General features: G+C 31.7%; 55 protein-coding genes (2 of these 55 cut by a window edge). 21 read left to right on the top strand and 34 right to left on the bottom strand.

The genetic code is table 11. The annotated features are described in order from the left end of the window. From rpmB to RT99_RS13130, 8 genes are all read right to left on the bottom strand, one after another. A protein-coding gene (gene rpmB / locus RT99_RS13165) for a 50S ribosomal protein L28 (protein ID WP_008468080.1) crosses the window boundary here: on the bottom strand, positions 1–93 show its start. It extends 144 nt beyond the left edge of the window; 93 of the gene's 237 nt are visible here — the first part of the coding sequence; it begins with the start codon at positions 91–93; its stop codon lies beyond the left edge, outside the window. Positions 94–164: 71 nt separating this feature from the next. Then, the gene (locus RT99_RS13160) at positions 165–1,418 is read right to left on the bottom strand and encodes a CinA family nicotinamide mononucleotide deamidase-related protein (RefSeq protein ID WP_042565216.1); all 1,254 of its coding nucleotides are present in this window, start codon (positions 1,416–1,418) and stop codon (positions 165–167) included. A 216-nt stretch (positions 1,419–1,634) separates the two neighbouring features. Next, positions 1,635–1,979 carry an Hpt domain-containing protein gene (locus tag RT99_RS13155; protein WP_042565215.1) on the bottom strand — a complete coding sequence of 115 codons (345 nt, stop codon included), beginning with the start codon at positions 1,977–1,979 and terminating at the stop codon, positions 1,635–1,637. Beyond that, on the bottom strand, positions 1,979–2,590 hold the full coding sequence (locus RT99_RS13150; RefSeq protein WP_042565214.1) for a fumarylacetoacetate hydrolase family protein: 612 nt from the start codon (positions 2,588–2,590) through the stop codon (positions 1,979–1,981). Before RT99_RS13150 ends, RT99_RS13155 begins: the two co-directional genes overlap by 1 nt. A 92-nt stretch (positions 2,591–2,682) precedes the next feature. Next, positions 2,683–3,453, bottom strand: a complete 771-nt coding sequence (locus RT99_RS13145; protein WP_042565213.1) for a 3'-5' exonuclease — start codon at positions 3,451–3,453, stop codon at positions 2,683–2,685. Between the two features lie 165 nt (positions 3,454–3,618). Next, the gene (locus RT99_RS13140; RefSeq protein ID WP_042565212.1) at positions 3,619–4,998 is read right to left on the bottom strand and encodes a dihydrolipoamide acetyltransferase family protein; all 1,380 of its coding nucleotides are present in this window, start codon (positions 4,996–4,998) and stop codon (positions 3,619–3,621) included. A gap of 84 nt (positions 4,999–5,082) precedes the next feature. Further along, complete coding sequence (locus tag RT99_RS13135) at positions 5,083–6,246, bottom strand: glycosyltransferase family 2 protein (protein ID WP_042565211.1); 1,164 nt, start codon at positions 6,244–6,246, stop codon at positions 5,083–5,085. A gap of 30 nt (positions 6,247–6,276) precedes the next feature. Beyond that, positions 6,277–7,458, bottom strand: a complete 1,182-nt coding sequence (locus tag RT99_RS13130) for a hypothetical protein (protein ID WP_242607203.1) — start codon at positions 7,456–7,458, stop codon at positions 6,277–6,279. Positions 7,459–7,599: 141 nt separating this feature from the next. Here RT99_RS13130 and RT99_RS13125 point away from each other — a divergent pair, with 141 nt between their 5' ends. Then, positions 7,600–8,178, top strand: coding sequence for a hypothetical protein (locus RT99_RS13125; RefSeq protein ID WP_042565210.1), 579 nt, complete (start codon positions 7,600–7,602; stop codon positions 8,176–8,178). 7 nt (positions 8,179–8,185) lie between these two features. Here the strand turns inward: RT99_RS13125 and RT99_RS13120 are convergent, their stop codons facing one another. After that, entirely contained in the window at positions 8,186–9,376 is a 1,191-nt protein-coding gene (locus tag RT99_RS13120; protein WP_042565209.1) for a DUF5009 domain-containing protein, read from the bottom strand. A gap of 147 nt (positions 9,377–9,523) precedes the next feature. Between RT99_RS13120 and RT99_RS13115 the strand changes: the two genes are divergently transcribed. Continuing rightward, the gene (locus RT99_RS13115) at positions 9,524–10,261 is read left to right on the top strand and encodes a tyrosine-protein phosphatase (RefSeq protein WP_042565208.1); all 738 of its coding nucleotides are present in this window, start codon (positions 9,524–9,526) and stop codon (positions 10,259–10,261) included. Between the two features lie 91 nt (positions 10,262–10,352). Here the strand turns inward: RT99_RS13115 and RT99_RS13110 are convergent, their stop codons facing one another. The 17 genes from RT99_RS13110 to RT99_RS13030 form a co-directional block, all read right to left on the bottom strand. Then, positions 10,353–12,734: a polysaccharide biosynthesis tyrosine autokinase gene (locus tag RT99_RS13110; RefSeq protein WP_042565207.1), complete on the bottom strand. Its 2,382-nt coding sequence runs from the start codon at positions 12,732–12,734 to the stop codon at positions 10,353–10,355. Positions 12,735–12,748: 14 nt separating this feature from the next. Then, positions 12,749–13,540 (bottom strand): polysaccharide biosynthesis/export family protein, encoded by a 792-nt coding sequence (locus RT99_RS13105; protein WP_042565206.1) that lies wholly within the window; start codon positions 13,538–13,540, stop codon positions 12,749–12,751. Positions 13,541–13,619: 79 nt separating this feature from the next. Beyond that, positions 13,620–15,038, bottom strand: coding sequence for an undecaprenyl-phosphate glucose phosphotransferase (locus RT99_RS13100; RefSeq protein ID WP_042565205.1), 1,419 nt, complete (start codon positions 15,036–15,038; stop codon positions 13,620–13,622). A gap of 23 nt (positions 15,039–15,061) precedes the next feature. Beyond that, positions 15,062–15,805 carry a glycosyltransferase family 2 protein gene (locus RT99_RS13095; protein WP_042565204.1) on the bottom strand — a complete coding sequence of 248 codons (744 nt, stop codon included), beginning with the start codon at positions 15,803–15,805 and terminating at the stop codon, positions 15,062–15,064. 28 nt (positions 15,806–15,833) lie between these two features. After that, a complete protein-coding gene (locus RT99_RS13090; RefSeq protein ID WP_042565203.1) occupies positions 15,834–16,658 on the bottom strand; it encodes a glycosyltransferase family 2 protein in 825 nt (274 codons plus the stop codon). A gap of 3 nt (positions 16,659–16,661) precedes the next feature. After that, the gene (locus RT99_RS13085; RefSeq protein ID WP_042565202.1) at positions 16,662–17,216 is read right to left on the bottom strand and encodes a hypothetical protein; all 555 of its coding nucleotides are present in this window, start codon (positions 17,214–17,216) and stop codon (positions 16,662–16,664) included. Beyond that, complete coding sequence (locus RT99_RS13080) at positions 17,203–17,754, bottom strand: transferase (RefSeq protein WP_042565201.1); 552 nt, start codon at positions 17,752–17,754, stop codon at positions 17,203–17,205. The genes RT99_RS13085 and RT99_RS13080 overlap by 14 nt, the downstream gene beginning before the upstream one ends. A gap of 24 nt (positions 17,755–17,778) precedes the next feature. Continuing rightward, a complete protein-coding gene (locus RT99_RS25855) occupies positions 17,779–18,351 on the bottom strand; it encodes a CatB-related O-acetyltransferase (protein ID WP_042565200.1) in 573 nt (190 codons plus the stop codon). Next, the gene (locus RT99_RS13070) at positions 18,352–19,458 is read right to left on the bottom strand and encodes a glycosyltransferase family 4 protein (protein ID WP_165587201.1); all 1,107 of its coding nucleotides are present in this window, start codon (positions 19,456–19,458) and stop codon (positions 18,352–18,354) included. 89 nt (positions 19,459–19,547) lie between these two features. After that, on the bottom strand, positions 19,548–20,777 hold the full coding sequence (locus tag RT99_RS13065) for a hypothetical protein (protein WP_042565199.1): 1,230 nt from the start codon (positions 20,775–20,777) through the stop codon (positions 19,548–19,550). Between the two features lie 88 nt (positions 20,778–20,865). Continuing rightward, complete coding sequence (locus RT99_RS13060; protein WP_042565254.1) at positions 20,866–21,888, bottom strand: glycosyltransferase family 4 protein; 1,023 nt, start codon at positions 21,886–21,888, stop codon at positions 20,866–20,868. Between the two features lies 1 nt (position 21,889). Beyond that, on the bottom strand, positions 21,890–23,749 hold the full coding sequence (locus tag RT99_RS13055; RefSeq protein WP_042565198.1) for an acyltransferase family protein: 1,860 nt from the start codon (positions 23,747–23,749) through the stop codon (positions 21,890–21,892). Between the two features lie 52 nt (positions 23,750–23,801). Next, the gene (locus RT99_RS13050; protein ID WP_052483665.1) at positions 23,802–24,710 is read right to left on the bottom strand and encodes a polysaccharide pyruvyl transferase family protein; all 909 of its coding nucleotides are present in this window, start codon (positions 24,708–24,710) and stop codon (positions 23,802–23,804) included. A gap of 69 nt (positions 24,711–24,779) precedes the next feature. Further along, the gene (locus RT99_RS13045) at positions 24,780–26,297 is read right to left on the bottom strand and encodes an oligosaccharide flippase family protein (RefSeq protein ID WP_042565197.1); all 1,518 of its coding nucleotides are present in this window, start codon (positions 26,295–26,297) and stop codon (positions 24,780–24,782) included. A 56-nt stretch (positions 26,298–26,353) separates the two neighbouring features. Beyond that, entirely contained in the window at positions 26,354–27,466 is a 1,113-nt protein-coding gene (gmd, locus tag RT99_RS13040) for a GDP-mannose 4,6-dehydratase (protein ID WP_042565196.1), read from the bottom strand. A gap of 39 nt (positions 27,467–27,505) precedes the next feature. Beyond that, on the bottom strand, positions 27,506–28,456 hold the full coding sequence (locus tag RT99_RS13035) for a GDP-L-fucose synthase (RefSeq protein WP_042565195.1): 951 nt from the start codon (positions 28,454–28,456) through the stop codon (positions 27,506–27,508). 16 nt (positions 28,457–28,472) lie between these two features. Further along, positions 28,473–28,898 (bottom strand): adenylyltransferase/cytidyltransferase family protein, encoded by a 426-nt coding sequence (locus tag RT99_RS13030; RefSeq protein ID WP_042565194.1) that lies wholly within the window; start codon positions 28,896–28,898, stop codon positions 28,473–28,475. Between the two features lie 420 nt (positions 28,899–29,318). Here RT99_RS13030 and RT99_RS13025 point away from each other — a divergent pair, with 420 nt between their 5' ends. The 4 genes from RT99_RS13025 to RT99_RS24705 all read left to right on the top strand — a co-directional run bounded on the left by RT99_RS13025 (position 29,319) and on the right by RT99_RS24705 (position 34,235). Beyond that, positions 29,319–30,284 carry a hypothetical protein gene (locus RT99_RS13025; protein ID WP_042565193.1) on the top strand — a complete coding sequence of 322 codons (966 nt, stop codon included), beginning with the start codon at positions 29,319–29,321 and terminating at the stop codon, positions 30,282–30,284. Between the two features lie 93 nt (positions 30,285–30,377). Continuing rightward, complete coding sequence (locus RT99_RS13020) at positions 30,378–32,240, top strand: ABC-F family ATP-binding cassette domain-containing protein (RefSeq protein ID WP_042565192.1); 1,863 nt, start codon at positions 30,378–30,380, stop codon at positions 32,238–32,240. A gap of 103 nt (positions 32,241–32,343) precedes the next feature. Next, complete coding sequence (locus RT99_RS13015; protein WP_042565191.1) at positions 32,344–33,135, top strand: O-methyltransferase; 792 nt, start codon at positions 32,344–32,346, stop codon at positions 33,133–33,135. A 92-nt stretch (positions 33,136–33,227) separates the two neighbouring features. Next, a complete protein-coding gene (locus tag RT99_RS24705; RefSeq protein WP_052483664.1) occupies positions 33,228–34,235 on the top strand; it encodes a pyocin knob domain-containing protein in 1,008 nt (335 codons plus the stop codon). Between the two features lie 73 nt (positions 34,236–34,308). Here the strand turns inward: RT99_RS24705 and RT99_RS13005 are convergent, their stop codons facing one another. Then, the gene (locus tag RT99_RS13005; RefSeq protein WP_042565190.1) at positions 34,309–34,965 is read right to left on the bottom strand and encodes a DUF6565 domain-containing protein; all 657 of its coding nucleotides are present in this window, start codon (positions 34,963–34,965) and stop codon (positions 34,309–34,311) included. 312 nt (positions 34,966–35,277) lie between these two features. Here RT99_RS13005 and RT99_RS13000 point away from each other — a divergent pair, with 312 nt between their 5' ends. From RT99_RS13000 to RT99_RS12970, 7 genes are all read left to right on the top strand, one after another. Then, a complete protein-coding gene (locus tag RT99_RS13000) occupies positions 35,278–35,964 on the top strand; it encodes an ABC transporter ATP-binding protein (RefSeq protein WP_042565189.1) in 687 nt (228 codons plus the stop codon). A 99-nt stretch (positions 35,965–36,063) separates the two neighbouring features. Then, positions 36,064–36,633, top strand: coding sequence for a cob(I)yrinic acid a,c-diamide adenosyltransferase (locus tag RT99_RS12995; RefSeq protein ID WP_042565188.1), 570 nt, complete (start codon positions 36,064–36,066; stop codon positions 36,631–36,633). Positions 36,634–36,896: 263 nt separating this feature from the next. Beyond that, a complete protein-coding gene (locus RT99_RS12990; protein ID WP_007138072.1) occupies positions 36,897–37,118 on the top strand; it encodes a DUF2795 domain-containing protein in 222 nt (73 codons plus the stop codon). 89 nt (positions 37,119–37,207) lie between these two features. After that, on the top strand, positions 37,208–40,552 hold the full coding sequence (gene secA, locus RT99_RS12985) for a preprotein translocase subunit SecA (RefSeq protein ID WP_042565187.1): 3,345 nt from the start codon (positions 37,208–37,210) through the stop codon (positions 40,550–40,552). Positions 40,553–40,795: 243 nt separating this feature from the next. Continuing rightward, positions 40,796–41,173: a hypothetical protein gene (locus RT99_RS12980; RefSeq protein WP_242607202.1), complete on the top strand. Its 378-nt coding sequence runs from the start codon at positions 40,796–40,798 to the stop codon at positions 41,171–41,173. A gap of 97 nt (positions 41,174–41,270) precedes the next feature. Beyond that, positions 41,271–43,430 (top strand): TonB-dependent receptor, encoded by a 2,160-nt coding sequence (locus RT99_RS12975; protein ID WP_042565185.1) that lies wholly within the window; start codon positions 41,271–41,273, stop codon positions 43,428–43,430. A 102-nt stretch (positions 43,431–43,532) separates the two neighbouring features. Continuing rightward, positions 43,533–45,140 (top strand): PepSY-associated TM helix domain-containing protein, encoded by a 1,608-nt coding sequence (locus RT99_RS12970; protein ID WP_042565184.1) that lies wholly within the window; start codon positions 43,533–43,535, stop codon positions 45,138–45,140. Between the two features lie 99 nt (positions 45,141–45,239). Here RT99_RS12970 and RT99_RS12965 read toward each other — a convergent pair whose 3' ends face one another. The 5 genes from RT99_RS12965 to cysC all read right to left on the bottom strand — a co-directional run bounded on the left by RT99_RS12965 (position 45,240) and on the right by cysC (position 48,581). Beyond that, the gene (locus RT99_RS12965; protein WP_042565183.1) at positions 45,240–45,902 is read right to left on the bottom strand and encodes an RNA methyltransferase; all 663 of its coding nucleotides are present in this window, start codon (positions 45,900–45,902) and stop codon (positions 45,240–45,242) included. Positions 45,903–45,961: 59 nt separating this feature from the next. After that, entirely contained in the window at positions 45,962–46,243 is a 282-nt protein-coding gene (locus RT99_RS12960) for a hypothetical protein (protein WP_131494915.1), read from the bottom strand. A gap of 136 nt (positions 46,244–46,379) precedes the next feature. After that, entirely contained in the window at positions 46,380–47,339 is a 960-nt protein-coding gene (locus RT99_RS12955; protein WP_042565181.1) for a sulfotransferase family protein, read from the bottom strand. 8 nt (positions 47,340–47,347) lie between these two features. Continuing rightward, entirely contained in the window at positions 47,348–48,031 is a 684-nt protein-coding gene (locus RT99_RS12950) for an aspartyl/asparaginyl beta-hydroxylase domain-containing protein (RefSeq protein ID WP_042565180.1), read from the bottom strand. A gap of 16 nt (positions 48,032–48,047) precedes the next feature. Continuing rightward, positions 48,048–48,581, bottom strand: coding sequence for an adenylyl-sulfate kinase (gene cysC, locus RT99_RS12945; RefSeq protein ID WP_042565179.1), 534 nt, complete (start codon positions 48,579–48,581; stop codon positions 48,048–48,050). 121 nt (positions 48,582–48,702) lie between these two features. On the opposite strand from cysC, the gene RT99_RS12940 reads away from it, so the two are divergent. From RT99_RS12940 to RT99_RS12925, 4 genes are all read left to right on the top strand, one after another. Continuing rightward, positions 48,703–49,404: an NAD-dependent deacylase gene (locus RT99_RS12940; protein WP_042565178.1), complete on the top strand. Its 702-nt coding sequence runs from the start codon at positions 48,703–48,705 to the stop codon at positions 49,402–49,404. A 101-nt stretch (positions 49,405–49,505) separates the two neighbouring features. Then, the gene (locus RT99_RS12935) at positions 49,506–50,093 is read left to right on the top strand and encodes a sterol desaturase family protein (RefSeq protein WP_242607201.1); all 588 of its coding nucleotides are present in this window, start codon (positions 49,506–49,508) and stop codon (positions 50,091–50,093) included. A 90-nt stretch (positions 50,094–50,183) separates the two neighbouring features. Next, positions 50,184–51,530, top strand: coding sequence for an adenylosuccinate lyase (purB, locus tag RT99_RS12930; RefSeq protein ID WP_042565176.1), 1,347 nt, complete (start codon positions 50,184–50,186; stop codon positions 51,528–51,530). A gap of 152 nt (positions 51,531–51,682) precedes the next feature. Then, positions 51,683–53,920: a cation:proton antiporter gene (locus tag RT99_RS12925; protein ID WP_042565175.1), complete on the top strand. Its 2,238-nt coding sequence runs from the start codon at positions 51,683–51,685 to the stop codon at positions 53,918–53,920. 85 nt (positions 53,921–54,005) lie between these two features. Here the strand turns inward: RT99_RS12925 and RT99_RS12920 are convergent, their stop codons facing one another. Beyond that, positions 54,006–54,644, bottom strand: coding sequence for a peroxiredoxin (locus tag RT99_RS12920; protein WP_042565174.1), 639 nt, complete (start codon positions 54,642–54,644; stop codon positions 54,006–54,008). 111 nt (positions 54,645–54,755) lie between these two features. Further along, positions 54,756–55,667 carry an AEC family transporter gene (locus tag RT99_RS12915; RefSeq protein WP_042565173.1) on the bottom strand — a complete coding sequence of 304 codons (912 nt, stop codon included), beginning with the start codon at positions 55,665–55,667 and terminating at the stop codon, positions 54,756–54,758. Between the two features lie 105 nt (positions 55,668–55,772). On the opposite strand from RT99_RS12915, the gene RT99_RS12910 reads away from it, so the two are divergent. The 4 genes from RT99_RS12910 to RT99_RS12895 form a co-directional block, all read left to right on the top strand. Further along, complete coding sequence (locus RT99_RS12910) at positions 55,773–56,339, top strand: Crp/Fnr family transcriptional regulator (RefSeq protein ID WP_042565172.1); 567 nt, start codon at positions 55,773–55,775, stop codon at positions 56,337–56,339. 53 nt (positions 56,340–56,392) lie between these two features. Next, positions 56,393–56,857 carry a membrane protein gene (locus tag RT99_RS12905; RefSeq protein ID WP_042565171.1) on the top strand — a complete coding sequence of 155 codons (465 nt, stop codon included), beginning with the start codon at positions 56,393–56,395 and terminating at the stop codon, positions 56,855–56,857. A gap of 142 nt (positions 56,858–56,999) precedes the next feature. Continuing rightward, positions 57,000–57,407 carry an Rrf2 family transcriptional regulator gene (locus RT99_RS12900; protein ID WP_042565170.1) on the top strand — a complete coding sequence of 136 codons (408 nt, stop codon included), beginning with the start codon at positions 57,000–57,002 and terminating at the stop codon, positions 57,405–57,407. Between the two features lie 55 nt (positions 57,408–57,462). Next, positions 57,463–57,671 carry the 5' portion of an NAD(P)-dependent oxidoreductase gene (locus RT99_RS12895; protein WP_042565251.1) on the top strand. Its footprint extends 433 nt past the window's final position, so the window shows 209 of its 642 coding nt (coding positions 1–209); its start codon is at positions 57,463–57,465; its stop codon lies off the right edge, out of view.

Below are 57,671 nucleotides of genomic sequence, written 5' to 3'. Positions count from 1 at the left end.
TACAGAAAATTTTCTCTTAGTTTTGTTCATAGCGTGAGAAACGTTATTTCCTACCATCGCTCTTTTACCTGTAAGGTCACAAACTCTTGACATTATACTTATCTTTTATCGTTATTCAAAATCAGGGTGCAAAGAAAAGAAAAATAAACCATTGTAGCAAAAATTTATTGCACATTTTTTAAAATTTCTTTCTGTAATATTTCTAAACTCTTAATCGAAGCTCTATCTATCACTTTTTCACGTGGTTGGCCAAAATTAAATTCTTCAACAATTATATCATCGGGGGTAGCTAAAGCGATAAAAACAGTTCCAATTTCAGCATCTGCATCACCTTTTGTCGGTCCGGCGTTCCCGGTTGTTGCAATTGCATAGTCTGTTTTAAGCATCTGTTTCACATTCAAAGCCATAGCCGATGCCACTTGTGCACTTACTACCGAAAATTCGTCTACTAAATCTTGCGAGATACCGAGAACATTAACCTTTGCCTCTGTCGCATATGAAACAACACTGCCTTTAAAATATTTTGAAGCTCCGGGAACTCCCGATAAAATCGAAGCAATTTTCCCTCCAGTAAAACTTTCAGCCGTTGAAATTGTTTTCTTTTGCCTCGTTAAAATCTTCCCAACCACAGATTCTATGGTTTCATTTTCTTCGTAACCTACTATAATATCGTGAATTATCGCATCTAAAGATTTTACATTAGATTCGATAGCTTCTTCTAATTCTTCTTTATTAGTTCCTCTTGCCGTTAATCGTAAACGCACTCTGCCCGGATTTGGCAAATAGGCTAATTTGATAAAATCAGGCAAATTATTTTCCCAATTCTCAATACGTTCTGCAACTAAACTTTCACCCTGACCATACGTTAAAATGGTTTTATGTATGATATAAGGTCGTTTGTATTCGCGAACAATTTTTGGAATTATTTCTTCTTCAACTAAATATTTCATTTCATACGGAACTCCCGGAAGCGAAATAAAGACTGTATCTTCTTTTTTCATCCACATTCCCGGTGCCGTACCCACTTTGTTATGCAAAACAGTACATTTTGAAGGAACCAGAGCCTGATCTTTATTTAATTGGGAAATTGGTCGTTTATAAAACCCTTCGATTAATTCTGTTACGTGAGCCAAAACTTCTGGGTTTACAACTAATTCATCATCAAAATATTCGCAGAATGTTTTTTTGGTAACATCATCTTTTGTTGGTCCTAATCCGCCTGTAACAATAACAACATCGACTTTGTTTTGAAGTTGTGCGAAAGTATCTAAAATATGTTTTTTATCATCGCTTATCGAAATCATTTCTCTGGTTTCGACTCCAATTCGATCAAGAGATTTTGCAATAAAACCAGAATTTGTATCCACAATCTGACCTATTAAGATTTCATCTCCAATTGTTATAATAGTTGCTTTCATACGAATAGAATATTTTACTTACTTCAAAAGTAAGTCATTTATTAAGAAGTAGGTCTTGTCGAAACGATGTGCGTGAGGATAGAAACGCATCCTTTTGTAATAAAAAGAAATGACACTTTAAACGAAAATTTTCCGGAACAAAAGATATATAGTGTACCAAAGTTTGGGACGCCCCTATTTTTGACCTAAATTAAAAGACAAAATAGGAGCACCTAATTAAACATCAAAGTCTTTTTTGATTTCTTTGATAGCTTCTTTTACTTGTATTTTTATACTTTTAAAAGTTTCAACAATTTCTTTTTTCTTGCCTTCAGCTTTTGTCCAGGCTTCAACCTGAAGAATTTCTTCAAAAGCAACATTTAAACCCAACAAATCTAATGTTGGTTTAATCTTATGCGCATAAGCATAGGCATATTTATGATCCTTCTTTTTAATTCCTTCTTTGATTTGTTTTAGATCTTCAGGAACTTCGGTAACAAATAATTTAAGAATTTCGTTTACAAATTCGGGATCATTATCTGAAAGCGCATACACTTTCGAAAGGTTATATTTTAAAGCCATTATTTTACTTGTATTCTAAATAATTTTTTATCTTCTAAAAAGCCTTCTAAAACATCGTTTGGTTTAACTGCCGCAACACCTTCCGGTGTTCCTGTAAAAATGATATCACCTATTTTTAATGTAAAGAATTGCGATATATACGAAATAAGCTCATCAATTTTCCAAAGCATATGACTTGTATTGCCTTTTTGAACTGTTTTTGCATTATTCGTCAGCTCAAAACTAAGATTTTCCATCGAAATAAAATCAGTTTTAGGTAAAAAATCCCCAATAACTGCAGAACCATCAAAGGCTTTTGCTTTTTCCCAAGGTAATCCTTTTTCTTTTAACTTAGCTTGTAAATCTCTGGCAGTAAAATCAATACCTACACTAATTTCATCATAATATTTGTGTGCAAACTTAGGCTCAATATATTTTCCTACTTTGTTAATTTTTACAATTATCTCAATTTCGTGATGAATTTCTTCAGAAAATTCAGGAATTACGAAAGGATGCTGCTTTAACAAAACTGCTGAATCAGGCTTCATAAAGATCACTGGTTCTGCCGGTCTTTCGTTTTTTAATTCCGCTATATGATTGGCATAATTTCTACCGATACAGATTATTTTCATTTCTTTATAAGTTACTAAGGCTCTAAGTTGCTAAGATTCTAAGAAAATATGCAAAAAAACTCAGCATCTTAGAACCTTAGCAACTTAGAATCTTACTTCGTATTTAATCTTCTTAATTTAATTGCTGTCAGAACTTTTTTGGTATATAATGGAAAATCAGCATTTTGAATCCAGCTGAAATAACCTGGTTCTGTTTCTAAAACCTTATCTACTTTTGCTCCTTTGTGTTTTCCAAAGGTGAAAATTTCTTCTCCATCCTGATCAAAAGCAATCATTCCTGCAAAATCGGCAATTTTTTTACGAGTTGTAAATTCAGACAATGCTTTCATATCGTTTTCCAATTCAGGATAGCGATCTAATTGTGCTTTTAAAATTTCATAGGTTGCCATTGTATCCGCTTCTGCTGAATGCGCATTTTCAAGACTTTTTCCACAATAAAACTTCAAGGCCGCACTTAAGGTACGCTCTTCCATTTTATGAAAAATAGTTTGTACATCCACCGAAACTTTGTTTTTCATATCAAAATCAACTCCCGCACGAAGTAATTCTTCAGCCAATAACGGAATATCAAAACGATCTGAGTTAAACCCTCCCAAATCACTATCTTTTATCATATTATGAACCTGTGGAGCTAATTCGGCAAAAGTAGGCTCATTCGCTATTTTTTCATCAGTAATACCGTGGACAGCTGTAGTTTGCGGCGGAATTGGAATGGTTGGATTCACTAACCATGTTTTACTTTCCTTGTTTCCGTTAGGAAAAACTTTAAATATTGAAATTTCTACTATTCGATCTTTCCCAATGTCAATACCTGTAGTTTCGAGGTCAAAAAAGCAAATTGGTTTGTTGAGTTTAAGTTCCATATTTAAATTTTATAAGTTTACAAATATAAATTTTAAAGACGAATTTTCCTTGTCTTTTTCATAAAGTTAAGCATTCTTCCTGTGGATTAAGGAAATAATAATAAAAGAAAACCCTTTCAACATTAAAAATGTTAAAAGGGTTAATTATTTATAAAATTATGATTTTTAAAAGTCTCTGTCTACATCAAAAGCTTCTAAATATTCAGCAACACGTTTTACAAAACTACCTCCTAAGGCACCATCTACAACTCTATGATCGTAAGAATGCGATAAGAACATTTTTTGGCGAATTCCAATAAAATCACCTTCAGGCGTTTCTATAACAGCTGGCACTTTACGAATTGCGCCCAAAGCTAAAATCCCTACTTGCGGCTGATTGATAATTGGCGTACCAAAAACACTACCAAAAGTCCCCACGTTTGTAACGGTATAAGTTCCGCCTTGCGTATCGTCTGGTTTTAGTTTTCCTGCTTTTGCACGGTTCCCTAAATCGTTAACCGCTTTTGCCATTCCAACAAGATTCAACTGATCGGCATTTTTAATAACCGGCACAATTAAATTTCCGTTTGGCAAAGCTGCAGCCATTCCTAAATTTATATTTTTCTTTTTGATAATATAATCACCATTAACAGAAATATTCATTCCCGGAAAATCTTTTAGCGCTTTTGCAACGGCTTCCATCATAATTGGCGTAAAAGTTAGCTTCTCGCCTTCTCTCTTTTCAAAAGCAGTTTTAACTTTATCTCTCCATTTTACAATGTTGGTAACATCAACTTCAATAAACGATTGTACGTGTGCAGAAGTTTGTACCGATGCTATCATATAACCTGAAATCAGTTTACGCATTCTGTCCATTTCGATGATTTCATCACCTCCGTTTACAGAAACCGGAACTGCATGCTGGCTTTTTTGAATTGCTGTTTCAGTAACTTTTGGCGCAACCGGAGTTGTAGTCTCAGTCACAGTATCAGTTTGAGCTTGAGTAGCAGTCTCCGTTTTTTCAACTGCAATTGGCTCAGCTTTTGGAGTTATAACGCCAGCTTTACGATCTTCTACATATTTTAAAATATCTTCTTTGGTAACTCTGCCATCTTTTCCTGAACCATTAATACCGTCTAATTCTGCAGTAGAAATACCTTCTTCTTTTGCAATATTTTTAACTAATGGAGAAAAGAATTTATCTGATCCCGAAAAATCCTGAGGGGCAGCAACAGTCTCCTGAGCTGTTTCAATTGTTTTTTCGATTTCAGTTACTTCTGCCGGAACCGCAACATGTTCTTCAACTTTTGCTTGCGGAGCATCTTCTTCGGTTTCAATAATTGCAATGGTTTGACCAACCTGAACTAAATCATCTTTGCCAAATAATTGTTCAACTAAAATTCCCGAAACCTCGCTTGGTACTTCGCTATCTACTTTATCAGTCGCGATTTCAAGTACTGCTTCATCAGTTTCAATTTTGTCTCCAACTTCTTTCAACCAGTTTGTAATAGTTGCTTCAGCTACACTTTCTCCCATTTTGGGAAGTTTTAATTCAAATCTTGCCATATTGTTAACCTCAAGGGTGATTTTGATTTTCAGATTGCGAAATTACTGAATATTTTAAATATAAATTATATTTAATATAATTTTTTACTCAATTTTTATAATTTGACCTCTATCATTTCTTGAATTACTTCCAATAACAAAATTTGCTCTTTTGGGCAAAATCTTAAAAGTAATACTCTTATCTTTAAGAGTTTCTATGATTTTGATACATTTTTTGAACGAAACATAGTGATTATCCAAAATAACCTCAACTCTTTTACCTCTCGAAATCTGCGACGAATTTACCATTTTTTCTTTTTTGAAATCGAAAATAGCAACTTTATTTTTCAGAATAAAAGTCAACTTTTCAGACAATTCTGTATTTAAAGAATATAAAAAATAGATATCTGGCAATGGTTTTACTTTCGGTTTTCCACGAAACATTTTAATGAAAGAAAAAAACACGATTCCAACTTTAATGAAAATAGAAAAAAATAAGGACTTTTTAAAATGTTTCTGATAAAAAAAAGTCATTGCTTCCTGAAAACGCTTCATATATTTTTCATCTTTCACAGTACTCTCTCCTTTATAATGTAAAACTGCAGTGTCATGAAAATAGAAATTTGTTTTTTTCATTTTCAAAGCACGATAGGACAAATCAATGTCATCGGCATACATAAAACAATCCTCGTCAAAACCTTTTAAATTACGATATAAATCTCTTTCCATCAACATAAAGGCACCAACTAAAATCTCAACTTCCCCGGTTTCATTCTCATCCAAATGCTGAGCATAGTATTGATTGAAAAGTTTTGATTTTGGAAAAATTTTATAGAGTCCAAAAAACTTGGTAAAAGCTACCCAGGGTGTTGGAATCCCGCGTTTACTTTCCGGCAGAAAATTTCCTGTTCCATCAATTAATTTACAGCCAATGATTCCGAGATTAGTTTGCCTTTCGGCGAAAGCCAAAATCTTTGTAAAAGTATCTTCTGCAACAACCGTATCAGGATTTAAAATGCATACATATTTTCCTTTTGCCTCGTCAACCGCAATATTATTTCCTTTGGGAAAACCAAAATTTTCTTTGTTCTCAATCAGTTTTACGTCAGGAAATCTCTCTTGCATCATCAAACAACTATCGTCATCAGAATTATTATCTATTACAATAATTTCTGCATTAAGATTAGAAATCGCTTCCTGAACGCTTAAAACGCATTGTTCCAGAAAGTAACGCACATTATAATTAAGTATAATAACAGATAATTGCATGAATTTTTGATCAGTTGATTTTTTGGAAAGTTAGAAATTTTCGGCTAAACCCAATCGCAAAGACCAATCGTTTTTACTAACTCCAAAATCCAGAACCAAATTACTGTTGTTTTGCTTGTTCCATTTAATACGAATTCCGGTTCCAACAGCGGGATTCCATTTGCTAAACTTATAGGTATCTAATTTTGAAACAGAGGAAATATTGGTAAAAAATACTGCTCCAAAAAAGCCGTTTTTAGTGATGTCTGTTCTATATTCTGTTTCGAAATAAATAAGTGCATTACTTCGAAATCTGTTTCTGGTAAAACCTCTTCCGGTTTTCCCGTCACGATCCCAGCCAATACTTGGTAAATCGAGATAATGTGGTTTCCCGCCAAAAGTCGACCAATAAAAAACTCTGGAAGCTAAAACTCTGTGTTTGGTTTTATGGAATGAATAATATTTTCGGGCATCAAAATAAATAGATTTCCATTTTTCATCATTTACTCCGCTTGTATTTATTCTGTAATCTGCTTCTACATACAAACCCTGTTCAGGATTTACGTTGTTTTCTCTTGAATCATACAATCCCTGAATCGCAACTCCAAAAGAATTTTCATCATCAAAATTTCCATCCATATATTTAAAATAATCTGTTTCTTCGTCAATATATGATTCTTCAGAAATATTTTGGTAATTATCTAAAAGGAAACCTAAACCAAGCCTGAAATTTCCAATTATTTTTCGGGTTGCAAATTGATAAAAACGCCATTGCTGATAATCTAATGTTGACATTTTTTCATCTGTATTATGTCCTCCTAAACCATATGTTGGTTGGGGATAAATCATATAACGATAATCCCCGATAAAATTCCAGTTATTATTTTTGGTATAAATATAAGACTGAATTGGAAATACATATTGTTTGGTAAAACTAAAGTAAGGAGAAAAAGTAACCTGAGACATTTTTGTAGTTTCTCTGTCTCCAAGATAAAATGTTGTTAAAAAAGACACTACTAAACCAGCATTTTTATCTGAATCTATTGGAACGGGAAGGAGTGAAAATGCTACTTTTTTATCAGAATTTCTGGATATCGAATCATTTTTATCAAAAAGCTTATATAGAACATCCAAAATATCTTTTTTATTATTTTCGATGGTATCATTTTGTGAGTAACAAAATGACATCATCAAAAAGAAAAATAAGGTAAATATAAATTTCAGATTTTTCATTCTGTAAGATTTTAAGAGACAACTTCTTACAAATTTAAAATTTAATTTAGAACGAAAGCTGATTTTACAAATAATAAAAAAGGGAAACTAAAATAGATTATAAAAAGTATATTTTTGATTTTTGATAAAAGGATTTTTAATATGAAAAACAAAATAGTGGTTCTGGTCATTATAATTGCTTTTTTTAGCTCAGGTTTTGTTTTCTTAAAAAAGCAATCTGGTTCTGATAAAGATTTGATCAAAACCTCAACCTGGTATATTGCCGGACCAGCTGTAGAAAATCAGGAAACAATTAATAGCATTCGTCAAAAAAAAGGAATCGTTAAGGTTACTGCTAAAAATAATCCTGTTGGAGAAATAGAATTAAATGTCATGATTACGGCATCTGATTCAAATGACGGCGTTTCAACAAATTTATCTGACCATTCAAAGTTTGTGATCATTACTTATAAATCATCTCATTTAATAAAAATTCAGGCTCGCGAAGGAAATCTGGAAGGAACTGGCTGTGTACATGGTGGTTCGCACCCAAGAGTTGATTTAATGCCTTCGCCAAGCAGATTTACAACAACTAAAATTCTGTGGTCAGAATTTAAACAAGACGGATTGCCTGATGGAAAACTTTTAAACATTCATAATCTTTGTAAATTCAATTTTGTGAATTACAATCCTGTTTCTAGAGCATTTTTAGAAATAAAATCTGTTATTTTTGAAAAATAAAAAAACGCTATAAGTGCAATTGAATTTTATACTTATTACAAATCTTCATTACCAATAACATAATTGTTGAAAATAGTAATGACCAGATTATTCCCGGAAGCCCTTCACGAAAATACTCCGGAATAATTTCAATTTTAAAAGCAAGATTGAAATAATAAATAATACCCGGCAAAATATAAATCAATAAAGGATTTGCAGCTGCCGGCATAAAAAAGTCACTCCATTTTGTTTGTTTTTTAATTTCCATTAACCAATACAAAAAGTAAAACAAAACGGTACAAATAGCTGCAGAGAACATCGTCCACGAAGGTGTTCCTTTTATTTTTGATATTCCGAAATACGGTCTTAAAAGATACCCTGTTACAAAAAATAAAATTGCAAAAACGATAACCGGCCAATTGATTTTAAGTGGAATTTTTCGATCAAAAAACAATAAAGAAATAATTACGCCAGCAGTAACTAACGAAGCATGGGTTAAATGTCCTGCAATAAAATTAAGCCATGAATACTGTTGTAATATACTTCCTTCTATTAAATTGATCGAGTTTGCAGCAACACAAACTACTAAAAAGAAAATCATTGCCCATAATTTCCCGTTAACAAGCCAATAATATACTACAGTAAAAAGATATGCCCAACCGATTAGACCCAGAATTCCCCACCATTTTTGTGTCATACCTATTTCACCTGTATCCTGAATATATAAAAAGTAAAGTATTATCAAAACTAATATTCCGCCATATTGCAGTGTGTTTTTTAGCCAAAGAGGAAAATCTTTTGGGTATTTATTCCAAATAAGAATTGGCATTGAGTATGCTAAAAGTCCCCAAAAAGCTGGCGTAATTAACATTTTTGTGGCATCATAACCATATTCCGCATTCACCATAAAAACGCCAATTATAATTAAGGCCAATGCTCTTTTAAAAGTATGTGTCCAGATTGTTCGTGTACTATCTTCTTTTAACAGTCTCGCATTAAATGCAAACGGAACTGACATGCCAACAATAAATAAAAATGCAGGGAATACGAGATCTACGAAAGTCATAGCATCGGCATCTGCAGGCATGTGCTTCATCCATTGAGGAACATTCCTCACGCTTGCCAATTCATTTACAAAAATCATCACAAAAATCGTAATTCCTCTTAAAGCATCTATAGAAATTATTCTTTTGTTATATAAATTTTCTTTAATTTTCATAAAATACTTATTTTTTATCAATGCAAAATATAACATAATTAGCAAAGAGCAAAAATTATATTGTAACAACTTATATCTACCACAATCTTAATAAATAAAATTCCTAGAAGAGTAAGAAAATATCACTATTTATTTTACATTTGTAATATGTTATCATTTTTCAAGTCTAAACCATATTTAAAAGATCTTCTGTCTGAAGATTATGTTGATATCCATTCTCATTTATTACCAGGGATTGATGATGGCGCACGAACTATAATTGAAACCAAAAATCTTGTTAAATCGCTACAGGAAATTGGTATTTATCAATTTATAACTACTCCGCATATTAGCCACTATATCTGGAATAATTCTCCTGAGGCTATTATTGCAAATCATTCGGAAACCAAACTTTTATTGAATGATCTGGATGTTAAAATTCCATTTCATGCTGCTGCAGAATATTTTATGGACGATTGGTTTGAAAGTCATTTTAAATCGGAGAAGCTTCTTACTTTAAAAGATAATTATGTTTTGGTCGAAATGTCCTATATGAATGCTCCGGTACAATTATATAAAATTCTTTTTGACTTGCAGGTAGCTGGATATGTTCCTGTTTTAGCCCATCCGGAAAGGTATTTATTTTATCATAAAAACCTGAATGAGTATGAAAAACTAAAAAAGGCAGGGTGTTTATTTCAATTAAATTTACTAGCATTAGTAGGTTATTATGGCGAAACAATTACCAAAGTTGCAGATCATCTTCTAAAAAAAGGAATGTACGATTTTACGGGTACAGATGTTCATCATAATAAACATATAGCTTCATTCGATAAAAGAATAAAAGTAAACAACATAGCTAATTTAAAAGAAATAATATCTAATAATCAGTTCTTTAAATTTTAAATATTGATGTTTTTAAAATTTAAAACGGTGTAAAACAAAAAAAAACGGTTCAATTAATTGAACCGTTTTTTTATATAATTATTTTTTTTTACTAAGAAAAAAGTTTTTTGTGCCAAGATTTTTTTTCTTCCGTAGTGCCATACCCATACCCATAACCATAGCCTTTTGTAGAGTCAGTATCGTTAAGAAGAATACACATATTTGGTAATTTACCCTCTCTGTAAAAAGTATTTGCAATAGAAAGCATACGTTTTTCTAAAACATTTGCACGCATTACATATACAAATGTGTCAGCATTTTTAGCCACTAATAAAGTATCTGTAACTAAACTTACAGGAGCTGTATCAACAATAATATAGTCATATTCTTTTTTAAATTTTTCAAAAAGCTGATCTACTTTTTTACTCATCAACAATTCAGCAGGATTTGGCGGAACTATACCTGAGGGAAGAATAAAGAAATTCTCGTAACCTGGGTGTTTTACAATATAATCCTCAATATTATTTTCACTAGATGACAAATAATTTGTTAAGCCTAAAGGAGGAACATCAATATATTCTCCAAATTTTGGATTTCTAATATCCATACCAATTAATAAAACTCTCCTTCCTGAGAGAGCAAATGTTGCAGCTAAATTAACAGATATAAATGTTTTACCCTCTGATGAAAAAGTAGATGTAATAAATAAAGTTTTAGCGGTTCCTTCAGGTACTTTATTAAGCATAAACTCCAAATTGGTTCTAACAATTCTGATCGCCTCTGCAGAACTAGTTCTGCTTTCAGATTTTATTAATTCGCCAATGTCATTAGATGTTGGTATATCTCCAATAAATGGAATTTGTGTTTTTCCCTCTAAATCTAATTTACTTTTAATTTTTGTATCTAATAAATCATCTACATAAATAAATCCAAAAGGAATTAATAATCCCATTAATATTCCGGCTAAATATACTATTTTTTTCTTAGGACTTATAGGGAATTTCCCTGCTTTAGCAACATCAATAACGCGTGCATTTGGTTCTGTAGCAGCTAAGGAAATAGCAGTTTCTTCTCTTTTTTGCAATAAATACAAATACAATTCTTCTTTTACTTTTTGTTGTCTTGCAATTACTCTGAATTGACGTTCCTGAACTGGGATTTTACCAATTTTACTATTTAAAAGATTCTCCTGACTCTGAATGTTCCTATTTTGAATTTGTAAATTAGACTGCATACGTTTTAAACTCGCAGTCATGTTTGATTTTAAAGAGGAAATCTGCTGATCTAATTTTATTACCGACGGGTTTTCTGTTGTTGCCGATTTTAAAATACGATTACGATCTAAAACCATTTGGTTATAAGAGGTAATCAATCCGCTGGTGTCGTCGCCATCCGCTGTTATTAAATTAGTCGGTAATAAATCAGAATTAGTGCTTTTTTTTATAAAATCTAACAAAGACGAAACCACATTTAATTGAATTTCTGTTTCTACTCCTTTTTTATCATATTCACTTGAGCCTTCTATAAATAATTTCGCTTCAGATTCAATATCAGTTAATTTGTTTGTTTTTTTAAAGCTTTCGACATCTTGCTCAACTCCATCTAATTCTTTTGCTATCAAGGCTAGTCTACCTGCTATAAATTGAGAAGTATTCTCAGAAATAAAATTTTTATCCTGAGCAGCATCCTGATTATAAATCTGAATCATATTGTCCAGAAAAACCTCTGCTCTTCTCTGTACAGGATCAGTAATAGAAATATTTACTACGCTACTTGTTTTACTAATAGGCTCAACATCAATTCTGCTTTTATAACTCTCGGCAACACTTTCAATCGAATTTAGGAAAATCTTTATGGACTTATAGTGTTCAGAGGTCTTAGCTACAATGTTAATGGTTTTATCTATAACCATAATCCCTAAACTAGTTGGGATTTTTTCACCATAGTTAAATACTTTTTTTGTTGCTAAAATTATGTTTTCACTATCTACTATTTCATTTGTTAATTCAAAAGTATTAGCTGTTAAGGAATTATACCTTAAAACTGATTTAGCATCATTAAATAAATGTGTTTTGCTAATAAAATTAACCCTTATAGGAGAATCCAGATATATATCCCGATCAACAACACTACCTTCTGCTACTAAATTAATATTTAGATTTAATCTTTTTACAGTACTTTCAATAATAGTTCTGGATCTTAATATTTCGATTTCATTATCAACGTTATTAACAGATCCTACTCCAATTCCCAAATCTGAAAAAGCTGATAATTCTGAAAGCATTCCACCTTTTTTCTCATCTTTAACCAATATGGCGGTAGTAGCTTCATAAATTGGTGTCGAATAACGTAAGTATAGAAAGGCACCTATTAAACAGATCACCACACTTAATAAAAACCATAGCCAATTAATTATATATTTATCTAACTGTTCCCTAAGATTTACCTCTTCGCTTTTATTATCTATCTCATTGTAAAAGTCCTGTGTATGCATTTTTTTATTTAATTTTATTTAAAGATTAGAACAGAAAGTGATATTAAAATAGAAACAGCTGATATTATTACAGACGTATTAGGTCCTACAGCAGAAGCATTTACTTTAGTCCTATTTGGTTCTATATAAACTACATCATTTTGTGCTAAATAATAAAATGGAGAATTTATAAAATCAGCTTTTGTAATATCTACTCTATTATACGATTTAACACCATTAACTTCTCTAATTACCAAAATATTATCTCTCTTGCCATAGATAGTCATGTCTTTTGCCATACTCAAAGCTTCAATCAAAGTAACTCTTTCTGATGTAACGGAATAAGTTCCGGGAATATTGACTTCACCTTGCAGGGAAATCTTAAAATTCATTATTCGCATATTGATAATTGGGTTTTTAATATAAACCGCTATCTTATCTTTTAAAAGCTGTAATGCTTCTGTGCGGGTTAATCCTCCTATTTGTAATTTTCCCAAAACAGGAAATTCAATATTTCCATTTTTATCTACCAGGTATGACTGAATTACACTCTGACTTGTAGCGGCTAGTAAATTTGCGTTGTTTTGCGTAGCAACAGTTGTCAAATTAAAAGGAAGTGCAATTTCAGGATCTTCAGCTGAAACAATTATCATTAATAAATCATCCGGCTGAATTTTCACTTCATAAGAATTTGTATTTTGACCCGCTTTAATTGTATCAATATTTTGATAATAAACTATATCTTTTCGTGAAGCACAGGAAAAAAGCAAAAGTATAAGGGATAAAAGACATGTTGTTTTTATAAAAAAAGGTGATTTATATTTCATTAGGATTGTAATTTGACTTAACATATATTAAGATTAAAAATATTGATTATAATTGTGACGTACTGTTTGTTCTTAATTTTCAATAAGCATTTTCTTCTCCCTGAAATATATTGACAACTGTTTTTATTATGATTCTGATATCTAATAAAAGACTCCAGTTTTCAATATACCAAATATCAAATTCTACTCTATTTTCCATATCAAGAACCTTTTTTGTCTCACCTCGAAAACCATTTACCTGAGCCCAACCAGTGATTCCAGGTTTTGCATACTGCCTAACCAAATAATTATTAATCAAATCGGTATATTGTTTTGTATGATTTATCATATGAGGTCTTGGCCCTACAACAGACATATTTCCAAGGAAAACATTAAAAAACTGAGGAAGTTCATCAATAGAAGTTTTACGCATAAAAGCTCCGAACTTAGTGATGCGACTATCCCCTTTACCAGCTTGCTTAGAGTCTGATAAATCATTAACACGCATGCTTCTAAATTTTAAACATGCAAAAGCCTGATTATCTCTTCCTGAACGTTGCTGCTTAAAAAAAACTGGTCCTGGTGATTCTAATTTAATAATCAGTACTAAAATAGGAAATAACCACGGAAATATCAATAAAATTACTGCTAGAGAAAAACAAACATCAAATCCTTTTTTTAATATTCTGTTTACTGTAAATTCTAAAGGTTCACGTCGAAATGTAAGTACAGGTGTATTATCGTGAAATAAAATTTCGACTTTACTTGATTTCGTATAGAGCTGAAAATCCGGAATGAATTTAATTCGCACCATATTATGCTCACAAATTCGTATCAAATTATTTATTACCGAAATATTATCAATATGCAATGCTACATACATTTCATCAACGTTTCTTGCAATAATAAATTCTTCAACATCATTAAAATCACCTACAACTGGTCCCGAAATAAAAGCAAATGGATCGACTTTCTCGTCAAAAAAACCTAGAAAACGATATCCATACGTAAGATTCGTTGATAATGTTTTACGCATTCTTTCGCCTGTATCATTCGCTCCTACAATAATATAACTTTTAAAATTATACCCTTGGGCTCTTATATACATTAAAAGTCTTATAGATAAATAGCGTGATATTATAATTAAAGAAAAGAAAAAGTAATAAAAATAAATTAAACACCATTTTGAAACATCTGTATAATTTAAAAAAACAACAAAGATTGTGATAAAAGCAGAGTGAATAGCGATTTTTTTAATTGTTCTCTTCAATATAGATTCTATAGATTCTATCCTTACAATCCTAAATGAATCATTATATAAAAGCAAAGTAATCCAAACTAAATTACTCAGTAATGAAACTGTTTGAACCTGTGTTAAAAAAAGTTTATCAATACTACCAAAGCCAGCAACTCCAGATAACAGTATGGATATATTCAATAAGACTAAATCCCAAACTACAAATAAGAGCTTAAAATAACGCGAAAAATTGTGACCAGATAATTTATTTAAAGTTTTCATCTGTGAGAATCTTATATTTTATATTATTTTAAATACTGTGTTAATGCTAAAATTTTTTTCTGAAAAACAGCTTTAAAAGCTGAAAGATTATGATATTTATAAATCTTATAATCTTCAGATAGAACATGAAATACTCTTTTATAGTCAGTACTTAATCCTCCCATTTTCATCTTCACCACATATTCATTCATATAAATAATATTTATTTTGTATTTGAACAGGTATCGTAATAAAAATTCAGTATCAGAAGCTATTTTAAAATCCAAACTATAATAACCGTATTTTTCAATAATTGATTTCTTAATATATACGGTTGGATGCAATGGTAACCAACCTGATTTTAATTTTTCAAAATTATATTGTCCGCCAATTCTATTTCGAATTATTTTTTCTTCAGCATCATTTGTAACATAAATACCATCTCCATAAACAGCATCGGCATTAGAAGACATTAAAAATGTATTAACTATTTTAGAAACAACACTGTTATCATAAAAAACATCATCAGAGTGCATTAATCCAATAATATCACCGGTTGCTAATTTCAAACCTTTATTAATTGCGTCATACATTCCTTTATCGGGTTCAGAAATATAATGAGCAATTTTATCCGAGTAAGATTCAATAATAGACTGAGTACCATCTGATGAATTACCATCTATGATTATATACTCTATATTTGGATAATCCTGATCTAAAACACTGTTTATAGATTGTTTAATGGTTGCCTTTCTATTGTAGCAAACCGTAATTATAGAGACTTTCATAAGTTTTGTTATCTTAAAATAATTTTGATTATTTTTTTTGTTTGATGAGTTCGCTACTTTTTAAAACAATGAAATATTCATATATAGATTGTAAAGTAGCATAAGTAATACCAGCTGATCCGTCTAAAAAGGCTCTCCTGATAATTACCATGTAGAACCATTTTATTAATGGGCGGCCTGGCATCTTATAAAAAATGCCTTTTTGATGGTATCGTTTTTCTGTAAAGTCAGAACTAAACAAAGCTTTTTTTAAAGAAAAAGATGTGCCTTTTTCCAAATCCTTTACTCTTGTAAGGGCTTCCATATCAGCATAACTCAAGTGGCGTTGAATCCAAAATTTAAAACCTTTACTAAAAGGATAATGGTCTAAGAAACCTTCAACTTTATCCACCGCACCATCTGGTATTGAAACTGGATTTACCAGCCTTTCATAACGCATTTTATTCGGACGAAATAGTCTTAAATAGAAAGGAGACATTTGTGAATATTTCAACCACTTTCCATTCCATGCAAAATCTCTTCGTCTAATTTCATAAGCAACTACTTCAGAATTAGTATCTAATTTAAGATTTTTAATTGCGGAATACAGAGAATCTGAAACTCTTTCGTCTGCATCAATATAAAGTACCCACGGATGTTTGAATTTTATATTTGCTAAACCCCAATTTTGATGTGCTGACCAATTATCAAAAACTCGCTGAGTAATCGTAGCACCCACATTTTGGGCAATTGCAACAGTTTGATCATCACTAAAAGAATCAAATACATGAATATCATCGCTCCAGGACACTGATGCCAAACAACCAGGTAAATCTTGCGCTTCGTTTTTAGTAAGTATTAGTATTGATATCATTCCTTAAATAGATTTAAATTCTCTTTTCTTAATAAATTTGGCTGGATTTCCAACGACAACGTCAAACTCATTTGTATTTTTATTCACTATTGATTTTGCCCCAATGACAGAAAATCTACCTAATACAACGCCAGCCAGGATATAACTTCCTGTGGCGACCCAACATCCATCATTGATAATTATAGGTTTTGTTACCATATTAAAATTCAGAGATTCTATAGAATGGCTGCCTGTAATTAAGTATACATCTTTACCAATACAACATTTTTCACCTATTTGTATTTTATTCAAACAATATATCCAAGAGTTCTCTCCTACACTGGACTGATGCCCCATTGTCAAATTCCATGGTAATTCGATATTTGATTTTCTATTAATATTTACTGTTTCTGCTAATTGAGCTCCAAATAAACGTAATAGAATAATTCTTGGTTTTTTGATTTGATTAGGAAAAACTCTAAATATTGTTCTATTAATCAATCTCCAAAGATGAATTTTGATTTTTGTTTTTTTATCAAAAGGTGTTGTTTGTACTGGAGTAAAATCATTGATTGTCATAGATAATTCTTTTTTTAATAAACTTAGCAGGATTTCCACCAACTATGGACCAATCCTCGACATCTTTAAAAACTGCAGCTCTTGCTCCTACAATTGCTCCTTCACCAATTATAACATTTGTCATTATAAATGCTTCTGCTGCAACCCACGCAAAATCTTTTATAACAATAGTACCTGCTACAAAAGGTGTATTTATTGACGTTGTTTCGTGTGTAGCGCTGCATAAATATGTTCTTTGCGAAATAGTGACCTTATTTCCTATAATAGTTTTTCCAAAATGTAATTTAACTTCCGGACCTAATGCCGAATAAGATCCCAATGTCAAATTTTTAGGAGATGGCAACTCTATTGAAGCATGAATAACACAATGATTTCCAATTTTTGCTCCAAAAATTTTTAATAAAAAAATACGCCAGCCATTAAAAAAAGGTAAAGAGAAAGGCTTAAAAAAAAATAAGGAAGTAATACGCCAAATCAACCTATAGATTTTATCTGATTTTGGAATTGTGTCAATATATTTTGGAATTTCAGATTTCATGATTATTATAACTTATTGTTAAAATTAGTTTATAGTAACTGGTTTATTACGTACATTTTTTAATACTTCACCATCCAGCATATTTAAATGCTTTAATTCATCTTCAGCAGAATAAAAACGTTTTCGTAAAAACTTGGCTGGTACTCCTCCAACTATAACAAATGGATCGACATCTTTTGTCACTATTGATCCAGCGGCAACGATACTTCCATCTCCAATTTTAACGCCTGCCATTACAATACTATTTGCCCCAATCCAAACATCTCTACCAATGAATGTTTTTTTTAAGGTTGGTCTCCCAGAAAATGTCGATGGTATACCTGGTATATCATAGTTATGGTCTGCCCCAATTATTTGAACATTTTGCGCCAACATAGTATATCTTCCAATGGAAACACCCGGGTAAATTAAACAGTTATTTCCAACATAAGAATATTCACCCGCCTTGAAATCCTTACTTATATTACATTTTCCGCCTATGTTAAAGGTTTTATGTACACTTTTTAAACCATATATGTATTTAATAAAAAGCCTTTTAAAAAACCTATAAATAAGAGCTAATTCATTACTTTGTTTCAATTTAAAAACAATACTCATCTATATATTTTTAGCATTACACAATACTGATTCAAAAATTTTTAATTGGTAATCTGGATTATAGTAATCATCAATAACCTTATAACAGTTTGTTACTATAGATTGATTTTTGATCGGTTTCGCTAGCAACCAATTTTCAATCACATTTGCCAAATCTTCTAAATTATTATATTCATACAAATCTCCAGTAACTCCTTTATGAATAGATTCTATCTCTGGCATTTGTAAATTCAGGTTATCATGAGAAACAACAGGAGTACCATATGCCAAACTATGAATGGCTGTCAAGCCAATTTCTCCAGGTGTAACACATAGATCGGCATACATTAAAGCTTCACTATTAATTTCTTCGTCATAAATGGCTCCTAAAAAAGAGACGTTTTTTGTTAACTCATTTTGATCAACCTGCTTTTGCAGTTTTTGTCTTTCTTCACCATCGCCAATTATAAGAGTGTTAAAGAAATTTTTATTGTGTTTTAACTTAAGTAAACGCTGGACTTCAATTATCATATCTAAGCGCTTAATGGAATTTAGTCTGCCGATAAAAACAATTACTGGCGTATTTTTTTCGTTGAAATATTTTAACCTGTAATTCCAAATATCTATTTCAGTAATAGCTTTTCTAAATTCGAGACTTTTTTCATAATCTAAAGAATTATATATTATGTGAATATTCTCTTTTGGCTTAACCTTATACTTATTCAGTACATTGTAGGCTCGTTTTCCATACAAGAAAAAACCATTTGCTAGTTTATAAAAAACAAATAATTTGAAGTAATCAACAAAAGTAATTTTATCCTTATACACTCCGTGCATCCAATAAAATACTCTTTTTCTTCTTAATCGCGCCACGATAGCAGCAAACCATGTAGAAATATGATATGGCGATCCTAAAAAAATTACAGAATCATAATCACTCTTACGCATCAAAGTAATTAAACCGGATTGCCAAAGTAATTTCTTTTTAAAAAACCATCTGTTTTTTAAAAAAAACCAACGTAATCCGTCATTACTTTCTTTTAAAGAAAAACTCGTATCAATTTTCTTTATTTCAATTTCACTAACTGTTCCTGAATATATAGAAAATTCAATTTTCTTCGATCTCATAAGTTTAGTGAATATCGGTTGTCTGTAAGATGCCAGATAATGATAAACAATTGCCGTCTTATGCATATATATTTATGATTTTTATATAGTTATACTTTACGAACCAGCTTTTTTTCGGAAAAATAAACGTGTTTTGCTTTTAAATTCAATGTAAAAACTAAAAATACAACAGGAATGTGCTTCATATAAAGATATGGATTACCTGAACTAATAGATGCCATTATATTGTATATACATAGTAGAAAAGCAAAAAGTGTAAGAATATTGTTTATTTTGAAATAATTTTTGATTGGAAAAACCAATATTAGCAATACATACATAATAAAACCAAATATGCCCATATCCAGATAAGATTGTAAAAGAGGGTTATCAAGCCATCGGGTCATATAGCCGCCTCCGAAGATGTAATTAAAAAAGTCAAAATTATTATCTATGTAATTATAGGCCCACTCCCTGCTTCTATATCTTGCAATCGCAGAACCGGAAGTATCTCTAATATCTGTATTTCCTAAGATATTAAGCACTCCACTATAGAAATCATATGCAAATTTATCGATGATTTTTTGTAAGGCTTCAATATTAATATAAGCAACCACAAAACCAACAATTATCAATAATAGAATCTTAAAATATTTAAGAACTAAGGCTTTATTTACAGAACCAGTTCGATATAAATACAATATTGCTATGATTATAGCAACGAATACCGGTGTTCTTTTTGTAGACATAAACAGAACGTAAATATCTAATGCAAATACAAGCAATAGTAAAATCTTAACAAATTTATTTTTGAAACGCAAACATAAAATACTAGTGTAATTAATTATTGCACCATTAGCTATTGTAAAGGCTTCAAGAGCATAATCTTGTTGATCTTGTCTTAATTGCCAAGCATCTTCACCAGTTACAAGACCTTTCCAAATAAAATACGCTCCAAGAAATGTACACAATGCTGAAACGTAAAAAGTAAATAATATAATTTTGTCATATGACACATCGTTTTTATTACTGGCTAGCGCAAATACTAGAAAAATAATATAACCATGAAAGCTTATATATTGGAAAGTTAATTTATCAGAAGGTAAGCCATAAATAAGCATTAGTAATTGGAAGGCAACTAAAATCGTGAACCATTTATTATACGATGGTAACTTTCCTAAAAATAAATTTTTATATGATATTATAAGAATCACAGATAAAAACATAAATATCGGTGACCATTTAACAAAAGGAAATAAATAATTGAAATACATGCCTAATGGCACTCCAATAAGAGACAATGCGATCCCCAGATAGGTAAAATTTTCTGCTTTTATCATTAAGGATTAATTCAATAATGGAGAAAACACGTTCGATATTAAGTTAAATTTCGAACCGTTAATTTTGATGTTATTAGTTTTACCCGATCTAGTTACAACCATCATACATATTTTTCAATTTAAAATAGATACTCTTTGCAGAAAAATTTAAAAGCATATACTGATAAAGATTTTCGTCATTATTTTCCTTAAGAAGTTTAACAATTTTCTCCCCAATATCATCAATATTATATGGGTTTAAGATCTCTACTGTTTTAATATTTGGATAATATTCCACTGGTCCTTTTAAGTTAGTCATTGCAATATTACATCCGTAAACAGCAGCATCCATAGCCACTATCCCTACTCCTTCATTTGTACTTGGAAGCGCAAAAACTTTTGCCTTTGAGTATATTTCTTTTAATTCTTCATTAGACACAAACCCTAAAACCTTTATATTCGTTGCATTACCGATGGCTTGTTGAATTTTTAAGAATTCAGCATCACTACCTTTATTGCCTGCAAGTACAAGCTTGAAGTTATATTTTTTTGCAGCCTCAACTAATCTAATTACATTTTTTCTATCCTGATAAAGAGAACTTAAATGAAAACAAAAATTTTCTTTTCCTTCTAAAATATTTTGGATATTCTGTGGTGCTTCTACACCATAAGAAAGCGGTATGCTAAAAACTTTTTTCGAATCGATTCCAAAAGATTCTTTATAAAATTTAGCTTCATGTTCGCTTCTGGCACATACTCCTTTTACTAAATGTAGCGCTTTACGCAATGCATAATTATTACTGTATAATCTTAATTTTTCAAAACCATTAAATGTTGCCCACTTATAAATAGAATATGGCTTAGTAGAATCTATAATTGGCGATATAAATATATTTGGATTTTTAAATGATAATGTTTTAACAAAAGTATGTATAGCAGTATCATAACCATAAATATGAATTGCATCAAATGATTTCCAATCATAATGCTCCCATCCGTTTATTAAAATACATTCATCACCAAATTCATTCAAAATGTTACAAGCCGATAATGCCTGACTTCTTACACCATTTGATCTACCAGATATTACACCAAACTGGTATAAAATAAAAGCAATTTTTCTTTTCCCCATATTAAAAAATATTTTTTTTAAGTAAGAGATCAACAATCTGATCGGCTCCGTAAATAGTCATGTGGTCATCATCAAACATGTAGGGTACTTTGTTTACGGGATCGTAATGCTTAATTTTATTGTCTAAAAATATATTAATATAGTTTTCCGGCGGAACGAGTTTTTTTAAATCATTATTTAATATTACTGATTCTTGATTGACATAAGATTTTCCAAGTTTTCCTTCTAAATTAAATGCGATAACTCTTGGATAATCAATATTGTACTCTTCTCCCTGCCCCATGACGAGAACTTTTTTTATTCCCATTTTTTTCAACTCATTAATTGTAGCATTAACATCATTAACTAATTCTTCATTAGAAGTATATCCCGCTGAATTAGGATAATTCATCCAATTACATGAAAGTAAGACCACATCAATATTACTTTTATGCTCTACAATAAATTTATTAAATATACTTTTAAATTGTCCAGATGCTCTTTTCTCTCCCTTTGCATTGATCAACGGAAAACTGCCAACAACTGTATGTTCCATAAAGTTAAATTTTGTACTATCTAACTTTTTTCTAAAAGAAAGCGAAAATTGCCCGGCATGACTATCACCCAACAATAAAATATTTTTCTTTTTTATGTTTATACATAAACATTTTTTATAATCTACTTTACTAACATTATGACATACACCAGAATGAAATTGCTTTCTCCTATTTTCATCATAATGATCTTTATATTCTGAAAGTAAGACTGCGTCTTTAGAAAACAAGTATTTATTTGGAGTTCCAAAAATTCCGATCAGAGAGATAAGAATAACAAATGAAGAGCCTATAATCATCTTTTTCAAAGAGACAAGTTTAGACCTTTTTTCAATAAGCTCATAAGATAAGCTAGCTAATAGCAAAGAAATAACGATCAATAATGCTGTTACTTCAACACCTTTATAGTCAAAGTATCTAGCTATAACACATATAGGCCAATGCCACAAATACCAAGAGTAAGAAATATTTCCTATATACTGTATGATTGAATTTTTATAAAAATTATATTCTTTATTTAAAGCAATCACCAAGAAAGTACCAATTACGGGTAAAAGTGTTAACGAGGAAGGCCATGCATAAGTTTCGTTTAAACAAACGATACTAATCGCTATGACGATAATACTCAGACCAATCAATATATTTTTAAAAAAATCTGATATTTTGTTTTCAAAAAAATCTTTGTATAGAAATGCCATCCCGCCAAACATCATTTCCCAGGCTCTATGAGTAAATGAAAAAAAGCTGATTTTACTATAAGAAGATGGCAAAAAATTATTAAAAACAATTACCAAAAGAAAAGAAAACAAAGTGATGGCCAGAAATATGGCATTAAATTCCTTTTTTCGCTTAAGATAGAACTTCTTTAATAGTACTAAAAAAAGTGGATAAATTATGTAAAACTGCCATTCTACAGAAAGTGACCAAGTATGTAATAATATGTTGGTTTGTGAAGATGCATCAAAATAATCTGAATTAAATAAGTAATAATAATTTGATAAAAACAAACCTGAGAAAAATGTGTATACAGAGACCTGCTTTAAATCTACAGGAAAGTAAATAAAAAATGTTATTATTAAAACACAGAGCATCATTACTGCTAGTGCAGGAACAATTCTTTCAAAACGTCTTATATAAAAATCTTTAATAGAGAAAAAATCTTTATCAAAGCCCTTTAAAATTATACTGGTCATAAGAAAACCACTTATCACAAAGAAAATATCAACCCCAATAAAACCACCTTGAAAAAACGGTATTTTATAATGAAAAAAAACTACTATAAAAACGGCTAATGCTCTTAGGAATCCAATATCATATCTAAATCTCATTTACTTATTTATTACTTTATTTAATCAATTTTTATAGAATCCTTTTATCAATTTAAAGCTGATTAGCAAATTTTGGTAATACACTAAATGGAGCTACAGCAATAAGTTTGTCCTGTATAGTTTTTAAATCCATGTTAATATTAGCCTTGTCAAGATTTCTTTTAACATTTTCTATTTCACTATCTACATCAAACGAATCACTCTCTTTTAAAGGAAATGGTGCATATTCATCAATACCAACAGAAGAAAAATAATCTAAGAATTTAATATTTTCACCATGCCATTTTATTTTAGGATATTCATACCACAAAGCTGGGATTTTATAGGCATGGGCAACAATAACACCATGAAGAGATGAAGAAATGATAGTTTCGCAGCTGGCAAAATCATCAATTATCGATTCGACATCACCAATTAAGTTTATTACTTTTATGCCGAATTTATCTTCAAAATGAGCAAAATGCTCAAATTGCGTATGATGGGGAACCAATCCTAATTTATATTTTTTTGTCAAAGTCACCGGATATACTAACGGCAAAAGTAAAGCCGGATCACCAAAAACTTCAGGATAATTATATCCCAATTCTTTTAATCTATTCTGAGTATATTTACCTCTAACAGCTAAAAATGTTCCATTGTCAACTTTTTCATTTGCAAATAAAATACCACTTCCCCAAACTATTCGTTTTCCACTTCCCCAGCCAATTATACTACCAACAGATATGATATACTTCCCATTTAGGAATAGTGTCTTTAAAACAGATTTAAATATATTTATACTGTGATATTTATAAAAAACTGCTTTTATATAAGCAAGAATTAACTTAATTGAACTTCTTGGTATAGGTACTTGATAAACTTCTTTGCCTGAGAGTTTTTGTATGATATAAGGTCCTAACTCATCGCCAAAATTTCCAAATTTTCCTTTTTTATTAAACCAATATAAATAAATTTTACTCATTTTCTCTTTTAATATATTTTAAGTATTATAACAATTTTATTTTTTTTCTTTAAGCTAATATTATAAGTTTCATCTTCTTAAAAAAAGCTTTTTTATAGGAGCTCCAAAAAGATCTTTCTCAAATTTATTCATACTGAATATCCAGAAAAGTGGTATATAAACAATGCTAAAAAGTACTATACCTAAAAACAAATCCATAATTGTATTTATAATAAACAAAGTAGATAAATAATATACAGACACGCCTAAAATTAAAGGAACAATAGACATTTTAGCAATCTCTTTCCAGAAGTAAGGAATATCAATTTTTTGTTTTTTGTAATAGTAAATGTTCATTATTACAATTTGCCCTAAAAACAAACCTGATGAAATTCCTATTCCCACACCAATTCCGCCATATTTTTTCGCAAGTAAAAATTGCAATCCAAGGCTACAAAAAGCAATCCAGATATAAAGTAATGATCTAAATTTCATTTGGTTTCGAGCTTGCAGAATAGTAATCCCAACTGTTTGTATTAATGGTACTGTCAAGGGAATAAAAAACAATAATGTTATTATATACGCCTCAACATAGCTTTTACCCGCCCACAGAACAACAAATTGTTGCCCGAAAATAATGAAACCAACCAAAACAAATGAAATAATAATAAATTGAATTCTTCCGGTCTTTATAAACAAATCTGAAATGGTTTTTTCAGATTGTCCTTCGGTAATCATTTTTGTGATTTTAGGTAAAAACACATTTGCAATCGAAGCCGAAAAGCTCATATACATATTTTGCAGTGAAATAGCGATTGAAAAGATAGCAATGGCGGCCGTACCAACATACATACCCAATATAAATTGCCCTGTACCCCAATAAATACGATCCATAATCATACTTAAGAAGATATAAAATGAATACAATGCAACCTCTTTTAAGAAACTCCAATCAACTTTCTTGTAGTATATTTTTATTTTTATTTTATATCTACAATAGAAATAATTAATCAACAATGTCAATAAATTAAAAATGGTCGTGACAACCACAATAGCGATTGCCTTATAACCAATCGTTAACAATAGGATCATAACCCCTGTGTTGAGTATTATTCGAACAATCTGGATAATTCTTTGAAAAATAAAGTCTTCATAAGCAGTAATAATAGCACCAAAAATGCTTAATGGAAACGTAAAAGCTATATTAAATACCATTAAAAGCATCATAATCTTAGCCTTGCCCAGTTCCTCAATCGTCATTGTTTTACCAAACATAGAATCTACATTATAGTATAAACACAATCCTGCAATGAAGGCAATTACTCCAATAATTGAATATAGAATTATAAACATTCCAAACATGGAAAACTGCTCATCTAATTTGCCCTGAGCCCTAAATTTAGAAGTATACCTGATAATTGCATTTCCAAACCCAAAATCAAGTATCGTTAAATACGCTATAACCGAAGCTACTAAAGAATACAAGCCATATTCACTTTGCCCCATCATACGTAGCATAAATGGAGTATATGCTAGTCCTACTATATTATTTAGTATTAGTACAACATAAGATAATAATGCACCAACCTTTAATTGATTTACTGCCATAGATAAATACCGAAGATTAAAACAACTCTAAATAAAATACTTTTTCGGTAATCAGACTATTCAAAATAGTTTAACGTTCTATAGCCACCATCTTTTAAGTATTGATCCTTCTGCATTAGCTTTAAATCGCTTTGCATCATATCCTTTACAAGACTTTGCAAATCATATTTACACTCCCAGCCCAATTTGGTTTTTGCTTTTGTAGGATCTCCAATTAACAAATCAACTTCTGTAGGTCTAAAATATTTAGGATCAACAGCAAGTACTTCCTTGCCTATCTCTATTTGAAATTCAGGATTATTACATGCTTTTACATATCCTTTTTCTTCTGCTCCTTCTCCTTTAAATTCAAGTTCTACACCTACTTCGGCAAAACTCATACGTACAAAATCTCTTACTGCCGTAGTTTTACCTGTTGCAATTACCCAATCTTCTGGTTCATCAGCCTGCAGAATCATCCACATCATGCGAACATAATCCTTGGCATGTCCCCAATCTCGTTTTGCATCCAAATTTCCAAGATATAATTTATCCTGTAACCCTAATGCAATTCTGGCTGTAGCTCTTGTAATTTTTCTCGTTACAAAAGTTTCTCCACGAATTGGAGATTCATGATTAAATAGAATACCATTACAGGCATACATACCATAAGCCTCACGATAATTTACTGTAATCCAAAAAGCATACATTTTAGCTACTGCATAAGGCGAACGTGGGTAAAAAGGCGTTTTTTCAGATTGAGGTACTTCCTGAACTTTTCCGTATAGTTCAGATGTTGAAGCCTGGTAAATACGAACCTTTTTTTCCATTCCTAATAAACGAACAGCATCTAAAATTCGTAACGTTCCTAATCCGTCAGCATTTCCGGTATATTCAGGTGTTTCAAAAGAAACGGCTACGTGGCTCATTGCCGCCAAATTGTAAATTTCATCCGGTTGAATTTCCTTTATCAAACGAATTAAATTCGTACTATCAGTCATATCGCCATAATGCAAATAAAAATTGCGGTGGTCTACATGTGGATCCTGATATAAATGATCAATACGATCAGTATTAAATAATGAAGAACGTCTTTTTAGTCCATGAACTTTATATCCTTTTTTTAATAAAAACTCACTTAAATAAGCGCCGTCCTGCCCTGTTACTCCTGTAATAAATGCTACTTTCATATTTTTCTATATCAAACGATTTTAAATCTATTTAATCTATTATAATTTTACTTGTTTAAAACTTTCCGTGTTTTCTAAAAACCAGTTGTATGTCTTTTGAATTCCATCTTTTAAATCAACCTGATGTTTCCATCCCAATTCATGCATTTTAGAAACATCCATTAATTTTCTTGGTGTCCCGTCTGGTTTGGTGGAGTCCCAAATAATTTCTCCTTTGTGACCTGTAATTTCCTGAATTATCTCGGCTAATTCCTTAATTGTCAAATCTTCGCCTGTTCCAACATTATATAAATAATCCGGCAATTTATTTTCTAAGGCAAAAACTACTGCTTTGGCCATATCGTCTACAAATAAAAATTCACGCATCGGTAAACCACTTCCCCAAAGGGTTACCGGTGCGTGATTATTTTCTTTTGCTTCATGAAATTTCCTTATCATGGCAGGCAAAACATGAGAAGTGTTTAAATCAAAGTTATCATATGTGCCATACAAATTTGTGGGCATAAGACTTACATAATCCTTCCCGAATTGATTTCTAATTGCCTGGCATGTTTTTACCCCTGTAATTTTCGCAATAGCGTACCACTCATTTGTTGGCTCAAGAGTATCTGTAAGCAGGTACTCTTCCTTTAATGGTTGTGGAGCTAATTTTGGATAAATACAAGAACTGCCCAGAAAAATAAATTTATCAACGTCATTTTGTAATGCAGAGTCAATTAAATTATTCTGAATTTGCATATTCTCCATAATAAATTGATATGGAAAATCATTGTTTGCTAAAATTCCGCCAACACGTGCCGCAGCATCAATAATAACTTCAGGATTTTCTTTTTTAATGAAATCGCGAACTGCTTGTTGATTTCTAAGATCTAATTCTTTACTCGAAGCACCAATTAAATTACTAAATCCGTTTTCTGATAAAGTTCTCCAGATGGCACTCCCGACCATACCTTTATGGCCTGCAATATAAATTTTCGTGTTTTTATTCATTCGTCTATTTCAAAAATTATTTAGCGATTGATAATTCTCTAAAAGCCACTTCCTTTCGCAAGCCACTACTAGAAAAACGATGATCGCGTACATTATAAAATAATTCAATCCCTTTTTCTTCGCAATAAGTACGTCCGGTAAAATCCTTTTCTTTGTACTCATCACCTAAAATTCTGACATCAATTTTAAAGGATGTTAAGATGTCATTTAAATCTTGTTCGGTTGCGTAGGGAACTATTTCATCTACAAATTTACAACCTTTTAGCTGTATATATCTCTCAACAACTGTTTGTGTTGGACGATTCTTTTCCGGGCGATCCAACGTTGGATCCGTCTGCAAACCTACAATCAAATAGTCACATTGCTGTTTAGCTTCTTCCAGCATTTTAATGTGTCCGGCATGCAATAAATCAAAAGCACTAAAGGTGATTCCTACTTTCATAATTTTACATTTTTTTAGTTAATAGAATTTTAATTACCATAACCTGTTTGTACAGCTTCGCTATTCCAACTCACATTTTTTATCATGAGTTAGAAATTGTAAGAAGACACAAAAAATAAAGACAATCTTTAAATATATAGATGTCAATTTACTAAAAATCAAATAAATAATTCAATTCTAAGACTAATATACGCATTATTTTCTTGCAAAAATAATACATCAAAATTGCCATAAAAAATCAAAATGAAGGAAATGCCTTATTTTGATATAATTAAAACGTAATATTTTTATTTATCATAATTTTACCTAAAAAAAAATACACTATAAATAAAAAACATCGTATTCTTACAAACTGAAAAAAAATAAAAAAATTATAATTATTTTACATTTATATTTAAAATAAAAAGTAGAAACCTAGTAATGAAAACATTAACATTCTATTTATTTTTGATTTTTACATCGACGAACGGTCAAATTATCGGATGTATGGACTCTTTTTCCAAGAATTACAATCCCATGGCTGTAGAAAATGACGGAAGTTGTTTGTATAAAAGCCTAAAAATACGATCTCAATACTCTATTAAACTAAGCGATTCGATAAGGGAAACATCAGGAATAATTGCTTTCGATAATTTATTATGGACACATAATGATGATCATGACAAAACGATTTACGGATTAGATTCTTTAGGAAAAATTCAAAAAAAAGTTGTTTTAGACAAAGTTGTAAATCATGACTGGGAAGAAATATCACAAGACAGCTCATATCTATATATTGGCGATTTTGGTAATAATTATTCGGGAAACAGAACTGATGTACATATTTTAAAAATAGAAAAAAAATCATTTTTAGAAGGAACTCCAATTATTGAAACTATTTCATTTAAGTACTCTGACCAGAATGATTTTAATTTAAAAAAACACAACACAACAAATTTTGATTGTGAAGCTTTTATCGTTTCAAAAGACAGTATTTACTTGTTTACCAAACAATGGGAATCTACAAAAACCAGTATTTATGTTTTACCAAAACAATCAGGAAATTATATTGCACAATTCAAAGACAGTCTCGATATTAAAGGATTAGTGACCGGAGCCACGTATATAGAAGACAAAAAATTGATTGCGCTTTGCGGATATTCAAAAATGGGAAAATCTTTTTTATACTTATTATATGATTTTAAAAATCATGATTTTCTATCCGGTAATAAGAGAAAAATTGAACTTCAACTTTCTTTTCATCAAATCGAAGGAATTACCACAAAAGATGGTTTACATTATTACTTAACAAATGAATCTTTGATTCGAAAACCTGTTCTAAATACGCCACAGCAAATTCATTATTTTGACTTAAGTCCAATATTGAATTCCTATCTCCATAAATAATTCGCAAATCGAGATATAATAACTTACTTTTGCAAAAAAGTTCCGTTTTGTAAAACATTCAGAACTTATAATTTATAACTCATATTTTACAAAGTGAATTACTTATCTGTCGAAAATATCTCGAAGTCTTTTGGTGAAAGAACCTTATTTGACAACATCTCATTTGGTATTAATAAAGACCAAAAAATAGCTTTTATTGCCAAAAATGGTTCTGGAAAAACAACTATTATGAGTATTATTAATGGTTTGGACGAACCTGATACGGGACAAGTTGTTTTGAGAAAAGGAATCAGAATGGCATTTCTTTCTCAGGATAATAATTTGCAGGAAGAACTGACGATTGAAGAAAGCATTTTTGCTTCAGATAATGAAACTTTGAAAATAATCGAAGCCTACGAAAAAGCACTTGAAAACCCAGACGACGAAGAAGCATATCAGAAAGCTTTTGACGGAATGGATCAGCATAATGCATGGGATTTTGAAACGCAATACAAACAAATTCTATTCAAATTAAAACTGGAAGATTTTAAACTTAAAGTAAAAAATCTTTCGGGTGGACAAAAGAAACGTCTTTCATTGGCGATTATCTTAATTAATCGTCCGGATTTATTGATTCTGGATGAGCCAACCAACCACTTAGATCTTGAAATGATCGAATGGCTTGAAAGTTATTTTGCAAAAGAAAACATTACGTTGTTTATGGTTACACACGACCGTTTCTTTTTAGAGCGTGTTTGTAATGAAATCATTGAATTGGATAATGGAAAACTTTATCAATATAAAGGAAATTACTCTTATTATTTAGAGAAAAAAGAAGAACGAATTGCTTCTGAAAATGCAAGTGTTGACAAAGCTAAAAACTTATTTGTAAAAGAATTAGAATGGATGCGTCGCCAACCAAAAGCGAGAACGACAAAATCAAAATCACGTCAGGATGATTTTTATTTAATTAAAGAAAAAGCACAAAGTCGGCGTCTTGAAAATAAAGTCGAACTTGAAATTAATATGGAACGTATGGGAAGCAAGATTATCGAGCTTCACAAAATCTCAAAAAAATTCAAAGATCACGTTATTCTGGATAATTTTAGTTTCGATTTTCAGCGTGGAGAACGTATCGGAATTATCGGTAAAAACGGAACCGGAAAATCTACTTTTTTAAATCTGCTTACCGGAACAATTCCTCTTGACAGCGGAAGAGTTGTAAAAGGTGAAACTATAAAAGTGGGCTATTATACGCAAAGTGGAATCAACCCGAAACCAAATCAGCGTGTAATTGATATCATTAAGGAATACGGAGAATTTATTCCGCTTGCAAAAGGTCGAATGATTTCGGCTTCACAATTGTTGGAGCGTTTTCTATTTGATGCTAAAAAACAATATGATTTTGTCGAAAAATTAAGTGGAGGCGAATTAAAGCGTTTGTACTTGTGTACGGTTTTAATTCAGAATCCAAACTTTTTGATTCTGGATGAGCCAACGAATGATTTAGATATTGTAACGCTAAACGTTCTGGAGAGTTTTCTTTTAGATTATCCGGGCTGTTTATTGGTAGTTTCCCACGACCGTTACTTTATGGATAAAATTGTCGATCACTTATTTGTTTTTAGAGGAAATGGTGAAATCGAAAGTTTTCCAGGAAACTATTCTGACTTTAGAGCTTATGAAGATAGTGCCGATGTTGCTCAAAAAGAAGAAAACAAAGCTGAAAAGAAAGATTGGAAACAAAATAATCCGACAGGAAATTTAACTTTCAACGAACAAAAAGAATATCAAAAACTGGAAAGAGAAATTAAAGATTTAGAAATCGAAAAGACTAAAATCGAACAATTATTCTCTGATGGAAAAGTGGCAGATGCCGATATTGAGAAAAAAGCAAACGAATTGCAAAATATTATCAATAAAATAGATCAGAAAGAAGAGCGTTGGTTTGAATTATCAGCTAAAATTGAGGGATAAGATTATTCCACAGAGATGCACAAAGAAAAACACAGAGTTACACTAAACTTATTTTTTCTTTGTGAATCTTCTCTTTTCTTTGTGAACCTTTGTGAAATAAATCATGTTGCACATCATAAAATCATACTTAAAATTTCTTTGGCATTCTAAAAACGAACATGCCGTTCATTCGCCGTTTGTATTTAATTTATTGACGAAATGTTTTTATGATAAAAAATCGAAACCAGAATATTCTATTTTAAAAAACTATCGAAAATCACTTTTACAAAATAAAAACTTCATAGAAGTTACCGATTTTGGCGCTGGTTCAAGAGTTTTTAAATCGAATAAAAGACAGATTTCAAAAATTGCATCAACTGCCGGAATTTCTTCAAAACGAGCAGAATTATTATTCCGCGTAACTCGTTATTTTGAACCTAAAAATATTCTTGAAATAGGAACTTCATTAGGTTTAGCAACTTCTGCCCTCGCATTAGGTTATCCAAAAGCCAAACTAATTACACTTGAAGGTTGTCCGGAAACTGCAAATGTTGCTAAAAATCAATTAACTGAATTTGATTGCAAAAATGTTGAAAACGTAGTTACAGAATTTGAAAGCTATTTTGAAGATCTGCAACTGAGACTGAAAACTGAGACTGAGAATTTCAATTTAATATACTTCGACGGTAATCATTCTAAAAAAGCAACTTTAGCCTACTTTGAACTTTTATTACCAACAATAGACAATGATTCTGTTTGGATATTTGATGACATTCATTGGTCCGCAGAAATGGAAGAAGCCTGGGAAATCATAAAAAATCATTCAAAAGTAATTGTAACCATTGATACTTTTCAGTGGGGATTTGTTTTCTTTAGAAGGGAACAGAAAAAAGAGCATTTTACAATTAGGGCATAAAAAAATGACAACTATTTCGGCTATTATTTATATTAATATTTTTTTACTTTTGAAGATTATTATTTATTCATAAAAATATAATTACGATTCACATGATTTCAAAAAACAATAGAAAAAAAGTTTTTTCTTATTCTCAAGAAACAACAAAAGAACCTTATTTTACAGTATTGTTCTTATTTTTTACAGCTTTATTGCAAGCTCAGTTTTCGGCAAATACCGCATTACCTAATCTTAATACATTCTCAAATGGTTTTGAACTTTACACAACAGCTAGTTTAAATGCACCAACAAATTACGGAACTGTATTAGGACTTAGCTACATCTCAGAAGGAGGATCAGACTGGAGAACCCAACTGGCATTTGGTACCGAAAATGAATTATATTATCGCCAATCAACAAATAATTCAGGGACCGTATGGACAGGATGGAATAAAATATTTCATTCAGGAAATTTAAATAATAGCAGTGTAGATTTTCACGCAAACCATTTAACAACAAAAGAATTAGCAATCTATAGTAATGAAAGCCTTGATGGATGGGGCATTTCACATATTTATTGGAAGGGTCACTCACTAATCATGGGATCTCCAAAAGTAGCCTATGCACATAATAGTTTAATATTAAGACCCGGCGGATCAGCTAATGGATTTTTAGATAATACATTTGAAATTGATGTTGCACATGGAATTGATAATTACGAAACACGTATACGCTTTTCTGGCTCAGGCAATTCCTTTATAAATTCAGGAAATGTTGGAATTGGAACTATCAATCCCAAAAATAAACTAGATGTAAAAGGTACTATTCATTCACAGGAAGTAAAAGTTGATATGAATAACTGGTCTGATTTTGTTTTCAAAAAGGATTATGCTTTACCAACACTAAGTGAAGTTGAAAAACATATTAATAAAAATGGTCATTTGGAGAATATTCCAAGCGAAAAAGAAGTTTTAAAAAATGGAATAAGTTTAGGAGAAATGGACGCCAAACTTCTACAAAAAATTGAAGAATTGACATTATATATTATAGATTTAAATAAAAAACTTGAGCAACAAAATCAAGAATTAAATACAATTAAAAAGGAGTTACAAAATAAGTAAGATTTAAGACTTTTATAAAAAAATGGCAACCATTTCTGATTGCCATTTTTCAAATCGAATTTAAACTAATAACCTATTTTTTAGCTGCTGCTGTTTCTTCAGATTTGGCTCCCATTCTGTTAACAGTATACATTGGGGCAAATTTTATTTTTAAACCGGCAATTTTTCTGTTATCTTCAGATGAAAGTCCTTCTTTTTCAACGGTATTTTTACGGCTGTCAAGCGCTTCATACATCAATTTAATTTCATCCCAGTCTTCACGAGAATAACTGTCTTTATTGTCTTCTACAGTATGTACAAATTGTTGATATACACTATGAATATTTTGAGCATTTACCCAGGCAAAACTCATATCATCACCAATTTTTCCTTCACCAAACAACGCATTACGTAATTGTTGTTTTGCACTTACAGGAGGTGCGAGAGTTGCTGCCATTCCGGTTTTAAATTCTTCATATTTCATTTTACTGGCATTTATTCTTTCCGTCTCAGCTGCATTGTCTTTAATGTCTGCAAGAGCCAATTGTGCATTTTCTGCTCTTCTGTTGTATTCAGCTTCAACATCTTTCCAATCGGCTTTTAAATCATCTGCCGCCACATTTTTTACTGAATCTACATATGTTACATATGAGTCGATTGTTTTTTTAGCCTGTTCCTGTTTTTCATCTTTACATGACGCAAAACCTAGTGCAATTAATGCAATTCCTGATACAATTTGTATATTTTTCATAATTTTGATTTTAAAAGTTATTACAACAAATATAGTTAAATATTTGAATTATTATACATAATTATTAAAAAATTAATACTTAAAATAAAAATAATTTAATATAAAATGAAAAATATGATAATTATATAAAAACAATCTAAAATCATATAACAACATTTTCTTGTATTGGATTATACTTTTTAAAAAAGAAATAATAAGTAAGCTCATAAGTTATTTTGCTGGTTTCAATTCCTGTAACAAAAATCAATTAAATACTACTTATATATTATTGAAAAGTGTTTTGTACTTTTAAATCCAAAATTGTAAAACGAAATGGCAAATCCATTAATTAAAATAACAGACATTAAACGAGATTTTGTACTTGGTAATGAAATTGTTTATGTTCTGAAAGGAATTAATTTAGAGATCAACAAGGGAGAATATGTAGCTTTAATGGGACCATCCGGATCCGGAAAATCAACTTTAATGAATTTATTAGGTTGTTTGGATACTCCAACTTCAGGACATTATGTTTTGAACGGAAAAGATGTAAGCAAAATGAAAGATGATGAATTGGCCGGAATTCGAAATAAAGAAATTGGATTTGTATTTCAGACTTTCAATCTTTTACCAAGAACTACGGCTTTAGACAATGTTGCTTTGCCAATGATATACGCCGGACATTCAAAATCAGAACGTACTGTACGGGCTGAAGAAGTTTTGAAACAGGTAAATCTAGCTGACAGGATGGATCATCAACCCAATCAACTTTCTGGAGGACAACGTCAGCGTGTTGCCATTGCCCGCGCTTTGGTCAACAAACCTTCTATTATATTAGCCGATGAGCCAACCGGAAACTTAGACAGTAAAACTTCTGTAGAAATCATGAAGCTTTTTGGAGACATTCACGCACAGGGAAACACCGTAATTCTGGTAACGCACGAAGAAGATATTGCAGCTTATGCACACCGTGTAATCCGTTTACGTGATGGCTTAATTGAAAGCGACACCACTAAATAATTTTAGATTGCTGATTTTAGATTTTAGATTATTTCCTAAATCTAAAATTTAAAATCAGCATTTCAATCTAAAATCATAAATCTACAATCTACAATAAAAATGAAAGTATATACAAAAACAGGAGATAAAGGAACAACAGCTCTTTTTGGAGGTACTCGTGTTCCTAAAGATCATATCAGAATTGATAGTTATGGAACCGTTGACGAATTAAACTCTTATATAGGTCTCATTCGTGATCAGGAAATAGACAAGCATTATAAAGATATTTTAATCGAAATCCAGGATCGACTTTTTACAGTTGGTGCTATTTTGGCAACTCCTCAAGAAAAAGAGGTTTTAAAGAATGGAGAACTTCGATTAAAAAACCTTGGAATAATTGATACTGATATTGAATTATTAGAAAATGAAATTGATAAAATGGAAGAAAGTCTTCCTCAAATGACTCATTTTGTTTTGCCGGGCGGACATCCAACCGTGTCACATTGTCATATAGCGCGCTGCATATGCCGTCGTGCAGAGCGTTTGGCAGTACATTTAAGCCATAATGAACACGTTCCTGAAATCGCAATTATGTACTTAAACCGACTTTCTGACTACCTTTTTGTCTTGGCACGGAAGTTGTCGTTTGACTTAAAAGCGGATGAAGTAAAGTGGATACCTAGAAAATAAATTTTCTTAAAATTCCAATTTTTGAAATCCCAAATTCCAATTAAAAGAAATTAAAATTCTTTTAATTTTAAGATCACAAATTACAGTTCCAAATATTGGGATTTGGAATTTAAATACTGAGATTTCAAGAATATTTTTGGAATTTGGAGTTTAAATATTGGAATTTAACAAGAGACGTTCTTAAATTTTACTAAAATAAATCAAAATTTACTTGTCTTTTTCAGTAAAAAATTTATTTTTGCACAAACTAAACAAGATAACAGATGTATTGGACATTAGAATTAGCATCTTATTTAAGTGATGCGCCATGGCCTGCTAACAAAGACGAACTTATTGACTACGCTATTAGAGCTGGTGCTCCGTTAGAAGTAGTAGAGAATCTTCAATCTATCGAGGACGAAGGTGAGATATACGAATCAATGGAAGAAATTTGGCCTGATTATCCAACAGACGAAGATTATCTTTGGAATGAGGATGAATATTAAAAAATAAACCAAAGGAAAAAGTCTCATCACAGAGGCTTTTTTTTTGGTTCTAAATACAACATTTACATATAATAGAAATACAATAAATCATGAGTTTCATAAACAGTATTATAAAAGTCTTTGTAGGTGATAAATCACAGAAAGATGTCAAAGCTTTACAACCTTATTTAAACAAAATTAAAACATTCGAAACTAGCTTAATGAGTTTGTCTCACGACGAATTAAGAGCCAGAACCGCATATTTTAAGGAAAAGATAAAAGAAGCCAGAGCTGATAAAGATGCTAAAATTGCTTCGCTTAAAGCAGAAGTAGAAAACATCGAAGACATCGATAAAAGAGAAGATCTTTATGATGCAATAGATGCTCTTGAAAAAGAAGCTTATGAAATTTCAGAAAAAACTTTATTGGAAATTCTTCCTGAAGCATTTTCTGTTGTTAAAGAAACGGCACGTCGTTTTAAAGACAATTCTTTTATTGAAGTTACTGCAACTCCAAAAGACCGCGAACTTTCGGCTACTAAAACATACATCACTATTGAGGGTGATAAAGCAACATGGGCTAATAAATGGAATGCTGCCGGTAAAGAAATTACATGGGACATGATTCATTATGATGTTCAGTTAATTGGTGGTATGGTTTTACACGAAGGTAAAGTTGCCGAAATGCAAACAGGTGAAGGTAAAACTTTGGTGGCTACACTTCCGTTATATTTAAATGCTTTAACCGGAAACGGAGTTCACTTAGTAACTGTGAATGACTATTTAGCAAAACGTGATAGTACATGGAAAGCGCCTTTATTCGAATTTCACGGTTTAACTGTTGATTGTATTGATAATCACCAGCCAAGTACAGAACAAAGAAAAAAAGCATACGACGCAGATATCACTTACGGAACCAACAACGAATTTGGTTTTGACTACTTAAGAGATAACATGGCACATTCTCCAAGTGATCTTGTACAAAGAAAACACAACTACGCTATTGTCGATGAGGTCGATTCTGTATTAATTGATGATGCAAGAACACCGCTTATTATTTCAGGACCGGTTCCACAGGGAGATCGTCATGAGTTTAATGAGCTGAAACCAAAAATCGAAAACTTAGTAGCACAACAACGTCAGTTAGCAAATGGTTTCTTAGCCGAAGCTAAAAAATTAATCAAAGAAGGAAACACTAAAGAAGGTGGATTCTTATTATTGAGAGCTTACAGAAGTTTGCCTAAAAATAAAGCATTAATTAAATTTTTGAGTGAAGAAGGAATCAAACAATTGCTTCAAAAAACCGAAAATCAATACATGCAGGATAACAATCGCGAAATGCACAAAGTTGATGAAGCTTTGTATTTTGTAATTGAAGAAAAAAACAATCAGGTTGAATTGACTGATAATGGTATTCAATACCTTTCTGGAGATACTGATGCTGACTTTTTCGTACTTCCGGATATCGGAACTGAAATTGCTGCTATCGAAAAACAAAAATTAGATAAAGACGCGGAAGCGGAAGCAAGAGAAAGATTATTCCAGGATTTTGGAGTAAAAAGCGAGCGTATTCATACTCTTACTCAACTTTTAAAAGCATACGCTCTTTTTGAAAAAGATGTAGAGTATGTAATCATGGACAACAAAATCATGATTGTCGATGAACAAACAGGTCGTATCATGGATGGTCGTCGTTATTCTGACGGTTTACACCAGGCGATTGAGGCTAAAGAAAACGTAAAAATCGAAGCTGCTACACAAACTTTTGCAACTGTTACATTACAGAATTATTTCAGAATGTACAGCAAATTGGGTGGTATGACTGGTACAGCCGTTACAGAAGCTGGCGAGTTGTGGCAGATTTATAAATTGGATGTTGTTGAAATTCCAACCAACCGTCCGATGTCAAGACAAGACAAAGAAGATTATATCTACAAAACGACACGTGAAAAATTCAATGCTGTAATTGAAGATGTAACTGAATTATCAAACGCAGGAAGACCAGTTTTAATTGGTACAACTTCTGTAGAGATTTCAGAATTATTAAGCCGTATGTTGAAAATGAGAGGCGTTACCCATAACGTTTTGAATGCTAAAATGCACAAACAAGAGGCACAAATCGTTGAAGAAGCTGGTAAAGCCGGTGTTGTAACTATTGCTACAAACATGGCTGGTCGTGGTACCGATATTAAATTATCTCCAGAAGTAAAAGCTGCCGGAGGTTTAGCAATCGTGGGTACAGAACGTCATGATTCTCGTCGTGTTGACAGACAGTTACGTGGTCGTGCAGGACGTCAGGGAGATCCGGGAAGTTCTCAATTTTACGTTTCTCTTGAAGACAACTTAATGCGTTTGTTTGGTTCTGAAAGAGTTGCAAAAGTAATGGATAGAATGGGATTACAGGAAGGTGAAGTTATTCAGCATTCTATGATGACCAAATCTATTGAGCGTGCTCAGAAAAAAGTAGAAGAAAACAACTTTGGTGTTCGTAAACGTTTATTAGAATATGATGACGTTATGAACTCACAACGTGAAGTAGTTTACAAACGTCGTCGTCATGCATTATTTGGTGAGCGTTTAAAACTGGATATTGCCAATATGCTTTATGATACTTGCGAATTAATCGTAAGCAACAATAAAGCAGCAAACGATTTTAAAACTTTTGATTTTGATTTGATTCGTTATTTCGGAATCACTTCTCCAATTTCTGAAGCTGATTTTACAAAATTATCAGATGTCGAAATTACAGGAAAAGTATACAAAGAAGCTTTGGCTTTTTACACTGAAAAAACAGAAAGAAGCGCAAGAGAAGCCTTTCCTATCATTAGAGGAGTTTACGAAGAGCCAAACAATCATTTTGAGCGTATTGTAGTTCCATTTACTGACGGAATCAAAACTTTGAATGTAGTAACTGACCTGAAAAAAGCTTACGAAAGCGAAGGTGCTCAGTTAATTGCTGATTTCGAGAAAAACATCACTCTTTCTATTGTTGATGAGGCCTGGAAAAAACATTTACGCAAAATGGACGAATTGAAACAATCTGTTCAGTTAGCCGTTCACGAACAAAAAGATCCATTACTAATCTACAAATTAGAAGCTTTCAATTTGTTTAGAGGAATGTTGGACAACGTTAACAAAGAAGTAATTTCATTCTTGTTTAAAGGTGATTTACCAGCTCAAAACGTTACTTCAGAAATTCACGAAGCAAGAGAAGTTCGTCAAAAAGAAAACTTCAAATTAAGTAAAGATGAAATTGTTAACAGCGAAGACATTAACCGTGAAGCTGGAGAAACACAACAACGTCAGGTTACAGAAACGATTGTTAGAGATATGCCAAAAATCAACCGTAATGATACTGTAACAGTTCAGGAAGTTGCTACAGGCAAAACTGAAGAAATGAAATTTAAAAAAGCAGAATCTTTAATCGCTTCTGGCGAATGGGTTCTTGTTAAATAAGTCACAGTTTGTAGTCGCAGTTTTCAGTTTACAGACTGACATCTAAATTATACATCAAACCCGACAGGTTTTAAAAACCTGTCGGGTTTTGTCTTTTAAATAATTTTCACTTTTTAGCCCAATCGTACTTATAGTCAGTGAATGCAAACAGAAACTGTAAACTTTTTTTAGGAAAACTTAAAAATAAATTCTTTCTAAATTGAATAAACAGTACTTTTGCAATCGTAAACAATAAAAAAAGCTTTGAAGCGAATTTTAATCATATTTCTTTCCTGCATGCTTTTAGTGCCATCTTTTGGCAGCTTTTTTGTTTATACCTCATTCAAATTAAACCAGGAAGAAATTTCAAAAACCATCTGTGTACAACGAAAAATGGTTTTTAATAGTTGTAACGGTCGATGCGAACTTCAAAAAAGTTTAAAAAAATATTCCGATAACGAAAAAAGAATGCAAAACAACCTGAAAGAAAAAGCAGAAGTTGTTTACATTCAGAGTTCATCCACAAATAATTTCAAATTAATAGCACCAATCGAATCACAAGCCAAACTTTTTGCTTCATTCGATACTAAACCAATTTCGGTTTCAAATGCTACCTTTCATCCTCCATCCTATTTTATATAAATTTTAGCTACACTTTTCAGTTCAAACCTGAAAAGATTTTTTCTTGTCTTAAAGTCAGGAAAAACACATGTTACTTTTAAAATTTATATAATTTAAAATGAAAAAAATATACTTTACCCTATTAATCATAGGGCAATGTGTTCTTGCACAAAATGAAGTAAAACAAGACACTACAAAATCTCAAAAATTGGAAAACGTTTTTATAACAGCCAATCGTACAGCTACTTTACGTAAAGAAACACCTGTTGCTATTAGTAAAATAACGGCAAAAACAATCAACGAAACCAAAGCAACAGCTGTTTACGAGATTATAAACAAAACACCCGGAGTTTTAATGGTCAATTTAGGAAACGAACAGCACATGATGTCGATTCGTCAGCCAATGACAACAAATGCGTATTATTTATATCTGGAAGATGGTTTGCCAATTCGCCCAATGGGAATTTTCAATCATAATGCTTTATTAGAAATCAATCAATATAACTTACAAAGTATTGAAGTGGTAAAAGGTCCGGTTTCTTCTTTATATGGCCCTGAAGCAGTTGGCGGTACCATCAATTTAATTTCGCTGAAACCACCCGTTGATCCTGAATTTAAATTTGGAGTTCAGGCTGATAATTATGGCTACCATAGATTTCAGGCTGCCGGTGGTGCAACAATTGGAAAAGTTGGTTTTCATATTGCCGGAATTTCAAGTCTGCAAGAAAATGGCTGGATGATGTATTCTGATTACAACAAAGATAATCTGAATGCGAGAATCGATTATAACATCTCTTCTTCTACCCGATTAATCAGCAATACTATGTATGGAAAATATTATTCTGACATGAGCGGAAGCGTAAACGAAGATGCTTTTAATAACAGAACTTATAAAAGTACAACCGATTTTACTTATAGAAAATCTGATGCGTTAAGAACACGATTGACATTAGAACACGACTGGAATAGTAATTCAAGCAGTTACATTACAGCTTATTTGCGTGACAATAAATTAGGGCAAAATCCTTCATATGGTATTAAATGGAGTCCGACTATAAATCCGACAACGGCAAAAGGAGAAGTCAATTCAAACAACTTTAAAAGTTATGGAGCAATAGGACAGCATACTCAAAAATTTGATTTCTTAAATACTAAAATTGTTGCAGGAGCCTTATATGACTATTCACCTGTTACCTATTGGTCTTATGTAATTGATTTGAAAGCGAATTTAAATCCCGGAGAAACCGGAAAGCAAACTGTAGATTCTTATGAAATTATTGCAGAACATCCTGATTTTAAATTAGCAGATTACACAGCCGATATCTTCAACACGGCTGGTTATGCACAAGTAAGTATTAATCCGATAGAGAAATTAGTTATCACTGTTGGCGGTCGTTATGACAATATGAAAGTGAATTATGAAAATGCATTGGATAATTCTACAGGAAGCAAAGTTTACGACAAAATGACTTTTAAAGCCGGTGCAAATTATAATCCATTTGAATTTGCCGGTTTTTATGGCAATTATTCACAAGGTTTTGCTCCTCCCGGAATTACCTCAATTTTCAGAACAAAACCCGGAACTGGCGGAACAACTGGTGTTCCTGCTGATTTCTATTATAATCTGGAACCTGCTACTTTCAATAATTACGAAGTTGGCGGATGGTTTTCTTTCCTTCAAAATAAATTAAATTTTGATTATGCTTTCTATTACATGGAAGGAAAAAACGAACTTTTAAACATCAAACTTGCTGATAATTCGACTGATTATCGCTCAGCTGGAGAAACCCGTCATAAAGGGATTGAATTTGGAGCTTCTTATCGTCCTTCAAAACAATTCAACTTTCGCCTGGGCGGAACTTATGCTCAACATACTTATATTGATTTTAAACTTTCTGACAAACCATCAGATCCGGTTCAGGATTTAAACGGAAAGGAAATGCCTGCAGCACCAAAATGGTCTGGAAATTCAGAATTAAGTTATTACCCAAACTGGCTTCCGAATTTAAGAACTTCTGTAGAATGGCAACTTGTAGGAAGCTACTATCAGGATCAAATCAACACGATAAAATATGGCGGATACAATTTGTTTAATGCAAGAGTTGGCTACCAATGGAAGGGAATAGAAGTTTACGGAAATGTATTAAACTTAACCGATAAATTATATGCTTATAATGTTTCAAGAGCAAATACCACAAATGCTCAGCCAACCTATACAGCTGCAGCGCCAAGAACTTTTGTGTTTGGAATTCAGTACAATTTTTCATTAAAAAAGTAATACTTAGCCACAGATTAAAGAATTAACACAGATTTTTAAAATCATTTTAATTCTTTAATCTGTGGTAAAAAAAAACACTAGACAACCATAAGAAACGCGAATATGAGCAAAGAAATAAAAGAGAAAAAGTCTAAAAAGATCCCGAAGACTATCGGGACTAAGATTGTCAAGAAAATCAAACAACATATGTACAAATGGCATCGTACAATTGGGTTGATTACAATTATTCCGGTAATCTTCTGGACATTATCTGGTTTGATGCATCCGTTTATGGCGCATTTTTTCAAACCTGAAATTGCTCATGACAAACTGGAACAACAAATTATTGATAAAAATCAATTACATTTTTCAATTCAGGAAGTTTTACAGAAAAACGAGCTAACACAATTCAAAAATTTCAGAATCGTTTCTTTTAACAATGCAACTTATTATCAGGTAAAAACGATTTTTGGTGAGTTATGGTATTTTGATACCTCAACAGCTGAAAAACTAGAGAATGGAGATCAAAAATATGCAGAATGGCTCTCAAGATATTTTTTAGATGATCAAAAAAGTGTCATAACAAAAAGTGAAGTTGTTACCGAATTCACTTCGCAATATAAATATGTAAACCGCTATTTACCAGTTTACAAAATGACTTTTGATCGTCCTGATACAATGGAGGTTTATGTAGAAACTTCTTCGGGTAAACTGGCAACTTATAATCCAACTTCAAGACAATGGTTTATTTGGTTTTTTGATACTTTTCACAACTGGTCGTTTATAGATGCTATTACAAACAATAGTATTAGAATTATTACGATGATTTTTTTATTGTCTATTATTGGTTTTTCTGCCTTGAGCGGTATCTTAATTTATGGTTTATTATGGAAACAATTCAAAAAGACGGATAGTTTAGCACCAAAAAAAGGATTGAGAAAATACCATCGCCAAATCGGAATTTGGGTTTCTCTTTTTACGTTGACATTTGCTTTTAGCGGCGCATATCATGCCACAACAAAATGGACGCCGTATACTTTATCGCAAATGATTTACGAACCCACTTTTAAAACCAAAGAAATTCCTGTTGCAAATAATATTTTAAATTTAGATTGGACTCGTTTTCAAAACGCAAGTATTATTACTTTAAACGACACAACATATTTCCGATGTCAATTATTAGAAAAAGAAAAGTTTAAAAAACCAAAAGGAGATTCAAATTCAAAATGGAACAAAAAAGACAATAAAAAATCTGAAATAGTTTGTATTAATGCGGCTACAAATAAAATTACGCCCAATATTGATTTGGAATACGCTGAATTCCTGGCTTATTATTTTACAGATGGCGCTCCAAAAGCAGCATGCTGTGAAATGGTCGAAAGTTCAGACGAACCTGAAACTTCATTGGAAAATGCAAAATTATTAGAATCAAAAGTTTTAACTGATTTTGAAAGCCGGGAATACGGCTTTGTCAACAAAAGATTACCAGTTGTAAAATTGGCATATGATACTCCCGAAAAAACCATTTATTTCATAGAAACTTCTACTTCAAGACTGGCTGCTAAAATTGAAAGCTCTGATATGGTTGAAGGCTATTCGTTTGCTATTCTCCACAAATTTTTATTTATGGATTGGGCCGGGAAAAATATTCGCGATCTAACAATGGTTTTAGCCGCTTTAACCATTTTGATTGTTAGTATTTTAGGATTTATTTTGTTTTTGAAGAGATAATCACATCAATAACCTGCAAGGTTTTCGAAACCTTGTAGGTTTATATAGTGATACATTAGAAATACCTACAAGGTTTTAAAAACCTTGCAGGAAACCAAACTACCTTGAATTTTCTTCAAAATAACGCGCTTCAATTCGTTTAATATCTTTAATCGAATTTTTCGCCCAGGCCAAACGTTTTTCCAGAATTTCATTTTCTGATAATTGCCAATCGATATCTGAATTACGCAATCTGTTTGTCAGGTTTTGAATAATGATTGCGGCTGAAACAGAAATATTCAAACTTTCTGTAAAACCAACCATCGGGATTTTAAGAAAACCATCTGCTTTTTCTAAAATTTCTTCTGATAAACCATCTCTTTCTGTTCCAAAAAACAAAGCACTTGGTTTTGTAATATCGAAATCCTCCAGTAAACAGTCATTTTCATGCGGAGTTGTCGCTATAATTTGATAACCCTGATTTTTTAAAGTCGAAATACAATTGGTAACCGAATCAAACTGATTGATGTCAACCCATTTTTGAGCACCCATTGCAATTTCCTTGTCGATTTTTTTTCCGTAACGCTGCTCGATCACATTGAGTTCCTGAATTCCAAAAACCTCACAGCTACGCATAACAGCACTTGTGTTATGCATTTGAAAAACATCTTCTACAACAATTGTAAAATGTTTGGTGCGGTCTCCAAGTACTTTTAAGAATTTTTCCTTACGATTATCTGTTAATATATTTTCAAGAAAAGCGAGGTAATCTAAATCAATCATTTTAAAGCTTATTTAAAGCAAAAATACATTTTAAAAGAAGTATTTGAATTGCTTTATTTCTATTTTTTACTAAAAACACCTTCTAAGACATCACTGAAAATAGCTTCACCAAAACTTTTCTTTTTATCCTGATTCGGATAAATTGGCTCCGGTTCTTTATTACTCATTTCTCTTTTGAGCAATAAATTGGTGTTTTTAAAAGAATAATATTTTTGTGATTCAATTTTAGTCGGGGTAAAACCAGGTTTAGGATTGTAAATAGAAAACTCAACAGGAAAATTTAAGTATTTATGATAATCTACAGTATAATTATCACTTTTTAAAAATTCAATTTTTTCCATATTCCCATTATAACTAAAGGAATGAATTCTATTAATTTTTGATTGGGCAAATAAAACGGTATTCAAAAAAAAGACTAGTAATACAATCAACTTTTTCATGGAATAAAAATACTATAAAAAGTGATGGAAAAATATATTATAATTCAATAAAACTAGTAGTAAGCTTTTCATGCAAAAGATTAACTTCTGCAAAATCAACTTGTAATTCTTCTTCCTTAAAAGAATCACCTTCAAAAATAGCGCTTTCATTTTTTGAATGTTTCTCTAATCTTTCATACATTTTATCAAGTTCATTATTAGCATAATCAACATTAATAAAGGAGGTAAATTTCTCAACGACATTTTTCATTCCTTCATTATAATTCAGTTTAATTACATTTTGATCTGTTTCGGAAAAGTGAAGAAATCCCTGAAAATATTTCTCTAAAACTAAAGCTCCATATTGATGAAAACTAATTTCGTTCATTTCTTCGGCAGAAATTCCAAAAACTTGAAATGGCAATAAATTCGGAACCATGTGCATTCCCGTCAGTTTTTGATGCGACTTTAAAACCTCTACCGGATTTCTGTAAAGCAATGCAAAAGGTATTTCAGAAAAAATGGATCGCAAATAATCGGCATTAAAAATATGCCAGGCATCCAGCTTTATAATTAAATTCTTTTGTTCCGGAAATCTTCTCTGACCTAATAATGTTATTACAGCTTTTAAAAGAGAAGCTTTTTTTCTCCGATCAAATTTATCACTTCTTAAAATTTCATCGATAATGGGCGCTTCTGAGATCATGATATTTTCAGAAGAAGTTGCCAAAGACTGACTCAACATTGTAGAACCGCATCGTGATACATGAAATACAAGCGATTTTAGTTCGACAGAAATTAATGCAGCAGACCAATTCAGGAGATTTTCTGCAGTTGTAATTACTTTAAACGGCTTTGAATTATAAGCATGACTTCGACATTTTGCTATTGTTTCATCAAAAAAAGGTTCTGCATATTTTATATCAGCCAGATAAATCCATTCAAAATAAATTTCGTTGTCGTTTTCTACCAGCTTATAAGGAATCCAATTTAAAAGAGAGTGATTTATATTTTCCATTCTATATTTTATTCTGCTAATAAATCAGCAATAATTTTAGCGTTAACTTCTGATGGATTTCGGGAAAGTTCATCAATAATTTGCTGTTTTACTCCGTCAGAATATGAAGTAGTTTCTGGAGAGAAATGGAGATCAAAACCCATTTCTGCAAATAATTTATCAGACCAATCGTTTCTGATACAATCAAGTGTAAGATGAATGCGCGGTTCTGCACTTTTATTTTTGACACTATGCGGAAGCTGAAAATTGGCATACCAGCACTCCCCCATTTTCATCGGAACCCGTTTTTTATCCACATAAAAAAACACTTCTTCATTTGTTATAATTGGAATGTGAATTCTAAAAAAACCATCTTCATAAGAAGTATCATTGTCTACATGTTCTTTTATTTCGCTTCCTGGTCCTAATCTCAATAATCGAACGGCTTCTTTTTCGCATTGAAACCAATCCATAATTTCTTTAAAATAATGACAGCGATCCAGCAGATTAGTGTTTTTATGTTCCGTATTTGCAAAAGAAGTAATATCGTTTACCAAACCAGATTGCGATCTTAAAGAAACGCTTGTCCAATTTCCTTCGTAACGATTGGTGTTAAAATGTGGCGTCCATAAATCATTTTCGCATATAGCGAGTTCTTTTTGTAATTTATCAATCGAAAAAGAAATTGGGAGTTTATTAGAAGACGGATTCATATGATTTTAAATTAGATTAGGCCAAACCAGCTATGTTGTCAATTATAAAATTATAGAGTTTATTTGTCGAAAAAGGCACCGTTTCAAAATCGGTTTTTAATATTAAATCGGCACTTGAAGGAATTTCAAAAACATCGCTTATTCCTGTAAAGTTGTTTATCTTATTACGATCATGATCTGGCAATAAAGCTTTTTTATATAACCCTTTCGGATCTCTTTTGATCAAATTATTTATGGAACAATCCAAAAATACAGTTCTGACAAATTCGTGCATTCTCAATTCATTTCTCAGGTTTTCGTATGGATTTATTACTGACATCAAAACAATCGTATCTGTTTTAATAAAATTTTGCCCTACATTAAAAAGGCGTCTGACATTTTCGCATCTGTCATCTTTAGAAAATCCTAAATCTTTGCAAATCGTTTCTCTGTAAACATCACCGTCAACAATTTCGGCTTTATAACCATTTTCAATTAACAAGCCACGAACATTTTGCGCCAATGTCGTTTTTCCTGAACCTGATAATCCTGTAAATTGTATTAAAATCATGGCGAATTTTCTTTGATTTTTTTAACCTTAAAATTAAATAATTTGTAAGAATGAAACAATAAGTATAAATACCCTTTTATTGTTTGGCTAAATCATTATTTTTATCTTTTAATTAAATAAAATGAAAAAGAAACTTGTTGTTTTAACCGGAGCAGGAATTAGTGCCGAAAGCGGAATAAAAACTTTTCGTGACAGCGATGGTTTGTGGGAAGGTCATGATGTTATGGAAGTGGCAACGCCGGAAGGCTGGCATAAAAACCAGGAATTGGTTTTGGATTTTTATAATAAAAGACGTCAGCAGCTTAAGGAAGTTCAGCCGAATTTAGGCCATCAAATTTTAGCCGAATTAGAACAGGATTTTGATGTTCATATTATTACGCAAAATGTAGATGATTTACACGAGCGCGCCGGAAGCACAAAAGTGTTGCATTTGCATGGAGAATTATTAAAAGTAAGAAGTACAAAAAATCGTGATTTAATTCTCGATTGGACAGACGATTTATATACAGGCGATTTTGACGAAAACGGGCATCAATTGCGTCCGCATATTGTATGGTTTGGCGAAGAAGTTCCTGCACTCGAAAGCGCCATTGAAATTACGGAAACCGCAGATTATTTTGCCGTTATCGGAACTTCATTACAAGTTTATCCTGCCGCAGGATTAATTTCATATACGTATAGCATTACGCCGGTTTTTTATATTGATCCAAAACCAATTTCGCTTCCTAATATTCAAAACAAAGTGGAAGTAATTGCGAAACCGGCATCTGAAGGCGTTGCAATTTTAAGAGAGAAATTATTTGAAATAGAAAAGAAAATATGATCTTCCAAAGTTGGTTACACTATTTATCGGAGTACAATTTAGGGTGCTTATTTGTTTTCTTTTTGATTGAAAATCTAACGCTGATTTATCTGTCAGTTATTTTGGCAAAAATCATAGAATACGAAAATACCAAATTGAGTAAAAAAGACCGCAAATGGATTATTGCAACTTTGTTTTGCAACACAGTAATAACCCTTTTAGGATTTGAATTGTATCAATATGAAATTATCAAAATAGATTTTTCGCCATCTCTTTTCTCCATATTATTCGACACTTTAATATTGATCGTAGTAATGGACTTTTTTATGTTTTGCTTTCATTTTCTGGCGCATTATTTAAAATGGTTCAGCCCTATTCATAAGCTTCATCACACACATGTCGAAACCAGTGTTTACAGCCTGTATGTACTTCATCCTATAGAAACTTTGGGTTTTGGATGTATTTGGTTGTTTTCGATTACAATACTCGATTTCAATTATCTCAGTATTATTATTTACCTGATTTTAAATTTGGCTTATGGTATATTTGGTCATTTAAAAACAGATATTTTTCCTGATTTTTGGTACAATAGCAACATCACAAAATGGATCTCTACAACCAAATTTCATTCAAATCATCATAAAAATGAAGCTCATAATTTTGGTTTCTATTTTACAATTTGGGATAAAATTTTCAAAACAATCATTTAATTTTAAAGTTCATATATAATAACGCTTCGGTAATTTTCAGAAGTTTTAACAATACCTTATATTTGCAACTTTCGAACAAACAACATAACAATGACTACTTTAAACGAATTGAATGCTATATCGCCAATTGACGGAAGATATAGAAGCAAAACCCTTTCATTAGCACCTTTTTTCTCAGAAGAAGCTTTAATCAAATACCGTGTATTGGTTGAAATTGAATACTTTATTGCCTTGTGCGAAGTGCCATTACCACAGCTTTCTGGTGTAAATCCAAGTTTATTTGACAGTTTAAGAGACATCTACAAAAAATTCTCTACTGAAGATGCACTTTGGATTAAGGAAACTGAAAAAGTTACCAACCATGATGTGAAAGCAGTAGAATATTTCATTAAAGATGCTTTTGAAAAATTAGGCTTATCTCAATATAAAGAGTTCATTCACTTCGGATTAACTTCTCAGGATATTAACAATACCGCAATTCCGCTTTCTACAAAAGAAGCGTTTGAGCAGGTTTATATGCCATCTTTAATTGCTTTAATTTCTAAATTGAAAGAATTAAGCATTGAGTGGGCAGCTATTCCAATGTTAGCTCGTACGCACGGACAACCAGCCTCTCCTACTCGTTTGGGTAAAGAACTTTTGGTTTTTGTAGAGCGTCTTGAAGAGCAAATGCGTTTGTTGTTTAATATTCCGTTTGCTGCTAAATTTGGTGGAGCAACAGGAAACTACAACGCACATCATGTTGCTTATCCGCAAATTGACTGGAAACAATTTGGAAGTAAATTTGTTCAGGACGAACTTGGTTTACACCATTCTTTTCCAACAACACAAATTGAACATTATGATCATTTTGCTGCATTTTTTGATGCTTTAAAAAGAATCAACAATATCATTATCGATTTAGACCGTGATATCTGGACGTATGTTTCTATGGATTATTTTAAACAAAAAATCAAAGCAGGAGAAATTGGATCATCTGCAATGCCACATAAAGTAAACCCAATTGATTTTGAAAACTCTGAAGGAAACTTAGGAATTGCAAATGCTATCTTTGAACATTTGGCAGCTAAATTACCAATTTCAAGATTACAGCGTGATTTAACAGACAGTACTGTTTTACGTAATATAGGCGTTCCGATGGGACACACCATTATTGCTTTTGAAGCATCTCTTAAAGGTTTAAATAAATTACTTTTAAACGAAGGGAAATTTGCTGAAGATTTAGAGAAAAACTGGGCAGTTGTAGCAGAAGCAATTCAGACTATTTTACGTCGTGAAGCGTATCCAAATCCATACGAAGCTTTAAAAGGTTTGACAAGAACGAATGAAGCAATTGATAAAAAAGCAATTCATAATTTTATTGCGACTTTAGAAGTTTCTGATGTAATTAAAGAAGAATTAATGCAGATAACACCTAGCAATTTCACAGGAATTTAGATAAAACACAAAATATTTTGCCAAAAAAAGCTATCTTTATCGAGATAGCTTTTTTTATTTACCTCGGGAAGCCAGACCAGATTAAAATGTAAGCTTTTTAGTAAAAGCTCATAATAAAACTGGAGGAAGCTCCGAACTAAAACACCGTTTTTATGATTGCCTTAAATGCCGCCGCAGAAACTTCACACCACTTAGAACCTTTGATTAGCGACTTGGGATTAATCCTGATGACCGCCGGAATTGCTGTATTGTTATTTAAAAAAATGAAACAGCCTTTAGTATTAGGATATTTAATTGCCGGATTTTTAGCCGGTAATCACTTTGACTTTTTTCCATCGGTTACAGACATGAAAAGTGTTGAAGTCTGGGCTGAAATTGGGGTTATATTTTTGCTTTTTAGTTTGGGACTCGAATTTAGTTTTAAGAAACTGATGAAAGTAGGCGGAACATCCTCCATAACTGCCATTACTCAAATTTTATTCATGGTCGTCATTGGATATTTTATTGGCCAATGGATGGGTTGGGGAAAAATGGACAGTATTTTTCTGGGTGCTACCCTTTCAATTTCATCAACCACAATTATTATTCGTGCTTTTGATGAACTTGGCGTAAAAGGAAAAAAGTTCGTTGGAATTGTTTTTGGAGCCTTAATTGTTGAAGATATAGTTGCCATTTTGATGATGGTTTTACTGGCAACTGTTGCCGTAAGCGATCAGGTTTCAGGCGCTGCACTATTACAATCTGTTTTAAAATTAGTTTTCTTTTTAATCATTTGGTTTTTGGGAGGAATCTTTATTATTCCAACTATTCTAAAAAAAGCAAAACATCTTTTAACTGATGAAATGTTGCTAATTATTTCATTAGCACTTTGTTTGATGATGGTTATGTTCGCTGCAAATGTTGGTTTTTCTCCAGCTTTGGGCGCCTTTATAATGGGATCTATTATTGCAGAAACAACTCAGGCTGAAAAGATCGAACATTTGATTCAACCCGTAAAAGACTTATTTGGTGCTGTTTTCTTCGTATCGGTGGGTATGTTAATTAATCCCGAAACACTGGTTACGTATGCACTTCCTGTTGCTATTATTACGTTGGTAACCATTTTTGGAAAAGCATTCAGTTCTGCAACCGGAGCTTTATTATCTGGTCAGCCGCTTAGACAATCTGTTCAGACGGGAATGAGTTTGGCGCAAATAGGAGAATTCTCCTTTATTATTGCTACTTTAGGAATGAGCCTAAAAGTAACAAGTGATTTTTTATATCCGATAATTGTTGCCGTGTCAGCCATTACAACTTTTACGACACCTTTCTTAATTAAATATTCAGATCCTTTTTCACAATATTTAGAAGAAAAATTACCTAAAAAATGGGTTAAAAACATTAATCGTTACAGTCTTAATGCACAAGCTATAAAATCAGTTAGTACCTGGCAAAAAGTACTTAATACTTATATTATACAAATTGTTTTAAATACGATTATTATTGCTGCCATTATTCTATTGTCATCAAAATTTGTTGCTCCATTGGTCGCAGATACAAGATTTGGAAATACGTTGGCTGCACTTATTACATTAGTTATAATTGCTCCTTTTTTATGGGCACTTTCATTACGACGCGTTGCTGTAGAGGAAGTAGAATTACTTTGGGAAGAACGTAAATATCGCGGAGCTCTTTTAATGATGATTTTAATCCGAATGAGTTTAGGATTATTTTTTATTGGATTTTTATTAAATATTTTCTTCTCTCCTTTAGTTGCTTTTGTTGCCTTAATCATAGCTATTGTAGCTTATCAAATATTCCCGAAAAAACTCAACGAACAATATCATAAAATTGAAAATCACTTTTTAAAGAATTTCAATGATCGTGAAAACAAAAAAATAGACAGACGTTATGCTAATTTAATGCCTTGGGATGGTCACATGTCTATTTTTGAAATTGGAAAAGAGTCAAATCTGGCTGGTAAAACATTACAGGAATTACGTATTCGTGAACAACTCGGAATTAATATTGCCTATATAAGACGTGGAGAAGTAACAATCCCTATTCCGACTAAAACCGAGCGATTATTTCCAGGTGATGAAATTTGTGTAATTGGTACCGATGCACAGGTTACGGAGTTTACAAAATACCTGAATCAGAATGAAACCGAAACGGCCAAATCTGTAGAGGAATCTCAAATTGTATTACGCCAGTTAGAAGTTGCTGACGAAGAATTTATTCAAAAAAGTATCGGACAATTCAGAACAAAAACTAACGGAATGGTTGTTGGAATAGAACGAAACGGAAACAGAATATTAAATCCAGAATCGCATTTGGTTTTAGAACAAAACGATATTATCTGGGTTGTTGGTGATAAAAAAAGAATGAATGAGTTGATGAAGAAAGCTTAGTAAAGTTGCTAAAGTATTAAGGCTCTAAGTTTCTAAGATTAAAATCTTAGAAACTTAGAGCCTTAGCATCTTATAACCTAAAAAATTATTTATTCGGTTGTGGAGTCATTCTCAAATAAGGTTTTATTGGAGTATGCCCTTTTGGAAATTTTGCAGGAATATCACTGTCCGGAACCGCAGGAGTAATTACTACATCTTCTCCATCTTTCCAGTTTGCTGGTGTTGCAACGCTATAATTTGCTGTTAATTGCAAACTATCGATAACACGAAGCAGTTCATCAAAATTTCTTCCTGTTGAAGCCGGGTACGTTAGCGTCAATTTTATTTTTTTGTCGGCACCAATAACAAATACAGAACGTACCGTAAATTTGTCACTTGCATTTGGATGAAGCATATCATATAAAGTAGCTATTTTTTTATCCTCATCAGCAATTATCGGGAAATTTACTGTTGTATTTTGAGTTTCATTGATGTCTTTTATCCACTCTTTGTGCGACTCTAAACCATCAACGCTTAAAGCAATAACTTTTGTATTTCTTTTAGTAAATTCAGGAAGGTAATTAGCAACTGTTCCTAATTCAGTTGTACAAACCGGTGTAAAATCTGAAGGATGCGAAAATAAAACTCCCCATGAATCTCCTAACCATTCGTGAAAATGAATTGGTCCTTCGGTAGTTTCTGCAGAAAAATCCGGAGCTATATCGCCTAATCTTAATGTTGACATAATTGTATTTTTTTAGTTCATCTAAAATTAGTCAAAAAAAGAACAAGGAAAACATTCAATTCCGAAAAAAAAGTTAAAATTCTATCTTTTCTATCTAATTACTATTATAAGCTAAATAAAACTAACTACAAAGTACCATATAGCAAGGGTTACAAACGAAATCGGAATTCCAAAACCAATCATCATACTGCTTAATTTTGGCTTTAAACCATAAGTCGAAGCCAAAATTGCACCCGTAATCATAGGTGCCATTGCAATTTCAATAATGGTGATTTTTATAGCTTCAGAATGCTGATTAAAAACAAAAACGTATAAAACCAAAATGATAAACGGAGTGACAATTAGTCGAAAAAAAAGTCCAAGTCGCAAAAATTGCCAGTGCTGACTTTTTCGATCAAAACTCAATTGCAATCCAACTGAAAATAAAGCTAATGGTGTAACTAAACTTCCCAATTTCAATAAAAGAGATTGAAGATTAAGTTCTAAATCGTACTCAAAAACATTCATCAAACAAGCGACAACAAATGTAATAAACGGCGGAAAAAAGATAATTTTCTTAAAAATGCTTAGAGCGTCCGGACTTCCCTTAGAATAAAAAGCAGCAACGAAAACACCCAAAGTAGAAACCACAACAAAAGTTCCTGGCTGATCTACCAAAACTGCTGTTTCTAAACCCTTTTTCCCAAATAATGCTTCAACAATTGGATATCCAAGAAAAGATGAATTGCTTAATCCTGCAGTCAGAATTAAACAGCCAATCAATTTATTTGACCAGCCCAATCTTTTTCCTAAGAAATGAAAAAAAACAAAAGCCAGTAAAAAACTAATCCAGCCCGCTCCTATTGGAAACAATAACTCATTGCTCCATTTTATTTTCGGAATATGATATAAAGTAATTGCCGGCAAACATAAATACATGACAATTTTATTGATACTCTTATAGATATGCGTTGGAAATTGCTTTATATTTTTTAAAAGCAATCCTAGAAACAAAAAGAAGAATATTAGAATAAAGTTGTTCATATCGTTAAGTAGCCACAAAAATAGGCATTTATAAGCTGATGTATAAAACAAATTATACCGCTTCATAAAGTTTTTATTACTTTTAATCTGTAATTTAAAAAATCAATGCAGCGAATACGAGATAATTTTGAGCGAATGGCAAAACTTTCAGATGAGGACTGGAATACTTTTTCGTCAAAGCTAATACGTCAGGAATTTTCAAAGAAAACGCCTATACTTGAAACGGGGCATGTCGAAAATTATCTTTCGTTTATAGAGAAAGGATTAGTTCGGTATTATATTCCGGGTGAAGATAATGATCTCACTTTTACGTTTGTATTTGATGGAGAATTTGCAAGTGGATATGATTCGTTTATTACAAGACAACCGGTAAATTATACCATTGAAACTCTTGCTGACACCATACTTTGGCGCATATCATATAGCGATCTTCAGGATATTTATGCCGAAACAAAAATTGGTAATACTCTTGGGCGTCTTGCAAGTGAGGGATTATTTCTAAAAAAATCGAAGCGGGAACTTTCGCTCCTTAACGATTCTGCTGAGCAACGTTATCGCAATTTATTTACAGAACAACCACAATTGATTCAAAAAATTCCTCAAAAATACCTTGCTTCTTATATTGGCATTACTCCACAAGCTTTAAGCAGAATAAGAAAACGCATTTATTAACCCAGGTTCATTGTTTTAGGTTTCTTTAGGATGCAACTTTGCATAAAAAAGATATGGAAACCTTAATTATTTTATTCGGAGTCTTTGCAAGTGTTCTACTTATTATAAAATTAACAACTAAAAAATTTAAAGTTTCACAGGCTGGCAGAATAGCAATGGCTGCAATGCTTGTATTTACGGCGATTGGGCATTTTGCATTTGCCAAAGGAATGGCAATGATGATCTCTTTTTTACCTTCACCTATCACAATTGTATATATTACTGGAATCATAGAACTAGTAGCGGCGGCAGGACTTCTGATACCAAAAACAACATCACTTACAGGCAAACTACTTATAGTATTTTTTATAATGTTGCTTCCTGCAAACATCTATGCTGCATGTCACAATATAAATTTACAAACCGCCGATTATAGCGGCAAAGGCATTTCGTACCTATGGTTTAGAATACCACTGCAACTTCTTTTTATACTTTGGGTTTATTATTTTTCAATCAGAAATCAATCAAAAATCAAATAGCAATCAAAGGAATGCACATTGTTTAAACAAATGATGTGCACCACTTCCCGTTTCATCTTAGCTTCTATTTAAATTAAATTTTAGTTAAAACTTTTTTTTATTTCATAAAACAACTTACATTTGTAACATATTTTATTACAGTATGCTTTCAGGTAAATTTGCCATTACGATTCACATTCTTACTTTGCTCACTAAATTCCCAAATGATTATTTATCATCGGAGTTTATTGCGGGGAGTATTAATCTGAACCCTGTTTTGGTTCGAAAAGAAATTGCCAATTTGAAATCACACAACATTGTAGAAAGTAAAGAAGGTAAAAATGGCGGAACAAAATTGTCTATTGATCCAGGTAAAATCACCTTAAAAGAGATTTTCGAAATGACTTTTGAAACCATTAATTTAGGTTATGCCAAAAATCAACCCAACCCGGATTGTCCTGTTGGAAAAAAAATCAATCAAAATCTATCTGCCTTATATGCAGATATGAATCAAAAAGTTAGTTTACAACTTGAAGGAATTTCTTTGGAAGATTTTTCGAATCAGTTCTAAAGCTATTTTTTTATACAAAACTGTAACATTTTTTATTACTATTAAATTATATATTATGAAAATCGCAATTATTGGAGCAACAGGATTTGTTGGCTCAGCTATTTTAAACGAATTAGCAAACAGAAATCACAACATTACTGCTATTGCCAGAAACCCGAAAGAAACATCAAACGCAACATGGATTGCTACAGACATTTTTAATGTTGATGCTTTGGCAGATGTTTTAAAGGGACATGACGTTATTATAAACGCTTATAATCCAGG

This window comes from Flavobacterium sp. MEB061 (assembly GCF_000834715.1).
Classification (GTDB): domain Bacteria; phylum Bacteroidota; class Bacteroidia; order Flavobacteriales; family Flavobacteriaceae; genus Flavobacterium; species Flavobacterium pectinovorum.
The sequence above is the reverse complement of the archived record's forward strand: the minus strand, read 5'-3'. Positions and strand labels throughout refer to the sequence as shown.

Coding starts and splice junctions, on each gene's coding strand:
- RT99_RS13150 (WP_042565214.1), bottom strand. CDS start 2,590: ATGAAAATAATCTGTATCGGTAGAAATTATGCCAATCATATAGCGGAA.
- RT99_RS12970 (WP_042565184.1), top strand. CDS start 43,533: ATGAGCAAAGAAATAAAAGAGAAAAAGTCTAAAAAGATCCCGAAGACT.
- RT99_RS13030 (WP_042565194.1), bottom strand. CDS start 28,898: ATGAAAGTAGGAATCACCTTTAGTGCTTTTGATTTATTGCATGCCGGA.
- RT99_RS13135 (WP_042565211.1), bottom strand. CDS start 6,246: ATGCAATTATCTGTTATTATACTTAATTATAATGTGCGTTACTTTCTG.
- RT99_RS13120 (WP_042565209.1), bottom strand. CDS start 9,376: ATGAAAATTAAAGAAAATTTATATAACAAAAGAATAATTTCTATAGAT.
- RT99_RS13100 (WP_042565205.1), bottom strand. CDS start 15,038: ATGAAAACTTTAAATAAATTATCTGGTCACAATTTTTCGCGTTATTTT.
- RT99_RS24705 (WP_052483664.1), top strand. CDS start 33,228: ATGATTTCAAAAAACAATAGAAAAAAAGTTTTTTCTTATTCTCAAGAA.
- RT99_RS13070 (WP_165587201.1), bottom strand. CDS start 19,458: ATGAGATCGAAGAAAATTGAATTTTCTATATATTCAGGAACAGTTAGT.
- RT99_RS13000 (WP_042565189.1), top strand. CDS start 35,278: ATGGCAAATCCATTAATTAAAATAACAGACATTAAACGAGATTTTGTA.
- secA (WP_042565187.1), top strand. CDS start 37,208: ATGAGTTTCATAAACAGTATTATAAAAGTCTTTGTAGGTGATAAATCA.
- RT99_RS13035 (WP_042565195.1), bottom strand. CDS start 28,456: ATGAATAAAAACACGAAAATTTATATTGCAGGCCATAAAGGTATGGTC.
- RT99_RS13080 (WP_042565201.1), bottom strand. CDS start 17,754: ATGAAATCTGAAATTCCAAAATATATTGACACAATTCCAAAATCAGAT.
- RT99_RS12995 (WP_042565188.1), top strand. CDS start 36,064: ATGAAAGTATATACAAAAACAGGAGATAAAGGAACAACAGCTCTTTTT.
- RT99_RS13125 (WP_042565210.1), top strand. CDS start 7,600: ATGAAAAACAAAATAGTGGTTCTGGTCATTATAATTGCTTTTTTTAGC.
- RT99_RS12965 (WP_042565183.1), bottom strand. CDS start 45,902: ATGATTGATTTAGATTACCTCGCTTTTCTTGAAAATATATTAACAGAT.
- RT99_RS12925 (WP_042565175.1), top strand. CDS start 51,683: ATGATTGCCTTAAATGCCGCCGCAGAAACTTCACACCACTTAGAACCT.
- RT99_RS13090 (WP_042565203.1), bottom strand. CDS start 16,658: ATGATATCAATACTAATACTTACTAAAAACGAAGCGCAAGATTTACCT.
- RT99_RS13110 (WP_042565207.1), bottom strand. CDS start 12,734: ATGCATACACAGGACTTTTACAATGAGATAGATAATAAAAGCGAAGAG.
- RT99_RS13050 (WP_052483665.1), bottom strand. CDS start 24,710: ATGAGTAAAATTTATTTATATTGGTTTAATAAAAAAGGAAAATTTGGA.
- RT99_RS12940 (WP_042565178.1), top strand. CDS start 48,703: ATGAAAAAGAAACTTGTTGTTTTAACCGGAGCAGGAATTAGTGCCGAA.
- RT99_RS13060 (WP_042565254.1), bottom strand. CDS start 21,888: ATGGGGAAAAGAAAAATTGCTTTTATTTTATACCAGTTTGGTGTAATA.
- RT99_RS12955 (WP_042565181.1), bottom strand. CDS start 47,339: ATGGAAAATATAAATCACTCTCTTTTAAATTGGATTCCTTATAAGCTG.
- RT99_RS12910 (WP_042565172.1), top strand. CDS start 55,773: ATGCAGCGAATACGAGATAATTTTGAGCGAATGGCAAAACTTTCAGAT.
- RT99_RS13065 (WP_042565199.1), bottom strand. CDS start 20,777: ATGATAAAAGCAGAAAATTTTACCTATCTGGGGATCGCATTGTCTCTT.
- RT99_RS12900 (WP_042565170.1), top strand. CDS start 57,000: ATGCTTTCAGGTAAATTTGCCATTACGATTCACATTCTTACTTTGCTC.
- RT99_RS12920 (WP_042565174.1), bottom strand. CDS start 54,644: ATGTCAACATTAAGATTAGGCGATATAGCTCCGGATTTTTCTGCAGAA.
- RT99_RS13130 (WP_242607203.1), bottom strand. CDS start 7,458: ATGAAAAATCTGAAATTTATATTTACCTTATTTTTCTTTTTGATGATG.
- RT99_RS12960 (WP_131494915.1), bottom strand. CDS start 46,243: ATGGAAAAAATTGAATTTTTAAAAAGTGATAATTATACTGTAGATTAT.
- RT99_RS13055 (WP_042565198.1), bottom strand. CDS start 23,749: ATGAGATTTAGATATGATATTGGATTCCTAAGAGCATTAGCCGTTTTT.
- RT99_RS13015 (WP_042565191.1), top strand. CDS start 32,344: ATGTTGCACATCATAAAATCATACTTAAAATTTCTTTGGCATTCTAAA.
- RT99_RS12990 (WP_007138072.1), top strand. CDS start 36,897: ATGTATTGGACATTAGAATTAGCATCTTATTTAAGTGATGCGCCATGG.
- RT99_RS13085 (WP_042565202.1), bottom strand. CDS start 17,216: ATGACAATCAATGATTTTACTCCAGTACAAACAACACCTTTTGATAAA.
- RT99_RS13025 (WP_042565193.1), top strand. CDS start 29,319: ATGAAAACATTAACATTCTATTTATTTTTGATTTTTACATCGACGAAC.
- RT99_RS12975 (WP_042565185.1), top strand. CDS start 41,271: ATGAAAAAAATATACTTTACCCTATTAATCATAGGGCAATGTGTTCTT.
- RT99_RS13045 (WP_042565197.1), bottom strand. CDS start 26,297: ATGGCAGTAAATCAATTAAAGGTTGGTGCATTATTATCTTATGTTGTA.
- purB (WP_042565176.1), top strand. CDS start 50,184: ATGACTACTTTAAACGAATTGAATGCTATATCGCCAATTGACGGAAGA.
- RT99_RS13005 (WP_042565190.1), bottom strand. CDS start 34,965: ATGAAAAATATACAAATTGTATCAGGAATTGCATTAATTGCACTAGGT.
- gmd (WP_042565196.1), bottom strand. CDS start 27,466: ATGAAAGTAGCATTTATTACAGGAGTAACAGGGCAGGACGGCGCTTAT.
- RT99_RS13115 (WP_042565208.1), top strand. CDS start 9,524: ATGTTATCATTTTTCAAGTCTAAACCATATTTAAAAGATCTTCTGTCT.
- RT99_RS13095 (WP_042565204.1), bottom strand. CDS start 15,805: ATGAAAGTCTCTATAATTACGGTTTGCTACAATAGAAAGGCAACCATT.
- RT99_RS13155 (WP_042565215.1), bottom strand. CDS start 1,979: ATGGCTTTAAAATATAACCTTTCGAAAGTGTATGCGCTTTCAGATAAT.
- cysC (WP_042565179.1), bottom strand. CDS start 48,581: ATGATTTTAATACAATTTACAGGATTATCAGGTTCAGGAAAAACGACA.
- RT99_RS13140 (WP_042565212.1), bottom strand. CDS start 4,998: ATGGCAAGATTTGAATTAAAACTTCCCAAAATGGGAGAAAGTGTAGCT.
- RT99_RS25855 (WP_042565200.1), bottom strand. CDS start 18,351: ATGAGTATTGTTTTTAAATTGAAACAAAGTAATGAATTAGCTCTTATT.
- RT99_RS13160 (WP_042565216.1), bottom strand. CDS start 1,418: ATGAAAGCAACTATTATAACAATTGGAGATGAAATCTTAATAGGTCAG.
- RT99_RS12905 (WP_042565171.1), top strand. CDS start 56,393: ATGGAAACCTTAATTATTTTATTCGGAGTCTTTGCAAGTGTTCTACTT.
- RT99_RS12950 (WP_042565180.1), bottom strand. CDS start 48,031: ATGAATCCGTCTTCTAATAAACTCCCAATTTCTTTTTCGATTGATAAA.
- RT99_RS13105 (WP_042565206.1), bottom strand. CDS start 13,540: ATGAAATATAAATCACCTTTTTTTATAAAAACAACATGTCTTTTATCC.
- RT99_RS13145 (WP_042565213.1), bottom strand. CDS start 3,453: ATGGAACTTAAACTCAACAAACCAATTTGCTTTTTTGACCTCGAAACT.
- RT99_RS12915 (WP_042565173.1), bottom strand. CDS start 55,667: ATGAACAACTTTATTCTAATATTCTTCTTTTTGTTTCTAGGATTGCTT.